The sequence below is a fragment of the Mycobacterium sp. TY814 genome (assembly GCF_030755175.1).
Taxonomy (GTDB): Bacteria; Actinomycetota; Actinomycetes; order Mycobacteriales; family Mycobacteriaceae; genus Mycobacterium.
Window position 1 is genome coordinate 980416 of sequence record NZ_JAUFRY010000001.1, and the last position, 57161, is coordinate 1037576.

The 57161-nt window shown below is 66.5% G+C and carries 54 protein-coding genes, 2 tRNA genes and 1 pseudogene (2 of these 57 only partly in view); 25 read left to right on the forward strand and 32 right to left on the reverse strand.

The genetic code is table 11. The features are described 5' to 3' along the window. On the reverse strand, positions 1-568 hold the 5' portion of the coding sequence (locus QXH22_RS03915; RefSeq protein ID WP_306274964.1) for an alpha/beta hydrolase. It extends 551 nt beyond the left edge of the window; the window shows 568 of its 1119 coding nt (coding positions 1-568); its start codon is at positions 566-568; the stop codon falls past the left edge of the window. Between the two features lie 196 nt (positions 569-764). Between QXH22_RS03915 and QXH22_RS03920 the strand changes: the two genes are divergently transcribed. Then, on the forward strand, positions 765-1613 hold the full coding sequence (locus QXH22_RS03920; protein ID WP_306241447.1) for an aldo/keto reductase: 849 nt from the start codon (positions 765-767) through the stop codon (positions 1611-1613). Positions 1614-1685: 72 nt separating this feature from the next. Here the strand turns inward: QXH22_RS03920 and QXH22_RS03925 are convergent, their stop codons facing one another. From QXH22_RS03925 to QXH22_RS03935, 3 genes are read right to left on the reverse strand one after another with little or no spacing between them, the layout of a single operon-like run. After that, entirely contained in the window at positions 1686-2399 is a 714-nt protein-coding gene (locus QXH22_RS03925) for an HNH endonuclease family protein (protein WP_306274965.1), read from the reverse strand. After that, positions 2396-4612 carry an ATP-dependent DNA helicase RecG gene (gene recG, locus QXH22_RS03930; RefSeq protein ID WP_306241449.1) on the reverse strand — a complete coding sequence of 739 codons (2217 nt, stop codon included), beginning with the start codon at positions 4610-4612 and terminating at the stop codon, positions 2396-2398. The genes QXH22_RS03925 and recG overlap by 4 nt, the downstream gene beginning before the upstream one ends. Then, positions 4612-6261 carry a DAK2 domain-containing protein gene (locus tag QXH22_RS03935; RefSeq protein ID WP_306274966.1) on the reverse strand — a complete coding sequence of 550 codons (1650 nt, stop codon included), beginning with the start codon at positions 6259-6261 and terminating at the stop codon, positions 4612-4614. The genes recG and QXH22_RS03935 overlap by 1 nt, the downstream gene beginning before the upstream one ends. Positions 6262-6490: 229 nt before the next feature. On the opposite strand from QXH22_RS03935, the gene rpmB reads away from it, so the two are divergent. The 5 genes from rpmB to QXH22_RS03960 all read left to right on the forward strand — a co-directional run bounded on the left by rpmB (position 6491) and on the right by QXH22_RS03960 (position 9703). Beyond that, positions 6491-6685, forward strand: coding sequence for a 50S ribosomal protein L28 (gene rpmB / locus QXH22_RS03940; protein WP_036354526.1), 195 nt, complete (start codon positions 6491-6493; stop codon positions 6683-6685). Positions 6686-6998: 313 nt separating this feature from the next. Further along, positions 6999-7442, forward strand: coding sequence for a nuclear transport factor 2 family protein (locus tag QXH22_RS03945; RefSeq protein ID WP_306274967.1), 444 nt, complete (start codon positions 6999-7001; stop codon positions 7440-7442). Positions 7443-7444: 2 nt separating this feature from the next. After that, the gene (locus tag QXH22_RS03950; protein ID WP_306274968.1) at positions 7445-7630 is read left to right on the forward strand and encodes a hypothetical protein; all 186 of its coding nucleotides are present in this window, start codon (positions 7445-7447) and stop codon (positions 7628-7630) included. Then, positions 7627-8871, forward strand: a complete 1245-nt coding sequence (locus QXH22_RS03955; protein ID WP_306274969.1) for a DUF1214 domain-containing protein — start codon at positions 7627-7629, stop codon at positions 8869-8871. The genes QXH22_RS03950 and QXH22_RS03955 overlap by 4 nt, the downstream gene beginning before the upstream one ends. 1 nt (position 8872) lies before the next feature. Continuing rightward, entirely contained in the window at positions 8873-9703 is an 831-nt protein-coding gene (locus QXH22_RS03960; RefSeq protein WP_306274970.1) for an oxidoreductase, read from the forward strand. A 1-nt stretch (position 9704) separates the two neighbouring features. Here the strand turns inward: QXH22_RS03960 and QXH22_RS03965 are convergent, their stop codons facing one another. Both QXH22_RS03965 and QXH22_RS03970 read right to left on the reverse strand, forming a co-directional pair. Next, positions 9705-10355, reverse strand: coding sequence for a nitroreductase (locus QXH22_RS03965; protein WP_306274971.1), 651 nt, complete (start codon positions 10353-10355; stop codon positions 9705-9707). A gap of 22 nt (positions 10356-10377) precedes the next feature. Beyond that, the gene (locus tag QXH22_RS03970; protein ID WP_306244310.1) at positions 10378-11310 is read right to left on the reverse strand and encodes an NADP-dependent oxidoreductase; all 933 of its coding nucleotides are present in this window, start codon (positions 11308-11310) and stop codon (positions 10378-10380) included. A 374-nt stretch (positions 11311-11684) separates the two neighbouring features. On the opposite strand from QXH22_RS03970, the gene QXH22_RS03975 reads away from it, so the two are divergent. Beyond that, positions 11685-12368 carry a hypothetical protein gene (locus QXH22_RS03975; RefSeq protein WP_306274972.1) on the forward strand — a complete coding sequence of 228 codons (684 nt, stop codon included), beginning with the start codon at positions 11685-11687 and terminating at the stop codon, positions 12366-12368. A gap of 230 nt (positions 12369-12598) precedes the next feature. Here QXH22_RS03975 and QXH22_RS03980 read toward each other — a convergent pair whose 3' ends face one another. Genes QXH22_RS03980 through QXH22_RS03995 form a run of 4 tightly spaced genes read right to left on the reverse strand, consistent with a single transcriptional unit; the run spans position 12599 to position 14742 of the window. Next, complete coding sequence (locus tag QXH22_RS03980) at positions 12599-12799, reverse strand: hypothetical protein (protein WP_306274973.1); 201 nt, start codon at positions 12797-12799, stop codon at positions 12599-12601. Then, positions 12796-13479: a uracil-DNA glycosylase gene (locus QXH22_RS03985; RefSeq protein ID WP_306241457.1), complete on the reverse strand. Its 684-nt coding sequence runs from the start codon at positions 13477-13479 to the stop codon at positions 12796-12798. Before QXH22_RS03985 ends, QXH22_RS03980 begins: the two co-directional genes overlap by 4 nt. Further along, complete coding sequence (locus QXH22_RS03990; protein ID WP_306241458.1) at positions 13476-13766, reverse strand: DUF1330 domain-containing protein; 291 nt, start codon at positions 13764-13766, stop codon at positions 13476-13478. The genes QXH22_RS03985 and QXH22_RS03990 overlap by 4 nt, the downstream gene beginning before the upstream one ends. Positions 13767-13776: 10 nt before the next feature. After that, positions 13777-14742, reverse strand: a complete 966-nt coding sequence (locus QXH22_RS03995) for a thiamine-phosphate kinase (protein ID WP_306274974.1) — start codon at positions 14740-14742, stop codon at positions 13777-13779. Positions 14743-14926: 184 nt separating this feature from the next. Between QXH22_RS03995 and QXH22_RS04000 the strand changes: the two genes are divergently transcribed. After that, positions 14927-15436 (forward strand): DUF3515 domain-containing protein, encoded by a 510-nt coding sequence (locus QXH22_RS04000; RefSeq protein WP_306244312.1) that lies wholly within the window; start codon positions 14927-14929, stop codon positions 15434-15436. Here the strand turns inward: QXH22_RS04000 and QXH22_RS04005 are convergent. Together QXH22_RS04005 and QXH22_RS04010 are read right to left on the reverse strand one after the other, a co-directional pair. Beyond that, the gene (locus tag QXH22_RS04005) at positions 15433-16506 is read right to left on the reverse strand and encodes a D-alanine--D-alanine ligase family protein (RefSeq protein WP_306274975.1); all 1074 of its coding nucleotides are present in this window, start codon (positions 16504-16506) and stop codon (positions 15433-15435) included. The genes QXH22_RS04000 and QXH22_RS04005 overlap by 4 nt on opposite strands. A 170-nt stretch (positions 16507-16676) precedes the next feature. After that, a complete protein-coding gene (locus tag QXH22_RS04010; RefSeq protein ID WP_306241462.1) occupies positions 16677-17684 on the reverse strand; it encodes an NAD(P)H-dependent glycerol-3-phosphate dehydrogenase in 1008 nt (335 codons plus the stop codon). A gap of 126 nt (positions 17685-17810) precedes the next feature. Between QXH22_RS04010 and cofC the strand changes: the two genes are divergently transcribed. From cofC to QXH22_RS04025, 3 genes are all read left to right on the forward strand, one after another. Then, positions 17811-18452, forward strand: coding sequence for a 2-phospho-L-lactate guanylyltransferase (cofC, locus tag QXH22_RS04015; protein WP_306274976.1), 642 nt, complete (start codon positions 17811-17813; stop codon positions 18450-18452). A gap of 69 nt (positions 18453-18521) precedes the next feature. After that, a complete protein-coding gene (locus QXH22_RS04020; protein WP_306274977.1) occupies positions 18522-20723 on the forward strand; it encodes an RNA degradosome polyphosphate kinase in 2202 nt (733 codons plus the stop codon). Positions 20724-20797: 74 nt separating this feature from the next. Next, complete coding sequence (locus tag QXH22_RS04025) at positions 20798-21742, forward strand: NUDIX hydrolase (protein ID WP_306274978.1); 945 nt, start codon at positions 20798-20800, stop codon at positions 21740-21742. A 57-nt stretch (positions 21743-21799) separates the two neighbouring features. Here the strand turns inward: QXH22_RS04025 and QXH22_RS04030 are convergent, their stop codons facing one another. From QXH22_RS04030 to leuC, 3 genes are all read right to left on the reverse strand, one after another. Then, complete coding sequence (locus QXH22_RS04030; RefSeq protein WP_306241466.1) at positions 21800-22462, reverse strand: HU family DNA-binding protein; 663 nt, start codon at positions 22460-22462, stop codon at positions 21800-21802. Between the two features lie 212 nt (positions 22463-22674). After that, a complete protein-coding gene (leuD, locus tag QXH22_RS04035; RefSeq protein WP_306241467.1) occupies positions 22675-23271 on the reverse strand; it encodes a 3-isopropylmalate dehydratase small subunit in 597 nt (198 codons plus the stop codon). A gap of 36 nt (positions 23272-23307) precedes the next feature. Then, the gene (leuC, locus tag QXH22_RS04040; protein ID WP_306241468.1) at positions 23308-24756 is read right to left on the reverse strand and encodes a 3-isopropylmalate dehydratase large subunit; all 1449 of its coding nucleotides are present in this window, start codon (positions 24754-24756) and stop codon (positions 23308-23310) included. 81 nt (positions 24757-24837) lie between these two features. On the opposite strand from leuC, the gene QXH22_RS04045 reads away from it, so the two are divergent. Next, positions 24838-25539: an IclR family transcriptional regulator gene (locus tag QXH22_RS04045; RefSeq protein ID WP_306241469.1), complete on the forward strand. Its 702-nt coding sequence runs from the start codon at positions 24838-24840 to the stop codon at positions 25537-25539. A gap of 122 nt (positions 25540-25661) precedes the next feature. Continuing rightward, positions 25662-26177 carry a PPOX class F420-dependent oxidoreductase gene (locus QXH22_RS04050; protein ID WP_306274979.1) on the forward strand — a complete coding sequence of 172 codons (516 nt, stop codon included), beginning with the start codon at positions 25662-25664 and terminating at the stop codon, positions 26175-26177. Positions 26178-26195: 18 nt separating this feature from the next. Here the strand turns inward: QXH22_RS04050 and QXH22_RS04055 are convergent. From QXH22_RS04055 to QXH22_RS04070, 4 genes are all read right to left on the reverse strand, one after another. Next, positions 26196-26268, reverse strand: a tRNA-Glu gene (locus tag QXH22_RS04055). An 84-nt stretch (positions 26269-26352) separates the two neighbouring features. Further along, positions 26353-26424: transfer RNA gene (locus QXH22_RS04060), tRNA-Gln, on the reverse strand. Between the two features lie 146 nt (positions 26425-26570). Further along, complete coding sequence (gene gltX / locus QXH22_RS04065) at positions 26571-28043, reverse strand: glutamate--tRNA ligase (protein ID WP_306274980.1); 1473 nt, start codon at positions 28041-28043, stop codon at positions 26571-26573. Next, positions 28040-28828, reverse strand: a complete 789-nt coding sequence (locus QXH22_RS04070; protein WP_306241472.1) for a fumarylacetoacetate hydrolase family protein — start codon at positions 28826-28828, stop codon at positions 28040-28042. Before QXH22_RS04070 ends, gltX begins: the two co-directional genes overlap by 4 nt. A gap of 266 nt (positions 28829-29094) precedes the next feature. Between QXH22_RS04070 and QXH22_RS04075 the strand changes: the two are divergent. Further along, positions 29095-30150: pseudogene (locus tag QXH22_RS04075) on the forward strand (MFS transporter); the annotation flags it as partial. Between the two features lie 133 nt (positions 30151-30283). Here QXH22_RS04075 and QXH22_RS04080 read toward each other — a convergent pair. Then, positions 30284-31297: a 3-isopropylmalate dehydrogenase gene (locus QXH22_RS04080; protein WP_306274981.1), complete on the reverse strand. Its 1014-nt coding sequence runs from the start codon at positions 31295-31297 to the stop codon at positions 30284-30286. After that, a complete protein-coding gene (gene serA / locus QXH22_RS04085) occupies positions 31294-32880 on the reverse strand; it encodes a phosphoglycerate dehydrogenase (protein ID WP_306241474.1) in 1587 nt (528 codons plus the stop codon). Before serA ends, QXH22_RS04080 begins: the two co-directional genes overlap by 4 nt. Before the next feature lie 172 nt (positions 32881-33052). On the opposite strand from serA, the gene QXH22_RS04090 reads away from it, so the two are divergent. The 5 genes from QXH22_RS04090 (at position 33053) to QXH22_RS04110 (ending at position 38412) form a co-directional block, all read left to right on the forward strand. Continuing rightward, on the forward strand, positions 33053-34798 hold the full coding sequence (locus QXH22_RS04090; RefSeq protein ID WP_306275956.1) for a glycosyltransferase: 1746 nt from the start codon (positions 33053-33055) through the stop codon (positions 34796-34798). A gap of 43 nt (positions 34799-34841) precedes the next feature. Next, a complete protein-coding gene (locus QXH22_RS04095; RefSeq protein WP_306274982.1) occupies positions 34842-36272 on the forward strand; it encodes an NAD(P)/FAD-dependent oxidoreductase in 1431 nt (476 codons plus the stop codon). Between the two features lie 258 nt (positions 36273-36530). Then, positions 36531-36764, forward strand: a complete 234-nt coding sequence (locus QXH22_RS04100; protein ID WP_306274983.1) for a hypothetical protein — start codon at positions 36531-36533, stop codon at positions 36762-36764. A 2-nt stretch (positions 36765-36766) separates the two neighbouring features. After that, a complete protein-coding gene (locus QXH22_RS04105) occupies positions 36767-37924 on the forward strand; it encodes a hypothetical protein (RefSeq protein ID WP_306274984.1) in 1158 nt (385 codons plus the stop codon). A 71-nt stretch (positions 37925-37995) separates the two neighbouring features. Beyond that, entirely contained in the window at positions 37996-38412 is a 417-nt protein-coding gene (locus tag QXH22_RS04110; protein WP_306241478.1) for a hypothetical protein, read from the forward strand. An 87-nt stretch (positions 38413-38499) separates the two neighbouring features. On the opposite strand, the gene QXH22_RS04115 is transcribed toward QXH22_RS04110, so the two are convergent. Further along, positions 38500-39905 (reverse strand): IS3 family transposase gene (locus QXH22_RS04115; RefSeq protein WP_142283675.1). Its coding sequence is split into 2 segments (ribosomal slippage): positions 38500-39539 and positions 39539-39905, totalling 1407 coding nucleotides; the frame shifts between segments, so codons are not numbered across the junction. A gap of 325 nt (positions 39906-40230) precedes the next feature. Here QXH22_RS04115 and QXH22_RS04120 point away from each other — a divergent pair. Next, on the forward strand, positions 40231-40647 hold the full coding sequence (locus QXH22_RS04120; RefSeq protein WP_306274985.1) for a hypothetical protein: 417 nt from the start codon (positions 40231-40233) through the stop codon (positions 40645-40647). 283 nt (positions 40648-40930) lie between these two features. Next, the gene (gene wrbA / locus QXH22_RS04125) at positions 40931-41527 is read left to right on the forward strand and encodes an NAD(P)H:quinone oxidoreductase (protein ID WP_306241480.1); all 597 of its coding nucleotides are present in this window, start codon (positions 40931-40933) and stop codon (positions 41525-41527) included. A 163-nt stretch (positions 41528-41690) separates the two neighbouring features. Here wrbA and ilvC read toward each other — a convergent pair whose 3' ends face one another. The 3 genes from ilvC to QXH22_RS04140 are packed head-to-tail and all read right to left on the reverse strand — an operon-like array spanning position 41691 to position 45076. After that, positions 41691-42692: a ketol-acid reductoisomerase gene (ilvC, locus tag QXH22_RS04130; protein WP_065048084.1), complete on the reverse strand. Its 1002-nt coding sequence runs from the start codon at positions 42690-42692 to the stop codon at positions 41691-41693. A 51-nt stretch (positions 42693-42743) separates the two neighbouring features. Next, positions 42744-43259, reverse strand: coding sequence for an acetolactate synthase small subunit (gene ilvN, locus QXH22_RS04135; RefSeq protein ID WP_306241481.1), 516 nt, complete (start codon positions 43257-43259; stop codon positions 42744-42746). Further along, on the reverse strand, positions 43259-45076 hold the full coding sequence (locus QXH22_RS04140) for an acetolactate synthase large subunit (protein ID WP_306275957.1): 1818 nt from the start codon (positions 45074-45076) through the stop codon (positions 43259-43261). The genes ilvN and QXH22_RS04140 overlap by 1 nt, the downstream gene beginning before the upstream one ends. Before the next feature lie 411 nt (positions 45077-45487). Here QXH22_RS04140 and QXH22_RS04145 point away from each other — a divergent pair, with 411 nt between their 5' ends. Beyond that, positions 45488-45826: a PH domain-containing protein gene (locus QXH22_RS04145; protein WP_371934204.1), complete on the forward strand. Its 339-nt coding sequence runs from the start codon at positions 45488-45490 to the stop codon at positions 45824-45826. A gap of 118 nt (positions 45827-45944) precedes the next feature. On the opposite strand, the gene QXH22_RS04150 is transcribed toward QXH22_RS04145, so the two are convergent. After that, the gene (locus QXH22_RS04150; RefSeq protein ID WP_306241483.1) at positions 45945-46787 is read right to left on the reverse strand and encodes a DoxX family protein; all 843 of its coding nucleotides are present in this window, start codon (positions 46785-46787) and stop codon (positions 45945-45947) included. 433 nt (positions 46788-47220) lie between these two features. On the opposite strand from QXH22_RS04150, the gene QXH22_RS04155 reads away from it, so the two are divergent. Beyond that, a complete protein-coding gene (locus QXH22_RS04155) occupies positions 47221-48342 on the forward strand; it encodes a sorbosone dehydrogenase family protein (RefSeq protein ID WP_306241484.1) in 1122 nt (373 codons plus the stop codon). A 97-nt stretch (positions 48343-48439) separates the two neighbouring features. Here QXH22_RS04155 and QXH22_RS04160 read toward each other — a convergent pair whose 3' ends face one another. From QXH22_RS04160 to gatC, 6 genes are all read right to left on the reverse strand, one after another. Then, complete coding sequence (locus QXH22_RS04160) at positions 48440-48973, reverse strand: flavin reductase family protein (RefSeq protein WP_306244318.1); 534 nt, start codon at positions 48971-48973, stop codon at positions 48440-48442. A 103-nt stretch (positions 48974-49076) separates the two neighbouring features. Then, a complete protein-coding gene (gene gatB / locus QXH22_RS04165) occupies positions 49077-50585 on the reverse strand; it encodes an Asp-tRNA(Asn)/Glu-tRNA(Gln) amidotransferase subunit GatB (RefSeq protein WP_306241485.1) in 1509 nt (502 codons plus the stop codon). Between the two features lie 35 nt (positions 50586-50620). Further along, positions 50621-51556 (reverse strand): MinD/ParA family protein, encoded by a 936-nt coding sequence (locus QXH22_RS04170; RefSeq protein WP_371934151.1) that lies wholly within the window; start codon positions 51554-51556, stop codon positions 50621-50623. Between the two features lie 328 nt (positions 51557-51884). Continuing rightward, entirely contained in the window at positions 51885-52916 is a 1032-nt protein-coding gene (locus tag QXH22_RS04175) for an ATP-dependent 6-phosphofructokinase (RefSeq protein ID WP_055576467.1), read from the reverse strand. Positions 52917-53014: 98 nt separating this feature from the next. Next, positions 53015-54499 (reverse strand): Asp-tRNA(Asn)/Glu-tRNA(Gln) amidotransferase subunit GatA, encoded by a 1485-nt coding sequence (gatA, locus tag QXH22_RS04180; protein WP_306241486.1) that lies wholly within the window; start codon positions 54497-54499, stop codon positions 53015-53017. Then, on the reverse strand, positions 54496-54795 hold the full coding sequence (gatC, locus tag QXH22_RS04185; RefSeq protein ID WP_065134441.1) for an Asp-tRNA(Asn)/Glu-tRNA(Gln) amidotransferase subunit GatC: 300 nt from the start codon (positions 54793-54795) through the stop codon (positions 54496-54498). The genes gatA and gatC overlap by 4 nt, the downstream gene beginning before the upstream one ends. Positions 54796-54942: 147 nt before the next feature. Here gatC and QXH22_RS04190 point away from each other — a divergent pair, with 147 nt between their 5' ends. Then, entirely contained in the window at positions 54943-55599 is a 657-nt protein-coding gene (locus QXH22_RS04190; protein WP_306241487.1) for an amino acid-binding protein, read from the forward strand. Positions 55600-55719: 120 nt separating this feature from the next. Next, positions 55720-57161: the 5' portion of a bifunctional diguanylate cyclase/phosphodiesterase gene (locus QXH22_RS04195; protein ID WP_306274986.1), read on the forward strand. It continues 406 nt past the right edge of the window; 1442 of the gene's 1848 nt are visible here — the first part of the coding sequence; its start codon is at positions 55720-55722; the stop codon falls past the right edge of the window.

Below are 57161 nucleotides of genomic sequence, written 5' to 3' on the forward strand. Positions count from 1 at the left end.
AGGCATCCTCCACCGCCGCGGGGGCCGGATGTTCCGGAGCCAGCCGGTAGTCGATGGACATCACGTGCGTGGCGGCGTCCCGGCAGGTCAACCGGCATAGCGCGTCGTGGGTGTCCAGGTCGCCGATCACCCAGCCGCCGCCGTGATAGAAGACCAGCAGCGGTGCCGGCCCGTCGGTGGGCGGGCGGTAGTGACGCGCGCGGATCTCGCCCGCCTTGCCGGGCAACGAGAGTTCGGTCACCTCGACGTGGATCTGCGGGCCGGGCATCGACTCCATGTTCAAACGCATCATGGCCCGGGAGGCGGCGGCATCGTCGTCGGTGATCAGGCCGTCCATACCGGCGGCCCGCAGGCCCGTCAGCATCAGCTGCAGCGTCGGGTCGAGCGTGTTGCCGTCGATGATCACCGAACGGCCCCGCGTCAAAAGCCGTTTGGCGGCCGACGGAATCCACGGAATGACTTTCACGCCAACGGTGGTGACGGTGTTCTGGACGCGCGTCATCCACCCGGTCGGTGCACGCGTTGCTCCGAGATGGAGATCCTGCGTGCCAGGCAGGCTTTTGGTCATGGACCGCTCCCTACAAGAACTTTCGTGACACTTGACGACTCACCGATTTCGGCGCACCCCGCGACCAACTGTACGTCGTGGCCATATTGGCGATTTCGGACACTCACAGCGGGTTGATTAGGTGGCTTATATAGCTCAGTAATATCGTGGTCCCGAGATCCGAGAGCATTCACTTCAAACAGGTAGGTGAAATTACGTGACTGGCGAGTCGGGCGCCGCGGCGATTCCCTCAATAACCCTCAACGACGAGAACACGATTCCAGTGCTCGGCCTCGGCACCGCGGACCTCTCGGACGACGAGACCGAACGTGCGGTGTCGGCCGCGCTGGAGATCGGCTGCCGCCTCATCGACACCGCAGCCGCCTACGGCAACGAGGCCGCGGTGGGCCGGGCGATCGCAGCCTCCGGCATCCCCCGCGCGGAGCTCTTCGTCACCACCAAGCTGGCCACCGAGGATCACGGCTTCGCGTCAGCGCAGCAAGCCTGCAATGCCAGCCTGGAACGCCTGGGTCTCGACTACGTCGACCTCTACCTGATCCATTGGCCGGCGCCGGCGCAGGGCAAGTACGTCGACTCCTGGGGTGGGCTGATCCAGTCCCGCGGGGAAGGACATGCGCGCTCCATCGGCGTGTCCAACTTCACCGCCGAGCATCTGGAAATGGCGATCGACCTGACGTTCGTCACCCCGGCGGTCAACCAGATCGAGCTGCACCCCCTGCTCAACCAGGAGGAACTGCGCAAGGCGAACACCGGGCACCAGATCGTCACGCAGGCCTACACCCCGCTGGCGCTCGGCAAGTTGGCGGAGAACCCGACCGTCACCTCGATCGCCGGCGAATACGGCAAGACGGCGTCTCAGGTGCTGCTGCGGTGGAATGTGCAATTGGGCAACTCGGTCGTGTTCCGCTCGGCCAATGCCGAACACATCGCCGGCAACCTGGACGTGTTCGATTTCGAGCTGGCCACCGAGCACATGAATGCACTGAACGGACTGAACGACGGCACCCGGCTCCGTCCGGACCCGGACACCTACGCCGGAACGTAACGCACTGGCGCCGAGCGTGAATTCGGCGACAGCGCGCCGGAGTGTCGCGCCGGGAGCTTCACAGTCGCCCGGTCAGCCGGGTGGGCAGGTCGCGGCGGCGCTGCGCAGCACGTCTCCGGAAGCCTGATCCACCGGCAGGGCGTAACCGCGCAGCACGGCGATGAACTGGACCGCGTACTGACAGGCGAAAGCGGCGTTGGGCGGCATCCACAGCGCGGGCGGTGAATCGCCCTTGTCCTGGTTGGCCTGCCCCTGCACCGCCAGCAGATTGGCGGGATCGTTGGCGAACCGCACCCGTTCGGCCACCGGCCAGACGTTGGCACCCATGTCCCAGGCATAGGCCAGCGGCACCAGGTGATCGATCTGCACCGCCTCGCCCACCTTGGCGCCGCGCTGAAACGTGATGACGGAGTTGGTGTACGGGTCGTGCAGGATGCCGGTGGCCACCGCGTCAGGGCAACGTTTGGTGTAGACGTGGATGACTTCCACCAGATCGCGGTTGAGGATGTCGTCCCGGGTGTCACAGCCGTTGTGCCCGCCCGGGGCGTCGTTGTCGTCGGTCCAGGCATCGCCGAACGCCGCGCGCAGATAGTCGTACCGGTGCAGGCGCTGCGGAACGACGACGATACCGGCGAGCACGTCGGCACCCGGCGCGACCGTGGGAACGTCTGCGCGAGCAGCGAATTCGTCGGCACGCCGGGCCGCCGACGAACCCAGGGTCTGGTAGGCGACGACCAGAGCGAGCACTGCGACGGCGGCCAGCCACCACAACCACCGGGGTCTCATGACTTGTCCAGGTATTCGATGCGGTCGGCGTTGGTGAAAGGTGCTGCCATCAGGGCCAGACCGGCGTCGGCGGGGTTCTGTTCGTAGGCGGCCAGACAGAACGCGCGGGCGGCCTCGATGACCTCCAGATGGTCGGCCAGCGACAGCAGGCGCAGCGTGATCGCCCGGCCGGACTGGTTGCGGCCCAACACATCTCCCTCTTTGCGCTCCTTGAGGTCCAGATCGGCGAGCGCGAAGCCGTCCATGGTCGCAGCAACCGCTTTCAGCCGCCTACCGGCTAGCGACCCTTCCGAGCTCCAGGTCTCCAGCAGGCACAGGCTCGGATGCTGTCCGCGGCCGATGCGGCCACGGAGCTGGTGCAGCTGGCTGATCCCGAACCGGTCGGCATCGAGCACCAGCATCACGGTGGCATTGGGAACGTCGACGCCGACCTCGATGACGGTGGTGCACACCAACACATCGATCTGGCCGGCCCGGAACGCCGACATCGCGTCGTCCTTCTCGTCGGACGGCAACCGTCCGTGCATCAGGCCCAGTCGCAGGTCCGCCAGCTCTTTCGCATGCAGCCTGGCGAAAGTCCCCTCCGCCGTCGCCGATGGCCGCTCTTCGGCTTTGGCGTCGGCTTCCGTTTCGTCGATCCGCGGTGTCACCACGTAGGCCTGGCGACCGGCGGCGACTTCCTCCCTGATCCGCTGCCAGGCCCGCTCCAGCCAGGCTGGCTTCTCTTTCATGAAGATCACGCTGCTGGTGATGGGCTGGCGTCCCTTCGGCAGTTCCCGCAGGACGGACGTCTCCAGGTCGCCGTACACGGTCAGGGCGACGGTGCGTGGGATCGGCGTGGCGGTCATCACCAGCAGATGCGGGGTGATTCCGGCGGGAGCCTTGGCGCGCAATTGATCTCGTTGCTCGACGCCGAATCGATGCTGCTCGTCGACGACTACCAGGCCGAGCTTGTGAAACTCCACGGCCTCCTGCAGGAGTGCGTGGGTGCCGATGACGATGCCGGCCTCGCCGACGGCGATCTCGGCGCGGACCTTCTTCTTCTGCGCGGCCGTCATCGAGCCGGTGAGCAGCGCCACCCGGGTTGCGTTGTCGTCCGCGCCGAGCTGACCACCCATCGCCAGCGGACCCAACACATCGGTTATCGACAAGAGGTGTTGCGCCGCAAGGACTTCCGTCGGGGCGAGCAACGCGCACTGATAGCCCGCGTCGACCATCTGCATCATCGCCAGCACCGCGAGGATCGTCTTGCCCGAACCGACCTCACCCTGCAACAGCCGGTTCATCGGGCGGGTCTGCGACAAGTCGTCGGACAACACCGCTAGCACCTCGCGCTGGCCTTTCGTCAGCTCGAAGGGCAGTCGGTGCTTCAGTTCGGCGGCCAGACCGTCGGGTCGCGGCGGCGCCGCCGGTCCCGATTCGGACAGCTCGCCGTGCCGGCGGGTGACCAGCGCCCACTGCAGACCGACGGCCTCGTCGAAGGTCAGCCGGCGGCGGGCCTGCGCGCGCCGCGTCTCGTCATCGCTGAGGTGGATCGCACGCAGCGCCTCGTCCTCCGAAATCAGGTCGTGCTTGGCACACAGGTCTCGGGGCAGTGGGTCGGGAACCGGGTCCAGAACTTCGAGGACCTGCCGGACACACGAATAGATGTCCCAGGTCTGCAGCTTCGCGCTGGCGGGATAGATCGGGTAGAAGGGACGCTCGAACTCTTCGATCGCCACCTCGCCCCCGCGGGACTTCGCGGACGCGTCGGCGATGCTGCGCAGCGACTTGCTGCCGGTGTTCTTTCCGTCGGCGGAATCCAGGACGAGGAAAGCCGGGTGGGTGAACTGCATGACTCCTTTGAAGTAGCCGACTTCTCCGGACAACATCACCTTGGTGCCCTTGGTCAGCGACTTGATCAGGTAGTCGGCGTTGAAGAAGGTCGCCGTCACCTTGCCGCGGCCGGACCCCACGGTGATCCGGAGAAACTTCCGGTTCGGCGTCTTCCGCATCTGGGCCCAGTTCGCCTCGGTGATCACATCGACGACGGTGATGTGCTCACCTTCCTCGGGCCGCGCGTCCTCGACGCCACGCGTCCCGTTGCGTGCGACATAGGTTCGCGGGTAGTGCCGCAGCAGATCGCCGACGGTCTTGATGCCGAACACGTCGTCGAGTGGGTCGGCGGATTTCGCCCCGATCACCATGTCGAGGCGGTCACCGAGCCCGACCACTACTCCACCCCGATCAACAGCACGTCGCCGCGATGTCCGGTGCGGTAGATCACCAACTCGCTGCCCGGATGGCGGTCGTGGATGTGCCGCTCCATGGCCTTGCCCACCGCGTCGACGTCGCTGTCGGCGAGTTCGCAGCCGGTCAGCACGGTCACCAGGTCGCCGCCGGAGGCCAACAGCAGGTCCAGCAATCCGATGGCCGCCGCGGCGACATCGGGGGCGACGATCAACACCTCGTCACCGGCGATGCCCAGGCCGTCGCCCGCTTTGCAGGTGCCGGCCCAGGTCAGGGCGTTCTCGGTGGCGATGCGCACCGAGCCGTGCCGGGCCACTCCGGCGGCGCGGGCCATCGAGTAGCCGTCGTCGACGGCCTGGCGGTCCGGGTCGTGCACCGCCAGGGCGGCCAACCCCTGCACCATCGACCCGGTCGGCACCGGGACCACGTCGACACCCCAGCCGATCGCGGCGGTGCATCCGGCGACCAGTTCTTCGGCGGCGACATATCCGTTGGGCAGCACCATCACCTGGGCGGCGCCGGTGTCCACCACGGCGCGCACCAGGTGGTGAGCGGTGACGTCGGCGTCCGAATCGGGCCGCAACACGCACGCGCCCTCGCCGGCGAACAACTCGTCGGCGCCGTCGCCGTCGACGACCGCCAGCACCGCACGCTCGCGCGTCCAGCTGCCGGGAGGCAGTCCGGTGGCACCGGAACTGAGCCCCGAGACCACGATCCGGCTCAGCTGTCCCGCGGCTATGCCCGCCTCGATGGCGGCGCCCGCGTCATCGGTGTGGACGTGCACCGAATAGCTCTCCGACGGGACCGCGGCCACGGCCACCGAATCGCCCAGTTCGCCCAGCCGGTTGCGCAGCGTGTCCGCCGCCGCCGCATCGCAGGCGGCGAGCAGGTACATCACCTCGAACTGGGGGGCCGGACGGCGGGCAGCGGAGTCGGGGGCCCGCGACTGCGGCGACGGTTCGTAGCAGGACCGCGCGGGGGCGCTGCCGGTGATGGTCGAGCGCAGTGAGTCCAGCATGACCAGCAGCCCCCGCCCGCCCGCGTCGACCACGCCGGCGTCGGCGAGCACGTCGAGCTGCTCGGTGGTCTTCTCGAGCGCCACCACGGCCGCGTCGCCGGCGTCGATGACGGCCCGGGACAGCGTGTCACCGGCGGCCGCGGAGTGCTCGACGGCAACGGCGGCTGCACGCAGCACCGAGACGATGGTGCCGGGAACTTCGTCGCCGCCCATCGATGCCACGACCAGCTCAACGCCACGCCACAGCGCCGCACCCAGCGTCGCCGCGTCGATGGCGGACAGCGCGCCGCCGGAGTCGCCGGCCGCATCCGCGGTCACCTCGGCCAGACCCAGCAGGATCTGGGACAGGATCACCCCGGAATTGCCGCGCGCTCCGGTCACGGCGCCGGCTGACAGCGCCGCCGCCACGCGGGCGACGTCCGCGTCCACGTCCTCGTCGGCTTGTGCCAGCGCCGAACGCATCGTGAACAGCATGTTTGCGCCGGTGTCGGAATCGGCGACCGGGAACACGTTGAGCCGGTTGATCTCGTCGATGTGGGTGATGAGGTCGCTGACGACGGTGTGGGCCCAGTCGCGCAGGGCGGGGCCGTCCAGCGGACGATCCGGTGTGCCCAACCCCCCACCTCCTTCATGCAGGCTCGTTACGGCCCTTGGTGCGCGCCAGCGTAGCCGTGCAAGAGCCTAGTCAGCCGTGGCGACAGGTGCCGTTCCCGTTTTGGTGGATGCCGACCACAGTCGGTATTCTGGGACTCCCCTGGGCTATCCTGGGCTATTCCGGCTCAGTTTCGGCCGACCCTGTGACGAGGTCGGCGGACCCCAGCAACAGACTTGAGGAGTTTGAACCATGGCCGCTGTGTGCGATATCTGCGGGAAAGGCCCCGGCTTCGGTAAGTCGGTGTCGCACTCCCACCGCCGCACCAGCCGCCGGTGGAACCCCAACGTTCAGACCGTGCACGCCGTGACCCGTCCCGGCGGCAACAAGCAGCGCCTCAATGTGTGCACGTCGTGCATCAAGGCCGGCAAGGTCACCCGCGGCTAGATCCCCACGAGTCGCGCTTCGACGCGCTCGGGACGCTCGGCGGCGGCGCACTGTGAGGACGCTCGCCGAGGCTGTAAATCTGTGGCCGAAGTGCGAGTACCGGCCTGCGATATCGCAGGCTCGATGCCGCGCGGCCGCGCGTGCCAAGGGACACTCACCCAGACTGTAAGTCCGCAGCGAAAATCCGGGTACGAGCCACCAATTTTGCAGGCTCGATGAAACGCGGGACGGCTTGCCGAGCCGCCTCGGCCTCCAAGTAACGTCAGCAACGGGTCTGGCGTAAACAACGGAGTACAGCCGAGGTGGTTCCACTGTGAGTGACAGCGCACTAGCAATCACCAACCTGATCTACACCTACGCCCAACTCCTGGACAGCGGCGACCTCGACGGTGTCGCCAGGCTCTTCGAACACGGCCGCATCTGCGGAGTCGAGGACGGTCCGCCGGAGACGGTGTTCGCCGGAGTCGCACGGGTGCGCCAGATGTACGAGATGGCCACCCGTATCTACGAGGACGGCACTCCCAAGACGAGACACAACACCAGCAACGTCCAGCTCTACATCGACGATGCGGCCGGCACCGCGAGCAGCACGTCGTACTACTGCGTCACGCAGGCCACCCCCGACCTGCCGCTGCAGGTGATCGTCACCGGTCACTACAAGGACACCTTCCAACGGCTCGACGGGGTGTGGTGGTTCGAGAGCCGCACCATGTTCGTCGATCAGATCGGCGATGTCAGCCAGCACCTGAAGTTCTAGTGGTGACGCCGTTCGACGCCGCGGCGGTGATGGCCGGGGCGCAACGCGAGGAGTCGCTGACCGATTGGGGGCTTGACGATTTCGAGCGTCCGCCGGAGCGGTTGGCCCATTGCGGCCTGCGACCCGAACAGGTCGACGAGCGATTTACGTTGTACAACAGTCGTTTTCGAGACAGGAGCAAGGCATGACCGACCACCCGGTCGCCACCGCATCGCAGCACGAACAGGAACTGGCCGCTCTTGAGCTGATCGAGCACCCCACCGTGAAGGCCGCCTACCGCGACGTGGCGCAGACGTGGCTGGGCCGCGCGAAGGCGTCGGATGCCATGCGCGAGCGGTTTGACGATGCGTTCGCCGAAGTGATGTTCTCGGCCGCGGTGTGGTCGTCCAACCAGGACAAGCTGCGGCCCAAGGTCAGCTGCATCACCCGGTTGGCGCACTCGGTGGACGGCCGGCGCATTCCCGGATCCCGTTGGGGCATCGATAATCCGGACAGCGTGTACCGGGTGATCCCGATCTGCGGCGACGAACGCTACGAGATCCACGGCCGGGTGGGTGAGCATCGGATGACCGAGAACTACTTCACGCTGTGGGATGCGCACATGGGCACCGTCGACGTGCTCAACGGGCGCACCATGGCGGTCGATTCCGACGGCAGCTTCACCATCACCGTCGATTCCGACCCCGCCGGCGGGCGGCCCAACCACGTGCGGAGCACCCCGCAGGCACACGAGTTCTACATCCGCGACGTGTTGCTCGACTGGGCTCGTGACGATCCGAATCATTTTGACATTCAACGGCTCGGCGACGCTCCGTCGACGCCGGCCCGCACGCTCGATGAGCAGGCGGAGGCCACCGCGGCGATGATGGCGTACTTCGCGAACTTCACCGGCAAGCTCAGCCACGGCGTGTATAAGATGCCGGCCAACCGGTTCGACCTGGCCTGGTCCGCGGACACCGACGGCGCGATGCGCAACCAGTTCTACGTGATGGGCCGCTTCGATCTCGCGCCGGACGAGGTGTTCGTGGTGGACCTCAACGACGGTGGTGCCGAATACTTCACGGTGCCGCTGAGCAATATCTGGGGCACCACCCTCGACATCATCGACCGCACCGGCAGCCTCAACAAGGCGCAGTCGGTGGCCAATGAGGACGGCACCTACACGTATGTGATCGCGCCGGAGGATCCCGGTGTGGCGAACTGGATCGACACCGACGGGCTGCGAGAGGCGATTCTGACGTTGCGGATGGCGGAATTCGGCGAGACCGGGCCGCGGGCGGGCCTCGGCGCACACGGGCGAGTGGTGAAGCTGGATCGCCTTGATGCCGAGGTGCCGCACCTGCCGCGGGTGAGCTCCGAGCAGCGGGCCGCGGAACTCGCTGACCGGCGAGCGGCCTATCTGCGGCGGCTTCCGGAAGGGACGGTCTGAGATGGCACGCTGGTTGGTGACGGGTTGCTCCACCGGGTTCGGCCGCGAGATCGCCCGTGGCGCTCTGGAAGCGGGTCACCAAGTGGTGGTGACGGCACGTCGGGCCGAGGCGGTACAGGACCTGGCAGACGAGTTCGGTGATCACGCATTGGCGGTGGCGCTCGATGTGACGGACGCCGCGCAGATCGCCGCAGCCGTCGACGCGGCGGAGCGCGCCTTCGGCGGGATCGACGTGCTGGTCAACAACGCCGGCCACGGCTATCTGTCGGCGGTGGAGGAAGGCGAGGACGCCGAAGTCCGGAAACTGTTCGACGTCAACTACTTCGGCGCGGTCGACATGATCAAGGCGGTGCTGCCGGCGATGCGGGCCCGGCGATCCGGCCACATCGTCAACATCTCGTCGATGACCGGCCTGGTGGCCAACCCGCCCAACGCCTACTACTCATCCACCAAATTCGCGCTGGAAGCGGTGACCGAGGCCCTGGCCACCGAGGTGCGGCCGCTGGGGATCAAGGTGACCGCCCTCGAACCGGGCGCGTTTCGCACCGACTGGGCGAGCCGATCGATGAAGGAAACCGCTACTCGGATCGACGATTACGCCGACGTCGCGGCGCGCAAGGACCTGATCAAGCAGTTCGCCGACCACCTGCCGGGCGACCCGCGCAAGGTGGCTGAGGCGGTACTCATGGTCACCGAACTCGATGATCCCCCGCTGCGGCTCTTGCTGGGCCGCGATGTGCTCAAGGCCATGCGGGACAAGATTGCCGCCCTGTCGGCGTCGATCGAGGAATGGAAGACCGTGACGAAAGACGTGAATTTCCCAGGTAGTTAGGTCATTCGTCGAGGAACACCACGTGCTTGTCCAGGCTGTCGCGACCGACGCGCAGCGAGTTGGCTGGGAAGTCCGGGTCGGGATAGCCCACCGCGAGTCCGCACAGGATGCGCATGTCCGCTGCGATGCCCAGTTGCTCGCGGACGATCTCGGGATAGCCGGCGATCGAGACCTGAACACAGGTGCCCAGTCCACGAGCGGTCAAGGCCAGCAACAGGTTCTGGATGAACATCCCGACGCCCATCCCATCGATGACGTCCAGGTCCTGGTGCATGGACACCACCCCGCCCAGCGGGGCGCGGAAGAATTCCCAGTTGCGCAGCACCGCTTCCTGGCGCCCGGCCGCGTCGTCGCGGGCGATGCCCATCGAGCCGTAGACCTGCGCGCCCAGCTCCCGCCGCAGATGGGCGAAGGCCGGCGGCAGTTGCGGAACCCGCGGTGGTTCGGAACGGGCCTTGGCCAGCAAGGCCGCTACCAGCCTGTCCCTGGCGGCCCCGCTGGTGAAGATGACCTGCCACGGTTGCACATTCGAGTTGGACGGGGCATGCATGGCCAGCTCCAGCGACTCCTCGACCAACTGCCGCGGCACGGGCTCGGGCAAGAACATGCGGCTGGATCGGCGTTGGCGAATCGTCTCCTCGAGGTCGTACACGTTTTCATCCTGACAGGTACGGTCAGTCGCGCACGACCAGGACGGTCTTTCCGGCTCGCCGGCCTGGGCGCGAGCCGCTTTCGAATGCTGCCCGGCCCTGTGCAAGCGGGAAGGTTCGGGCGATCTCGACGCGCAATGCACCGTCATCCACCAAAGTGGCGAGTTCGGTGAGCTGGTCCCGGTTGGCGGTCACGATGAAGAACGTTGCGGTGACGCCGAATTCGTCGGCCTTGCCGGGCGGGGGCGGCGCACTGAGGGTGATCAGGCGGCCGCCGGGGCGCAGCACACCGTAGGAGCGGTCCAGGGTCCGCCCGCCGACGGTGTCGATCACGACGTCATAAGCCGCGTCCGTGTCATCGAAAGACGCTGTGCGGGTGTCGATCACGTGCCGGGCACCGAAACCGCGCACCAGTTCCGCGGTGTCGCTGCGTACTGTCGCGGTGACCTCGGCACCCAAGTGCGCCGCGAGCTGCACCGTCAGGGCACCCACTCCCCCGGCACCGCCGTGCACCAGCACCGCCTCGCCCGGGCGCACCTCCGCATGGTCGACCAGGGCCTGCAGGGCGGTCAGCCCGGCCAGCGGCAATGCCGCGGCCTCCGGGTGGGACAGGCCCGTCGGTTTGGCGGCCAGGTCGGTCGAGGGCATCGCGACGAATTCAGCTGCGGCGCCGTCTCGGTCGAACGCCACCAGTCCGTACACCTCGTCGCCGGGCTGGACGTCGCAAACGTTCGGCGCCGCTTGATCCACCACTCCGGATACCTCGTGCGACACGATCGTCGGTGTCCGGTCCACGCCGTCGCGCGTCCAGGTCTCTTCCCAGGTCAATTCGTCGAAGGTGATAGCCGCCGCATGCACGGCGACCAGCACTTCGCCGTGCCCTGGGACGGGTACCGGAGCCGATTCGACGGTCAGCACTTCCGGCCCGCCGCGCCGCTGCGCCCGCAACGCCGTCATCTCACTCACCTGCGGCGATGGGGTCATGACGACGTCAGGCATAGCCAGATCCTCCTCGGCCGGAAGGCGCCTCGGTAACCGCCGTTACACCGGCGGCCACGTACCCCACCATGAGCGAGGCGCACAATTCGTGAGTTTTTGGGGTCTTCCCGATTGCTAGGGTTTGAATCAAAAGTCGGCTTTGGTCGGGAGGACGAATGCGCAACAGCAAGGAACTGTCACTGTTGACACCGTGAACGACTACCAAGTTCTACGGATTTTTTGAGTGACGACGCGTGGGAATCCTTCAGTCACGGCTATGGGACCGCCACCGGCGTCATCGTTCCCCAGGGAAAGTGATGGTGAAGCGGGCCCGCATTCTTGGCATCCTGGCCGTGGCAATCATCACTGCTTCCGGGTGCTCGGAACATCCCCCCCGCGATCCGCAGCCGGGCTCACCGACCCCGACCGTCGAGCAACTGCATCCACAGTTCAGCTACGTGTGGTCCGCCGACTCCGGCGTCGATTTGTTCTCCCGTCCGGCCGAACTAATCCGCGCGACCCGGGAAGCATTGGACCTCACTCAAGTTTTCGGGCCGGACAAGACCTTCCCGGGATACATGACGGCGATCGGCGGGCCCAAGGACCCCCGTGACCCGAACTACCGATTCGAGACCACACAGCAGGCCGAGGCGGGTTTCGTCGAAATCGGCAAATCGCCGCAAACGCACCACTTCCACATCGCAGAGCTGGTCATCTCGGCCGACCACACAAATATCGAGGCGATCGTCTGCGGATATACGATTGCCGCACCCGACAACACCACCGGACTCAACCCGAACACGCTGCGCGATGCCCACCGTATCGAGTTATCCGGCCCCGCCTCCGACACCCAGCCCACGAGCCTGGTCGATGACCATCCCGATCGCGTTGATCCCCGCGCCGAAATGCCACCGAGTTGGAACGTCTTTCAGAACTGGCACATCACCAAACTGGTCGACTTCCAACCCGGCGATATCCCGGCAAGCTGCGGAGACTGGTGGCAGTCTCAACTCCTACCTCTGGCGGCCGCCGGGTGAAAATTTTCTCAACCCACCGCCTGGCGACTCCCATTTTCAGATGCCACGCGAACCGGTCAAACCACAGTTCCCGGAATGGATCAAAGCCAACCAGATGTGAGCGAGCACGTCCCGAGACATTCGTTCACGCGTTTGGGGGAGTTTCAATTGCGAAATAGGGCAGTCGTGGTATTAGCGGTCATCATAGGAATCGCATCAGCCGGACTCACATTTTTGTCATGGGCAAGGTTTTACGCCCACTTCTGGAAAATACTGAGGTCTCCCCCGTCGAACCGCTCCAGCGCCCCGGCGGCGTTCATCTCGGGGGCCGCGGCAGGCTGAGTCCGCCAGAACGGATACGGCAAACCGTCACGCCCCTGCACTTCGCAGATGCCCAACAGGTCGATCAATGTGATGCTGCCGACTTGGTCCGGTTGTACGGTCGTCGTCACGGCAGCCGCCAATCGATCGGGTCGGCCCCCAACCCGGTGAGCAGTTCATTGGCACGACTGAACGGCCGCGACCCGAAGAACCCGCGCGACGCCGACAACGGCGACGGATGTGGCGATTCGATCGCGACACAGTTACCTTCGGCCAGCATCGGCTTGAGAGTCGACGCGTCGCGCCCCCACAGGATCGCGACCAGCGGCTGATCGCGACCAACCAAAGCGCGAATTGCGCACTCCGTCACCGCTTCCCAACCCTTCCCGCGGTGCGATGCAGGGGTGGAAGGCCGCACGGTGAGCACCCGGTTCAGCAGCATCACCCCGCGCTGGCACCATAGCGTCAGGTCGCCGTTGGACGGCTGCGGGAAACCGAGGTCGGCGCTGTACTCGTCGAAAATGTTGGACAGGCTGCGGGGCAGCGGACGCACGTCCGGGGCCACCGAGAAGCTCAGGCCCACCGCATGGCCCGGTGTGGGGTAAGGATCTTGCCCGACGATCAACACCCGGACACCGTCGAAGGGAAAGCTGAAGGCGCGCAACACGTTCGGACCCGCGGGCAAGTACCGCCGGCCGGCCGCGATCTCCTCGCGCAGGAACTGACCCATCTTGCCCACCTGATCGGCCACCGGCGCCAGCGCCGTCGCCCAGCCTGGTTCGACGAGTTCACTCAGCGGGCGCGCGGTCATGACAGTCCCTTCACCAAGAGCACCACGGTGTCGGCGCCGGCCTGGCGGTCCTTCGAAATCTCCTGGTATTCCGGCGATTGCGCCCACGCATGGAAAGCCGCCTCGTCCGGGAACGACATGAGCACCACTTTCTCGCGGTCCCAGTCTCCTTCGACTACCCGAGGTGCCTCGTCGGCGGCAAGCACGGTGCCGGAGTAACGGCGGAAGACATCCATGAAGCCTGCCTGGTAACGGTCGTAGGCAGCCCGGTCGGTGAACTTCAGCTGGGCGATCGCGTAGACGGTCATCCGCGCCAGCCTAACTTGACTGGAACGACTCCCACCCCGCGTACCCGTCCCACACCTTGCCGTCGACCAGCACCCGCGCCGGCCCGTCGATCACCCGCCCGATCACCCGCCAGCCGGGCGGCACGGCGTCGGCGAAACACGCCGCCAGCGCGTGATCTTCACCCCCGACCAGCACCCAGGCCCACGGGTCGGCACCAACGGCGGCCGCCGCCTGCGACACCGCGTCGCGGTCGGGTTCCAGCGCTTCGGCGGACAGGTCGATTCCCACCCCGGACGCGGTAGCGATGTGACCCAGATCGGCGATCAGACCGTCGGAGACGTCGATCATCGCCATGGCGCCACCAGCCGCCGCCATCGCGCCCTCCCCATAGGGCGGCAGCGGCACCAGATGCCGGTGCCGCAGGCCGTGGAAATCGTCGATACCGTTGCACCACAGGGCATATCCGGCCGCCGAGCGTCCCAGCTCACCGGCGATGGCGAGTACCGCACCGACCCGCGCACCGGACCGCAACACCGGTGCCCGGCCCTCGAGGTCACCGAGCACAGTCACCGAGATCACCCACTGCGGACAGCTGACCAGGTCTCCACCGGCGATGCCGGCACCCACCCTTTCCGCCTCGTCCCACATCCCGTCGGCCAGCGAGACCGCCTGGGCGGCCGGGGTTGTGCCGGGTGCTCCGAAGCCCACCACGAACGCGGTGGGTCGCGCACCCATCGCCTCGATGTCGGCGGCATTCTGGGCGATCGCCTTGCGTCCGACGTCATACGGTGTCGACCAGTCGAGCCGAAAGTGCCGGTCCTGGACCAGCATGTCGATCGATACCACGGTGCGTTCATCGCTGCCCGACACCACTGCCCCGTCGTCGCCGGGTCCCAGCGTGACGGCGGCGGGCTGACGGCGATCCCGCACCAACCGCTCGATCACTGCGAACTCACCGACCTGCTGCAGTGTCGGGGACTCCCCGTCGTCGCGCACGTCACCTCATCTCTGCGTATTCCGGCCGTGTGATGCCCCTCGGACGGCCGTCCGACCTGCGGTAAGTTGGGTCCCTGCCCGTTCGGCTGGACGGCGTCAGTGTAGTAGCGACGGAGCACCGGACCGCAGAGGAGATGATCAGGTGACAGGCGGGGCCGACGCCGGCGGGCCGCCGCGCGCCGTCATGATCGCCGCATTGGTGCTGGCCGTGGCGACCATCGGGGCGATCCTGGTGCTCGCTGCCACCCGGCGCACGTCGCAAGAACCCATCGCGCTTCCCACCGTGGCCGCTCCCCAGGCCGCCAGCCCGCCCTGCCAGGCGCTACTGGCGGCACTACCCCAGCAGCTCGGCGACTTTCAGCGGGCCGAACTCGCTCAGCCGGCGCCGCAGGCAGCCGGCGCCTGGCGGACCCGGACCGCGACCGACCCGGTCGTCATGCGCTGCGGCCTCGAACGACCAGCCGACTTCGTGGTGGGGTCGCCGATCCAGGTCGTCGACAAGGTGCAGTGGTTTCAGGTGAACGAGGAAGGGTCGGCGGAGGAGGGCAGATCCACCTGGTACACGGTCGACCGGCCGGTGTACGTGGCGCTGACGTTGCCCGCTAACTCGGGACCTGTTCCGATTCAAGATATTTCGCGCATCATCGACCGCACCATCGCCGCGGTGCCGATCGACCCGGCACCGGCTCGTTAACGCAGGCCTACGCCGCGGGCAAGTGCCGTCTCCACCATGGTGGCCAACAGGGTCGGATAGTCCACCCCACTGGCCGCCCACATCCGTGGGTACATCGAGATCGTGGTGAAACCGGGCATGGTGTTGATCTCGTTGATCACCGGTCCCGCTTCGGTGAGAAAGAAGTCGACCCGGGCCAGGCCCTGGCAACCGATCGCCTCGAAGGCGCGAATCGCCAACTGGCGCAGCGCTTGTGCAACCTCGTCGTCCACCTTGGCCGGCACGTCCAATTCCGCGGCGTCGTCCAGGTATTTGGTCTCGAAGTCGTAGAAGCCGTCTTCGCGGCCGCGCACCCCGGCCACCCGGATCTCGCCCAGCGTGCTGGCTTCGATGGTGCCGTCCGGCATTTCGAGGACACCGCATTCCAGCTCGCGGCCGTTGATCGCCGCCTCGACGATGACTTTCGGGTCATGGCTGCGGGCGGCGGCGATTGCGGCCGGCAGATCGTCCCAGCTGGCCACCCGGCTGACGCCGATCGATGAGCCGCCCCGTGCCGGCTTGACGAACACTGGCAGGCCCAGCCGCTCGCGTTCCTCGGGGTGCAGCGTCTCCTGTGACGGCCGCAGGACCGTGTACGCGCCGACCGGCAGTCCCTCGGCGACGAGCAGCTTCTTGGTGAACTCCTTGTCCATGCCGGCGGCACTGGCCAGCACACCGGCACCCACGTACGGGACACCGGCGAGTTCGAGCAGCCCCTGGATCGTGCCGTCCTCGCCGTAGGGTCCGTGCAGCACCGGAAACACGACGTCGACGGTCCCGAAAACCTCCGATCGGGGACTGGCCGGCAACGCCAGCTCGGTGCCCGAATCGGCGCTCACCCCCGGTAGCTGCCGGTTGTTGATGGCCAGCGCGGCGGGGTCGCCGTCGGTGAGCACCCACCCGCCCTGCGGCGTGATCCCGATGGCGACGACGTCGAACCGTCGCGGGTCCAGGTTGCGCAGGATGCTGCCCGCCGACACGCACGAGATGGCGTGCTCATTGCTGCGCCCGCCGAACACGACGGCGACGCGTACGCGCTTGCTGGCAGTCACAACCTGGAGAGGCTACCGGGTCGGGGCTGTCGGGGTCGGTTCGGCGACGTCAGGGCGTTGTTTCACTAGGCGTTGGGGCCGTCTTGGCCGTCGGCGCCGTTGTTGGCGGGTGAGTCGCCGGTGGCCCTTGCCCGCCGGTGCCGCTACTGCTTTTTGCGGCGCGGAGTCACTCACTCAGGCTTGGTGCTGCGACCCAAAAGAAGAGCAATGGCCTCGTTGACCGACAAACCCTTGTGGCAGACCCGGTGCACCGCGTCCGTCAGCGGCATCTCGACGTCATAGCTCGACGCCAGCGCCAGCACCGACTCGCAGGAGGTCACGCCCTCGACGACGTGACCGTCCTTCCCGTGCAGTGCGGTATGCATGGTGTCGCCGCGGCCCAGCCGCTCGCCCAGCGAGCGGTTTCGCGAATAGGGAGAGGTGCAGGTGGCCACCAGGTCACCGACCCCCGCCAGCCCCGCCAGGGTCGCGCCCTTGGCACCCAGCGCCAGCCCGAGCCGCATGATCTCCGCCAACCCGCGGGTGATGATGGCCGCCGCGGTGTTCTCGCCCAGCCCGACGCCGACCGCCATTCCGCACGCCAGCGCGATGACGTTCTTGCACGCCCCGCCGATCTCGGTCCCCACCACATCGCTATTGGTATAAGGACGGAAGTAGCCGCTGTTCAAAAACCGCTGCAGCGCCACGGCGCGTCCGGAGTCGCTGCATGCGACGACGGTGGCCGCAGGCTGGTTCTCGGCGATCTCGCTGGCCAGGTTGGGTCCTGAGATCACCGCAACCTGCGAGGAGTCCACGCCAGTGACCGACACGATCACCTGGCTCATCCGCATCAGCGTGCCGAGCTCGATGCCTTTGGCCAGGCTCACCAGCGTCGCGCCGTCGGCCCACATACCGTTCCACTGTTCGAGGTTGGCGCGCATGGTCTGAGCCGGCACGCCGAGCAGCACCGTCGTGGCACCGGACAGCGCTTCCTCGGCGTCGTTGGTGGCGCGAATGCCGGCAGGCAGCACCGTGCCGGGAAGGTAGTCGGGGTTGTACCGGGTCTTGTTGATCTTGTTGGCGACATCGGCGCGCCGCGCCCACAGCGTGACCTCACCCCCGGCGTCGGCAAGCACCTTGGCCAGCACCGTGCCCCATGCGCCCGCGCCCATCACCGCGACGGTTCCCGTGCCGGCCATCCACCACCCCTAATGTGTCGCTGTGTGCCCTGTGTGCCTTCGTCACCGCGACGGCAGCCGCTAAACAGTAGTCCCAGCGACCGGCCGCCGTCACCTCCGCCGACGTAACGCTGGCAGGATGAGCACATGGGCGGCACACACGGGGATGTCGGATTGATCATCGCCGTCAAGCGTTTGGCCGCCGCCAAGACCCGGCTGGCTCCGGTGTTCTCGGCGCCGACGCGCGAGGGCGTGGTGCTGGCCATGCTCGTCGACACCTTGACCGCGGCGTCCCGGGTCGGTTCCCTGGGCTCGATCACCGTCATCACCCCCGACCAAGCGGCGGCGGCCGCGGCCACCGATCTCGGCGCCCGGGTGCTGGACGACCCGACGCCGCCGGACGACCCCGACCCGCTCAACAGCGCCATCAGCGCCGCGGCGCGCGCCGTCGATTCCCCCAATACCGTTGTGCTGCAAGGTGATCTACCGGCCCTGCAGACCCAGGAACTCGCCGAGGCGATCTCGGCGGCGCGCCACCACCAGCGCAGCTTCGTCGCCGACCGGCTCGGTACCGGCACCGCGGTGCTGTGCGCGTTCGGCACCGGGCTGGACCCGCACTTCGGATCGGATTCCGCAGCGCGCCATCGTCGTTCGGGCGCGATCGAGCTCACCGGCGCCTGGCCGGGCCTGCGCTGCGACGTCGACACACCGGCTGACCTTGCAGCCGCCCGCCAACTCGGGGTGGGCGCGGCCACCGCACGCGCTATCGCGCACCGCTCCGCGCGGTGAGGCGCACCGCCGGGTGAATGGCAACCAAACGGCGCATGGATCTCTGCTGACTGCTGGCAGCATCGCCGGGTGATAGGCAATGATCTCAGTGTGACCGAAATCGAAGCCACCCCAGAGGCAGAGGCACGTCCCGACGACCACGCTTGGCACCCTGGCGACTCGGCTCCTGCGGCTCCTCCGGCCGCGACCCCGGCGGCGATCATCGACGCGCTGCCGGAAGAGCGCTACCTGAACCGGGAACTGAGCTGGCTCGATTTCAACGCTCGTGTCCTTGCCCTGGCCGACGACAATTCCATGCCGCTACTCGAACGCGCCAAGTTCCTGGCGATCTTCGCCTCCAATCTCGACGAGTTCTACATGGTTCGGGTCGCCGGCCTCAAACGCCGCGACGAGATGGGGCTGTCGGTCCGGTCGGCGGACGGGTTGACGCCGCGCGAACAACTGCGCCGCATCGGCGAGCAGACTCAACAGATCTCCATCCGTCATTCGCGCGTATTCCTCGACTCGGTGCTGCCCGCGCTCGAGGAGGAGGGCATCTACATCGTCACGTGGGCCGATCTGGACGATGCTGAACGAGAGCACTTGTCGACGTATTTCCACGAGCAGGTCTTCCCCGTTCTCACCCCGCTGGCGGTCGACCCCGCCCACCCCTTCCCGTTCGTGAGCGGGCTGAGCCTGAATCTGGCCATCACCGTCAAGCAACCCGAAGACGGCACTCAGCATTTCGCGCGGGTGAAGGTCCCCGACAACGTCGACCGGTTCGTCGAACTTGAAGCCAAGGGTGACGAGGGGGACGATCAGGTGGTCGTCCGGTTCCTGCCGATGGAAGAGTTGATCGCCGCCTTCCTCCCGGTGCTCTTTCCCGGCATGGAAATCGTGGAGCACCATGCGTTTCGGATCACCCGCAACGCCGACTTCGAGGTGGAAGAGGACCGCGACGAGGACCTGTTGCAGGCGCTCGAGCGCGAATTGGCGCGGCGCCGATTCGGTTCCCCGGTGCGACTCGAAGCCTCTGACGACATGACCGAGGGCATGCTGGAGCTGCTGCTGCGCGAGCTCGACGTGCATCCCGGCGATGTCATCGAAGTGCCTGGGCTGCTGGATTTGTCGTCGTTGTGGCAGATCTACGGCCTCGACCGGCCCGCGCTGAAGGACCGGGCCTTCGTTCCGGCGACTCACCCCGCCTTCGCGGAGCGAGAGACACCCAAGAGCATCTTCGCGACGCTGCGCGAAGGCGACGTCTTGGTGCACCACCCGTACGACTCGTTCTCGACAAGCGTGCAGCGGTTCGTCGAACAGGCCGCGGCCGACCCCAATGTGCTCGCGATCAAGCAGACGCTGTACCGCACCTCCGGCGATTCGCCGATCGTGCGGGCGTTGATCGACGCCGCCGAGGCCGGAAAGCAAGTCGTGGCAATGGTTGAGATCAAGGCGCGCTTCGATGAGCAGGCCAACATTCGTTGGGCGCGAACCCTTGAGCAGGCCGGCGTGCATGTCGTGTACGGGTTTGTCGGCCTCAAGACACACTGCAAAACCTGCCTGGTGGTGCGTCGCGAAGGCCCGACAATCCGTCGGTACTGCCATGTGGGGACGGGAAACTACAACGGCAAGACGGCGCGGCTTTACGAGGATGTGGGGCTGCTGACGGCGGATCCCGCCATCGGTGCCGACCTGACCGACCTGTTCAACACGCTGACCGGTTACTCACGAAAGCTGACCTACCGCAACCTCTTAGTCGCCCCGCACGGCATCCGCACCGGCATCATCGATCGCGTCGAACGTGAGGTCGAAGCGCACCGTCGGGGCAATGACGCGCGGATACGGCTGAAGATGAATGCTCTGGTCGACGAGCAGGTGATCGACGCGCTCTACCGGGCATCGCAGGCCGGCGTGCGGGTGGAGGTGGTGGTGCGCGGCATCTGCGCGTTGCGCCCGGGCGCCGAGGGTCTCTCCGAGAACATCACCGTGCGCTCCATTCTCGGTCGTTTCCTGGAACATTCGCGGATTCTCCATTTCAACGCCATCGACGAATTCTGGATAGGCAGCGCCGACATGATGCACCGCAACCTGGACCGGCGCGTCGAGGTGATGGCTCAGGTCAAGGACCCGCGCTTGACCGCACAGCTTGACGATCTGTTCGAGTCCGCGCTGGACCCGGCCACCCGGTGCTGGGAACTCGGTTCCGACGGCCAGTGGACGGCGTCGCCGCAGGAGGGTGAAAGCGTGCGCGACCATCAGGCTTCCCTCATGGAGCGACACCGCAGCCCGTAATACCGTGGCGTCCCGAGGGACCACGTCCAGCAGCAGCACGAGCGACCTGGCCGAATTGATCTGCAGGAGTGAAGGTGTCGATCCAGAACTCGTCGGACCGTCGACGCCCCGGTAACCGGGTCGTGTACGCGGCCGGTGCGGTGTTATGGCGACCTGTCAAAAGCAACCCGGCAAAGTCGGTCGAGATCGCCGTCATTCACCGACCGCGATACGACGACTGGTCATTGCCCAAAGGAAAAGTCGATCCGGGCGAAACCGCGGCGGTCGCCGCGGTGCGCGAGGTGCTCGAAGAGACCGGCCACCGCAGTCATCTCGGCAGATGTCTAACGACCATCACCTACCCGATCGACCAGGGCGTCAAGCGGGTGCACTACTGGGCGGCACGCAGCACCGGCGGCAGGTTCGCTCCCGGACACGAGGTCGACGAGCTCATCTGGCTGCCGGTGGCCGACGCCATGAAGAAGCTCGACTACGCACCGGATCGAAAGGTCCTGCGGCGGTTCGTCAAACAGCCACCGGACACCAAGACCGTCCTAGTGGTGCGGCACGGCACCGCCGGCAGCAAGTCACGGTATCGCGGTGACGACACCAAGCGGCCGCTGGACAAGAAGGGCCGCGCCCAGGCCGAAGCGCTGGTCGGTCAGCTGATGGCGTTCGGCGCCGACCGGGTCTACGCGGCTGATCGCGTGCGGTGCCATCAGACCGTGGAGCCGCTGGCCGCCGAGTTGGGCGTCGAGATCCACAACGAGCCACACCTGACCGAGGAGGCGTACGCCAGGAACGCCAAACGCGGTCGGCAGCGGGTTCTGCAGATCGCCCAACGCGCCGGAACACCCGTGATCTGTACGCAGGGCAAGGTGATTCCGGACCTGATCGCATGGTGGTGCGAACGCGACGGAGTGCGCCCCGACAAGTCACGCAACCTCAAAGGCAGTACCTGGGTGCTCTCGTTGTCGGACGGCCGGCTCATCGCCGCCGACCACATCGGCGGCGCGCTGGCCGCGAACGTGCGCGCCTGACAAGCGAATACCCTCCGAAGGCATCGCTGCCCGCCGGAGGGTATTCGTGTGAGCTGACTACTTGCGGCCGCGCCGTGTGCTCGTGGCCTTCTTGGCCGGAGCCTTCTTGGCCGGAGCCTTGGTGGCAGCCTTCTTGGCCGGAGCCTTGGTCACAGCCTTCTTAGCCGGAGCCTTGGTCACAGCCTTCTTAGCCGGAGCCTTGGTCACAGCCTTCTTAGCCGGAGCCTTGGTCGCGGCCTTCTTGGCGGCGGGAGCCTTGGTGGCGGCCTTCTTGGCGGCGGGAGCCTTCGTGGCGGCCTTCTTGGCCGGAGCCTTGGTGGCGGCCTTCTTGGCCGGAGCCTTGGTGGCAGCCTTCTTGGCCGGAGCCTTCTTGGCAGCCGTCTTCTTGGCCGCGCTGGCGACCACGCCACGCTTCACTGCGGGGCCCTCGGCCGGGAGCTTTTGTGCGCCAGCCACAACCGCTTTGAATTGAGCTCCTGGACGGAACGCCGGAACAGACGTCGGCTTGACCTTCACCGTCTCACCGGTGCGCGGGTTGCGGGCGACGCGTGCCGCGCGGCGACGCTGTTCGAAGACACCGAAACCGGTAATCGTGACGCTGTCGCCCTTGTGGACGGCGCGCACAATCGTGTCGACGACATTCTCGACAGCGGCGGTCGCCTGCCGACGGTCTGAGCCCAATTTCTGTGTGAGCACATCTATGAGCTCTGCTTTATTCATCCAACCCTCCGAGGCCAGTGGTCCTCTTTTGGAACCGACTAGTGCACTACGGTAATCCCTCAACTGGCAAATTGCCAAGAGCCACGCGCAATTTCAGCCCGCTATTGCGGTCGGGAACCGACCATTTCGGCAATCCGATTGCCGCCCTTGGCCGCTGGCGCCACTGAGAAATGCCCCCGGATTAGCGCCCGAATTCGGCGCTGTCCGGCCCTTCAGGAGGCCGGCAAAGTACGCGGTTTCCACCCTGGACGGGCCGCCTCGAAGGCTTCGATTTCGTCGAGTTTCTGCAGCGTAAGGGCTATATCGTCCAGTCCGTGGAGCAATCTGAAGGCGGTGTGATCGTCAATCCTGAACGGCAGCACCGCTGTTCCCGCGGTGACATTTCGATCTTGAAGATTGACAGTGATTTCCAGCCCCGGGCTCTGCTCGATCAGCTTCCAGAGAAGTTCGACGCCATCTTGGTCCACTTCGGCCGCCAACAGCCCCGCCTTGCCGGCGTTGCCGCGAAAGATGTCACCGAACCGGGACGAGATAACGACCCGGAATCCGTAGTCCATGAGCGCCCAGACGGCGTGCTCGCGAGAAGACCCCGTGCCGAAATCCGGCCCGGCGACCAAGACCGAGCCACGGTCAAAGGGGCTGAGGTTGAGCACGAATGACGGATCCGACCGCCAGCTCGCGAACAAGCCGTCCTCGAAACCGGTTCGGGTGACGCGCTTCAGGTAGACCGCGGGAATGATCTGATCGGTGTCGACATTGGACCGGCGCAGCGGCACACCGATGCCGGTGTGGGTGTCAAAGGCTTCCATGCTCTTCCCCTAAATCTCAATGTGAATTCAAGTCGGCTAGTTCAAATCCGCCGGCGCAGAAAGCTTGCCGCGGACGGCGGTGGCTGCGGCGACGGCCGGCGAAACCAGGTGCGTGCGACCGCCCTTGCCCTGCCGCCCTTCGAAATTGCGGTTGGAGGTCGCGGCGCAGCGCTCCCCCGGCGCAAGCTGATCCGGGTTCATGCCCAGGCACATAGAGCAGCCCGCCTGCCGCCATTCGGCGCCCGCGGCGGTGAAGATCTCGCCGAGACCCTCGGCTTCCGCCTGCGCGCGAACCCGCATCGAGCCCGGAACCACGAGCATCCGAACACCCTCAGCGACCTTGTGACCACGCAAGATATCGGCCACAACCCGCAGGTCCTCGATCCGGCCGTTGGTGCATGACCCGACGAACACGGTGTCGACCGCGATATCGCGCATCGCCGTCCCCGGCTGAAGGTCCATGTACGCCAACGCTTTCTCAGCTGCCTGACGCTGGGCGTCATCGGTCATCAGCTCGGGATCGGGCACGCTGCCACCCAACGGCACCCCCTGGCCGGGGTTGGTTCCCCAGGTGACGAACGGGGTGAGCGAAGCGGCGTCGAGGTACACCTCGGTGTCGAAAACCGCTCCCGGATCGGTACGCAGCTGCTGCCAGTAGGCCAGCGCCGCATCCCAGTCGGCACCGGTGGGCGCATGCGGACGGCCCCGCAAAAATTCAAAAGTGGTGTCGTCCGGGGCCACCATCCCGGCCCGGGCACCGGCTTCGATACTCATGTTGCAGATCGTCATCCGGCCTTCCATCGACAGCGATTCGATGGCGCTGCCGCGGTATTCGATGACATGCCCCTGACCGCCACCAGTCCCGATCTTGGCGATCAGCGCGAGGATGACGTCCTTGGCCGTGACCCCTGGGGGCAACTGACCGTCGACATTGACCGCCATTGTCTTGAACGGTCGCAGCGCCAGCGTCTGGGTGGCGAGCACATGTTCGACTTCGGAAGTGCCGATACCCATTGCGATTGCACCGAATGCACCGTGGGTGGATGTGTGACTATCGCCACAGACAATTGTCATCCCGGGTTGGGTGAGACCCAATTGCGGTCCGACGACGTGCACGATGCCCTGTTCGATATCGCCCATCGGGTGCAGCCGCACACCGAATTCGGCGCAATTGCGCCGCAATGTCTCGACCTGTGTGCGGGACACCGGGTCGGCAATCGGCTTGTCGATATCGATGGTCGGCACATTGTGGTCTTCGGTGGCGATCGTCAGGTCGGTCCGTCGCACCGGCCGGCCGGCCAGCCGCAGGCCGTCGAATGCCTGCGGACTCGTGACCTCGTGCACCAGATGAAGGTCGATGTAGATCAGGTCCGGCGCATCGTCGCCGCCGGACACCACAACATGGTCTTCCCATACCTTCTCGGCCAACGTGCGGGGCCGGCCGGCATCAGGTGGGTTGTGCGTCTGCGCTGCCTGCGGTGCCATCTTCAACTCGATTCGTCCATTCGCGGCTCGCGGATCCCTCCGGGCTGGTGATCTCACTATGCGAGACGCTAGTATCTTCTTGTGAGACAGCATAGCGGCATCGGCGTCCTCGACAAAGCCGTCGGCATCCTGCATGCGATCGCGGAATCGCCCTGCGGGCTAGCCGAACTGTGCGAGCGCACCGGCCTGCCCAGGGCCACCGCTTACCGGCTGGCCGCAGCGCTGGAAGTGCATCGGCTGGTGGGTCGCGACGAGGAGGGCCGGTGGCGGCTCGGTCCTGCGGTCACCGAACTCTCGGCGTATGTCAGCGACCCGTTGTTGGCCGCGAGCGCCGCGGTACTTCCCCAATTGCGGGAGACCACCGGTGAAAGCGTCCAGTTGTACCGTCGCGAAGGCACCTCCCGTGTCTGCATCGCCGCTCTGGAACCGCCTGCGGGCCTTCGCGATACGGTGCCGGTCGGCGCCCGGCTGCCGATGACGGCAGGATCCGGGGCGAAGGTGCTGCTGGCCCACAGCGACCCTGCGACCCAGAAAGCGGTACTGCCCAAGGCGATGTTCACCGACCGGGTACTCGCCGAAGTCCGCAAACGTGGCTGGGCGCAAAGTGTCGCCGAGCGCGAACCGGGCGTGGCGAGCGTATCGGCGCCGGTGCGCGACGGGCGGGGCGTGGTGGTCGCCGCGATCTCGGTTTCGGGACCGGTCGACCGGATGGGCCGGCGTCCCGGCGCGCGTTGGGCCGCCGACCTTCTGGCCGCCGCTGAGGCGTTGACGCGGCGGTTGTAGTACCGCGTCCGGGTGCACCGAGATTGCATCCGGGGTCACTTGAGAGGCTTGAGCCGACGGTGAGCGCAAGCTCGGCACCACCAGTGCAGAGGCGACGCACGGGCGCCTGACACACTGACGCCATGGGAACGAATCAACGCGCGAGCATCGTCATGTCCGAGGCCGAGATCACCGACTTCATCAACAACAGTCGGACCGGCACGCTGGCCACCATCGGACCCGACGGGCAGCCGCATCTGGTGGCGATGTGGTACGCGGTGGTCGACGGCGAGATCTGGCTGGAGACCAAAGCCAAGTCGCAGAAGGCGGTCAACCTCCGGCGCGACCCTCGGGTCAGCTTCCTTCTCGAGGACGGCGACACCTACGACACCCTGCGCGGTGTGTCATTCGAAGGCGTCGCCGAGATCGTCGACGATCCCGACGCGCTGCACCGGGTCGGAGTCAGCGTGTGGGAGCGCTACACGGGCCCCTACAGCGACGACATGAAGCCGTTCGTGGACCAGATGATGAACAAGCGGGTCGGCGTGCGCATCGTCAGCCGGCGGACTCGTTCGTGGGATCACCGCAAGCTGGGACTGCCCAGCATGCCGGTGGGTGGTACGACCGCGGCGGCCGCCAGAGGCGGCGGCGATCACTAACCGCAGAAATCGTTTTTGTAGCCCCGATGGGATTCGAACCCACGCTACCGCCGTGAGAGGGCGGCGTCCTAGGCCGCTAGACGACGGGGCCAGAAACGATCCGAGCAGTCAGCATAGCTCAACCCGGATACCCCACCTAATCGCTCGGCGTCTGCCGTGCGCCGGTGGAGCTTTGCTGGGGTACCAGGACTCGAACCTAGAATGGCTGAACCAGAATCAGCTGTGTTGCCAATTACACCATACCCCATTTGCGACCTAAAACCTCTGGTCAGTGCACATTCTGCGGGTTAACACCCGCGTCCTGGCGCTACTGGATCCGAGCCGTTCCAAGCCTTTGAAGCCGCAGTGCACACTACCAAAGACTTCAGGCGTCGTACGCACGCCCTGGAACGCCTAGGCCGACCCGACCCGCTCTCGCGCAGAGCGCAGCCTCCCCAGGCTGCGATCACGGCCCAGAAGTTCCAGTGACTCGAACAACGGCGGGCTGATCGTGGTGCCCGTGGCGGCCACCCGGATCGGCCCGAATGCCTTGCGAGGTTTGAGTTCCATTCCGTCGATGAGGGAGCTCTTGAGAGCGGTTTCGATCTGTTCTGTGGTCCAGTCCGTGATGCCCTCGAGCGCACCGGTCGCCGCGTCCAGCACCGGGCCCGCATCCGGACCCAATTCCTTGGCGGCGGCCTTGGGGTCGAGCGCGTACTCGTCGTCGTTGAAGAACTTCAGCAGATCCCAGGCGTCGCCGAGCACGACGATGCGCGTCTGCACCAGCTCGGCGACCGTCTTGAAAGCTCCCTCGTCCAACCCGAGTCGGTGTCCGTGGGTTTCCAGGTAGTCGCGCAGCCGGGTGGTGAAGTCGTCGACGGTGAGCATGCGGATGTGCTCTGCGTTGATGGCGTCGGCCTTCTTCTGGTCGAAGCGAGCCGGGTTGGAGGTGACGTTGACGACGTCGAAGGCGGCGACCATCTCGTCGAGGCTGAACAGGTCGTGGTCGTCGGCGATCGACCAGCCAAGCAGCGCAAGGTAATTGAGCAGCCCTTCGGGGATGAAGCCACGGTCGCGGTGCAGGAACAGGTTGGACTGGGGGTCACGCTTGGACAGCTTCTTGGTCCCCTCCCCCAATACCGGTGGGAAGTGACCGAATTCCGGGATGCGCTCGGCCACGCCGATCCGGATCAACGCCTGGTACAGGGCGATCTGCCGCGGGGTGGACGGCAACAGGTCCTCGCCGCGCAGCACGTGGGTGATCCTCATCAACGCGTCGTCGCACGGATTGACCAACGTGTACAACGGATCCCCGTTGGCACGCGTCAACGCGAAGTCGGGCACCGAACCGGCCGCGAAGCTGGTGGTTCCGCGCACCAGGTCATCCCAGGCGAGGTCGGCGTCCGGCATCCGCAACCGCACCACGGGCTGGCGCCCCTCGGCCAGAAATGCCGCCCGCTGCGCGTCGGTGAGCTGACGGTCGAAGTTGTCGTAGCCGAGTTTGGGGTTCCGTCCGGCCGCCAGGTGCCGGGCCTCGACCTCCTCCGGCGTCGAGAACGCGTAGTACGCCTCGCCCGCCTCGAGTAGGCGCGCGACGACATCGCGGTACCGGTCTTTGCGCTGCGATTGCCGGTACGGCGCGTACGGGCCGCCCACCTCGGGTCCTTCGTCCCAGTCCAGCCCGAGCCAGCGCAGGGCGTCGAGCAGCGCCAGATAGCTTTCCTCGCTGTCGCGTTCGGCGTCGGTGTCCTCGATGCGGAAGACGAAGGTACCGCCGGTATGCCGGGCGTAGGCCCAGTTGAACAGCGCGGTGCGGATCATCCCGACGTGGGGTTTGCCGGTGGGCGACGGGCAGAACCTAACCCGGACGTGCTCTGCGTTGGTCACGACTTTCCTTTGCGGACAACGGGATTGGTAAGGGTGCCGATACCCTCGACGGTGACCGACACGGTGTCGCCGTCCTCGATCGGGCCGACGCCGGCGGGGGTTCCGGTAAGGATGAGATCGCCTGGCAGCAGGGTCATTACCGCCGAGATCCACTCGATGATGGCGCCGACGTCATGGATCATCAGCGAGGTGCGCGCGTCCTGCTTGACGTCACCGTTGACTTCGGTGCGCAGGGCGAGATCACCGGGGTCGATGTCGGTGACGATCCAGGGGCCGACGGGGCAGAACGTGTCGTGCCCCTTGGCCCTGGTCCACTGGCCGTCGGACTTCTGCTGATCACGGGCCGAGACGTCGTTGCCGATGGTGTAGCCGAGGATGTTGTCGGCGGCCTGCTCCGCGCTGACGTCTTTGCACGCCCGGCCGATGACCACCGCCAGCTCGCCCTCGAAATGCACCGGTGATGCGTTGGCGGGCAATCTGATCGGCACGTTGGGCCCGATGATGGCGGTGTTGGGCTTGAGGAAGATCACCGGGTCGGCCGGGGCCTGGCCGCCCATCTCGGCGATGTGGTCGGCGTAGTTCTTGCCGATGCAGACGACCTTGCTGGCAAGTATCGGGGCCAGCAACCGGACGTCGGCCAGTGGCCAGGACCGGCCGGTAAAGGTCGGCGTGCCGAACGGGTGCTCGGCAATTTCGCGGACCGTCATCGCGGCGGGGTCGTTGAGATCTCCTTCGATGCTGACAAAAGCGACACCGTCCGGGCTGGCGATTCGTCCAAGGCGCATTCGGATGAGCCTATCTGGGGCCACGCGCCCGGCGTAGCCGGGCGCTGCGGGCCTGGAGGGTCCGCGTCACCCAGGCTGCGAATTTGCAGCGAAAGTACGAGTAGAGCCCGCCAAATTCGCAGTCTCGACGGCGGGTAGGCGACGGACCCGACGGTGAGTAGGCGCCGGTTAGGCGACGGACTCGACGGTGAGTAGACGTCGGGCAGGCGACGGACCCGGCGACCGCGGCGGCCAAAACGACGTTGCTGCTGTGCAAGCATGAGTAAATGCCTCGGGAACCGGCCAGTGCGGTCGCGCGGTGGTCGATCGTCGCCGTCTCGCTGGTCGCCACGACGAGTTCCTTCCTCTTCATCAACGGCATCGCCTTCCTCATCCCCCGCCTGGAAGCGGCACGCGGAACGCCCCTCGCCCAAGCGGGTCTGCTGGCGTCGATGCCGAGCTGGGGCATGGTCGTCACTCTGGTCGCCTGGGGCTACGCATTGGACCGCGTCGGCGAACGCATCGTGTTGACCATCGGCTCGGCACTGACGGCAGCCGCCGCCTATGCCGCCGCCTCCGTTCACTCGCTGCTACTGATGGGCGTCTTCCTCTTCCTCGGCGGCATGGCAGCCGCCAGCGCCAACACCGCGGGCGGCCGGCTGGTGTCCGGGTGGTTTCCGCCGCAGCAGCGGGGACTGGCGATGGGTTTCCGCCAGACCGCCCAACCACTCGGAATCGCGTTGGGCGCCTTGGTGATTCCCGAGCTCGCCGAGAACAGCGCGCACGCGGCGCTGATGTTCCCGGCGGTGATGTGCGGGATAGCAACGCTCGTCTGCCTCATCGGCGTCGTCGACCCGCCACGCAAATCCCGGCGGACGGCCTCGCACCAGGAACTGGCCAGCCCCTACCGCGGTTCGAACGTGTTGTGGCGAATCCACGCGGCGTCGGCTCTGTTGATGATGCCCCAGACGGTGACGGTCACCTTCATGCTCGTCTGGCTGATCAACGAGCATCACTGGTCAGTGGCGGCGGCCGGCGGCTTGGTGACCATCTCGCAGCTGATCGGGGCGGGCGGCCGAATCCTGGTCGGCCGCTGGTCGGATCGCGTCGGCTCGCGGATGCGTCCGGTCCGCATCATCGCCCTCGCGGCCGCGCTGGCTCTGGTCCTGCTGTCGCTGAGCGACCGGGTCGGTTCGCGCTTCGACGTGATGTTGATGATCATGGTCTCGGTACTGGCGGTGCTCGACAACGGACTGGAGGCCACCGCCATCACCGAATTCGCCGGTCCCTACTGGAGTGGACGTGCGCTGGGCACCCAGAACACCACGCAGCGACTGATGGCCGCCGCCGGGCCACCCATGTTCGGCGCGTTGATCACCGCCGCCGCCTATCCGCTGGCGTGGGCGTTGTGCGCGTTGTTCCCGTTGGCCGCGGCGCCACTGGTGCCGACCCGGGTGTTGCCGCCCGGGCTCGAAACTAGAGCCCGGCTGCAATCCGTTCGCCGACAACGCTGGTGGCAGGCCGTTCGTCCCCGCGAGTCGCAAGGTAGGCCGCGACCGCACGATCCACCCGGGCAGCCGCCGCGTCCTCGCCAAGATGGGCCAGCAGCAGCGCCACCGACATGATCGCTGCGGTCGGATCGGCGATGCCCTGCCCGGCGATGTCCGGAGCGCTGCCGTGCACCGGCTCGAACATCGACGGGTTGGTCCGGGTCGCGTCGATGTTGCCGCTGGCGGCCAGGCCGATACCCCCACACACGGCCGCGGCCAGGTCGGTGATGATGTCGCCGAACAGGTTGTCGGTGACGATCACATCGAACCGCCCGGGGTCGGTGGCCAGGAAGATCGTCGCCGCGTCGACGTGCTGGTAGGCGACCTCGACGTCGGGGTACTGCTCGCCGATCTCCTGCACGGTCCGCAGCCAGAGTCCCCCGGCGAAGGTCAGCACGTTGGTCTTGTGCACCAGCGTCAAGTGCTTGCGCCGTCTCATCGCGCGCTCGAACGCGTCGGTCACCACCCGGCGCACCCCGTACGCGGTGTTGACGCTGACCTCAGTGGCCACCTCATGGGGGGTGCCGACGCGGATTGCGCCGCCGTTGCCGGTGTAGGGCCCCTCGGTGCCCTCACGCACCACGACGAAGTCGATATCGGGGTTTCCGGCCAGCGGGCTCGTCACACCCGGGTACAGCCGGGCCGGACGCAGATTGACGTGATGGTCGAGCTCGAAGCGCATGCGCAGCAACAGCCCCCGCTCCAACACACCGCTGGGGACCGACGGGTCACCGATCGCGCCGAGCAGGATGGCGTCATGCTGGCGCAGTTCGGGCACCACCGATTCCGGCAGCACTTCACCGGTGGCGTGGAAGCGGCGGGCACCCAGGTCGTACTCGGTCTTCTCAACACCGGGCAAGACGACGTCGAGGACCTTGATGGCCTCGGCAATGACCTCCGGACCGATCCCGTCGCCGGCGATGACGGCGAGCTTCGTCACGAGAAATCAACCACTTCGAGCTTGTTCGCGCCCACCGACTCGGTGATGGCCGAGCGCACGTCGGCCGGCACGTCCTGGTCCAGCCTTAGAACAACGGTGGCGCTCGGGCCCTCGGTGTCCTCGGACAACTGCGCGGCCTGGATGTTCACCCCGGCCGCCCCGAGCAGCGTCCCGATCTTGCCCAGCGCGCCGGGCTGGTCGGCGTAGTTGATCACCAGGTTGATGCCCTCGGCGCGCAGGTCGTAGCTGCGGCCATTGATCTGCACGATCTTCTCCACCAGCTGCGGCCCGGTCAGCGTTCCCGCGACGTTGACGACCGAGCCGTCCGAGCCGACGGCCCGAACGTCCACCACGCTGCGGTGGTTGGGGCTTTCGGTGGCCTTGCTGATCTCGGCCGTGACGCCGCGTTCGGCGGCCAGCGCGGGGGCGTTGACGAAGGTGACGGCGTCTTCGATGACGGCGGAGAACAGGCCGCGCAGCGCCGACAGCTTCAGCACCTCGACATCCTCGGCGGCCAACTCACCGCGCACCTGCACCGACAGGGATGCGGGCAGCTCGTCGGACAGCGCGGCCGCCAGCACGCCGAGCTTGCGCACCAGGTCGAGCCACGGCGCCACCTCTTCGTTGACCACGCCGCCACCGATGTTGACGGCGTCCGGGACGAATTCGCCGGCCAGCGCCAGTCGCACGCTCTCGGCGACGTCGGTGCCGGCCCGGTCCTGCGCCTCGGCCGTCGAGGCGCCCAGGTGCGGCGTGACGACCACCTGCGGCAGCTCGAACAACGGGCTGTCGGTGCAGGGCTCGGTGGCGAACACGTCGAGACCCGCCCCGCGGACGTGGCCGCTGGTGATGGCTTCGGCGAGGGCAGCCTCGTCGATCAGACCGCCGCGGGCGGCATTGACGATGATGACGCCGGGCTTGGTCTTGGCCAGCGCCTCCTTGCCGATCAGACCGGCGGTCTCCGGGGTTTTGGGCAGGTGCACCGAGATGAAGTCGGCGCGTTCCAGCAGCTCGTCGAGCGGCAGCAGTTCGATGCCCAGCTGGGCGGCGCGGGCGTGCGACACGTACGGGTCGTAGGCGACCAGATGAGCTCCGAAGGCGGCGATCCGCTGGGCGACCAGCTGGCCGATGCGGCCCAGACCCACCACACCGACGGTCTTGCCGAAGATCTCGGTGCCGGAGAATTTGGACCGCTTCCAGGTGTGCTCGCGCAACGTGGCGTCGGCGGCCGGGATCTGGCGGGATGCGGCCAGCAGCAGGGCGATCGCGTGCTCAGCGGCGCTGTGGATGTTGGACGTGGGCGCGTTGACTACCAGCACGCCGCGCGCGGTGGCGGCGTCGACGTCGACGTTGTCCAGGCCGACGCCGGCACGAGCGACGATCTTCAGTTTGGGGGCGGCGGCGAGTACCTCGGCGTCGACGGTGGTGGCCGACCGCACCAGCAGAGCGTCCGCCTCGGGCACCGCGGCCAGCAGCTTCTCGCGGTCGGGACCGTCTACCCAGCGCACCTCGACCTGGTCTCCCAGGGCAGCGACGGTTGATTGAGCGAGTTTGTCGGCGATCAAAACAACAGGCAAGTTCACGCGGACAGCGTAGTCGGGGATCGCGAGCCCGACGGAGTCGGGCGCTGCGGGTCCCCGCCATCAGAACCAGCGGTGCGACGATGCGGGCCGTCCGGGCCCGCTGAGGAGCGCCCGCGCCGCTGAGTACTATCCGGCCGTGTCCTCCCTCGTACGCCCGGCGATCTGCGTCAACATGATCGTCCGCAACGAGGCGGCGATCGTCAAGGAAACCCTGGACGACATCGCGCGGTACATCAGTGCATGGGTGATCGTGGACACCGGCTCCGACGACGGGACCCAGTCCGTCATCCGCGATCACATGGCCCGCCTTGGCATTCCCGGGGAGCTCCATGAGCGCCCGTGGCGCGATTTCGGGCACAACCGGTCCGAGGCGTTGACCCTTGCCCAGGGCCACGGCGACTACATCTGGGTCCTCGACGCCGACGACAAGGTGATGGGCGACCTCGATTTCGGCCAGTTGGGCAAAGATCTCTACCAGCTCCGCTATCGCCAAACCTCGAATGTCTTCTGGCGGCCCAACCTCTTCCGCGACGGGTTGCCGGTCCGCTACGCAGGCGTGGTCCATGAAGACGTCATCGTCGACTCCGATTTCAGTCACGACCGACTCGACGGTGACTACTACATCGATTCTCGCCGCCTCGGAGCACGCAACCGCAATCCGCAGCAGAAATACGAGAGCGACCGCGACCTGCTGCTGGCCGAGATCGAGCGCAATCCTGATGATGCGCGGTCGGTGTTCTATCTGGCGCAAAGTTATTTTGATTTAGGCGATTTCGACAACGCGCGCAAGTGGTATCAGCGCCGGGTCGATATGGGCGGATGGGTCGAGGAGACCTACCAATCGATGTACCGAGTCGCGGAGTCGATGTGGTCGATGGGTGCGCCCTGGCCGGAGGTAGAGAGCGCCTACCTGAGGGCCTGGGAATTCCGGCCGACCCGCGCGGAACCGTTGTACGCCATCGCTTATCGCTACCGTCTCGACGAGCGCTACCGGCTCGGCTATCTGTTCGCCAAGCACGCCGCCGAGATCCCGTTTCCCACTGAGGACACATTTCTTGTCGGTGCGGATACCTACACCTGGGGTGCGCTGGACGAGGCTGCCGTCTGCGCATCGTGGATCGGCGAGCACGCCGAGGCGGTCGCGCTCTGGCGGCGAGCCCTGGCCCGGCCCGGCCTTCCCGCAGAGGATCGGCAACGGATCTCCGCCAACTGCGACAACAGCGCGCCAAGGATTTTCGAAGCCGCCGCCTCTTACCCCGGTGAGCTGGCGCTGCACCTGGCAGGCCACCGCCGCGACGCCGAGGTGGTGCTCAGCCTGATCGCAGGGCCGGATCGCGACCGCACCGAGGTGACGCTGAACTCATTTCTGAACTGCTGCAACGACTTATCGCGGATCGGCCGCTATCTGGTGGTCGATGCGGGCATGCCTGCGGCCGATCGAGCGGAATTGCTCGAACGGTATCCGTTTCTGGAGTTCTGTCCGATCACCGCCGGAGAGTCTGCGGGAGCCCTTTTGTCTCAGATCCGCGACCAGATCTACGGACGGTTCTGGCTGCACCTGGGGCACGGCGGGCAGTTCTATACCCAGGAGCGCTTGATCACCCGCCTGACGAGCGTGTTCGAGGCCGAGGACAACGTTTACCAGGTGGCGGTCAACTTCGCCGATGCGGACACGCTGATCGGTACGAGCGCGACCGATGACGTGGTGTCGCGCGCGCCCGGCGCTGGACGCTATGTAGTTCGCGGGCAAGTGGCGCACGGTCCGGCAATGTTCGACACCGCCCGACTCGATCGCATTGGGGGTGTCCGTGCCGACGCCCCCGATCCGCTCGCCGAACTGGGCCGACGGGCCGCCGCGGCCGGGCTCGCGACCGCCACCCTCGACGAGGTGTTGTGCGTCATGTCCGGCCTGAACTAGGTGCGGAATTCCCTTCGACGACGTCGTCGGCTGTAATTCACAGATGGACGTCACCGTCGTCGGCAGCGGACCCAACGGGCTCGCCGCGGCCGTCATCTGTGCCCGCGCGGGATTGAAAGTGCAGGTCCTCGAGGCCCAGCCGACCTTCGGCGGGGGCGCACGCAGCGCGGCCGATCTCGAATTTCCCGGAGTTCTGCACGACATCTGCTCGGCGGTGCACCCGCTGGCACTGGCGTCGCCGTTCTTCGCCGAGTTCAATCTCACCGCACGCGGGGTCCAGCTGTCCGTGCCCGAGATCTCCTACGCCAACCCGTTGCCGGGACGGCCGGCGGCCATCGCGTACCGGGATTTAGAGCGAACCTGCGCCGAACTGGACGCCGGTGAGCCATGGCGGCACTTTCTCGGGCCGCTCGTGTCCCACGCGGACGCGGTCGTGGCCTTCCTGCTCGGCGACAAACGATCGTTGCCCAGAGATTTGCCGACGGTTGTCCGCCTCGGGTTGCGGATGCTGACGCAGGGCACCCCGGCGTGGGGCGCACTGGCCGGCGAGGATGCCCGCGCCTTGTTCACCGGCGTTGCGGCGCATGCGATTACACCGCTGCCGTCGCTGGCCTCGGCAGGCGCGGGACTGATGCTCGCGACGCTCGCTCACGCGGTGGGCTGGCCGATCCCGGTGGGCGGCACTCAGGTGATCTCCGACGCGCTGATCGCCGACCTGCGCGCGCACGGAGGCGAGATCGCGGCCGGCGTTGAGGTCACCGAGGCGCTCGACGGCGTCGCGGTTTACGACACCGCGCCGACCACCCTGCTGGACGTTTACCGTCACTCGATTCCAGACCGGTACGCTAATGCGTTGCGCCGCTATCGATTTGGCTCCGGAGCGGCCAAGGTGGATTTCGTGCTGAGCGAGGACATCCCGTGGTCGGATCCGCGGCTCAACCAAGCGCCAACCCTCCATCTCGGCGGCACGCGCGAGCAGATGGTGCGGGCCGAGGCGGACATCGCGGCCGGACATCATGCCGCCGCACCAATGATCCTCGGCGCGCTGCCACACATCACCGACCCCAGTCGGATAGACGACCAAGGGCGACGGCCGTTCTGGACCTACGCGCATGTGCCCGCCGGATCTACCGAGGACGCAACCGAAGCGGTAACCCGAGTAGTGGAAGGATTCGCGCCGGGCTTCCGCGACATCGTGGTGGCGGCCCGCAGCGTGCCAGCCGCACGCATGAGCGATCACAACGCCAATTACGTCGGCGGTGATATCAGCGTGGGCGGCAACTCCGCGGTACGTGCGCTCGCCGGCCCCACTCCGCGGGTAAACCCTTGGAGCACACCGATTCCCAAGGTGTATCTGTGTTCGGCGGCCACCCCGCCGGGTGCGGGCGTGCATGGGATGGCCGGTTACTATGCGGCGCGGACGCTGTTGCGGCGTGAGTTTGGGATCCGGGAGATGCCGAGTCTGGCTCCGTGATTCGCCCAGATCGGATGGCACCGAAGTGATGCACCGCATCCAAGATGTGACTCGAGCGGACGCTTGCCCCGCTCATAAATGGTCGACGTCGCGGGGCGCCCATCGTTGTGCGCCCGCTCCTTTTGAATCGAGCGGTTCAGCCGATCCCACTGGTGAAGTGCGAGCGTCGAAGAGGGTGGCTAAGCTGCCGCCGTGCAGCCGCATTTCCGCGTCGATCCCGGTGCTCTCCGGACTCTGAGCACCCGATGGGGCGCGTTGGTGGACGACCTTAACGAGACGACGGCGCCGACGCGGCTGGGTTTGTCGTGTCAGGCCAGCGCTGCTGCAGTCAGCGGCGCCGACGGCGATGTCACAGCTTTTTCAGCGGCGCTGGCCGCTCGTGTGAACCTGCGGGCCAGTTACGTCGCCGAGGCTGACAGTGGCTACCTCGCCAACGAGGCCGCTTCAGCGAACATGCTGGCCGCTGTGGCGCCGCCGGCGATCCGCGTCTAGCAATGTCGACGGTCACCGCGTTTCCGGCCCTTGCGCAGCTAATGGCCTGGCCCACCGAACATCTCACCGAGGCCGCCGACCACTGGGAGGCTGTCGCCCGGCGCTGCTACGGGGTCGCCAACCAGGTCTGGCGAGACGCGCTAGCAGTGGATTGGCAAGGCGCAGCAGCCGATTTGCTGCACACCGAGACGCATTCCGACATGCTCACCACCAGCGCAGCGGCCGATCAGTTGCATGAGGCGGCCAAGGTGGCCCGCAGTGGAGCCTCAGACTTGTATGCGTCGCGCTCGCGGGTGCGTTACGCGGTCGAGGATGCCCGTACCGCCGGATTCGATGTCGGCGAAGACCTGTCGGTCACCGACCGCTCCAAGAGCGGGTCGACCGCGCAGCGCCTTGCCCGCCAAGCCCAAGCGCAAGCCTTCGCCGGCGAAATCCGCCAGCGTGCCGCTCAACTGGTCAGACTCGATCAGCACGTGGCCGATCACATCACCGCTTCTGTAGTTGGCATCCGCCACACCTTCCCATCGATGCCTGCCCGCGCTGTGCCGCCAAATCAAAGCCGCGTCCAAGCCGTCGACCACCACTGGAAACAGGACCCAACACCGGCACCCACGCCTGAGTCAGGACCGCCAAACGGCCCAACTGCCGACGATATCCGCCGAGTGCTGGACAAACTCCCACAAGGTGAAAATCCACGGGTCAGGGAAGTCCGTTCACCGGCGGATCTCGAGAACCTGTGGCAGTGGGCCCAACAAAACGGGGTGGAAATCCCGAACGGCTACGGCGATCCCAGCAAAGGCACTAGATATCGGCTTCCTGATGGCACAACGATTGGGCAACGCTGGGCTGCCGAGTCGACCGGACAGCCCGTCATTGATGTCCGCTACCCGAGCAAGGGTGACTACACAAAGGTGCACCTAAACCCCAGGGGCGGCGTGCCGGACATTCCCGCACCCCCCAGGGTAGCGCCACCCGCCCGCACACCGGTCGAACCCCCAACCGCCACGCCGGCGCCCGGCCGCGCACCGCCAATAATCGGTATCGGCCCGGTACCGCCAGAATCCGTCCCCCACCCTGTTCACCCACCCTACAGCCACCACGGACCCCCGGTGTTGGGCAAAGACGAGCTAGGTGACCTAGACGAATTCACCCCGGGATGACGCCAATGCTGGTGACTCCCCTCGTCCTGCAACCACGACAGCCCAACCACAGTGCCCAAGCATGGAGAATCATGACGCAACCCGATCAGAACAGGCACGCAGAGAGCCAGCCTGCGTCGACCGTACAAGACAGGCTGCGCGCCGAGCTGCTCACCAGTGCGCTCTACGATCTGGTGCCGCTGGCGGAGGTGGAATCGGTGATCATCCACGACAACCTCGCTGCAACCCTTTCGGCCCGACAAGAGTTGGCTTTGCGAACCATCCGATCGCTGTTGGAAGACGAGCTCATGCAACTCGGGGATTTGCCCTACCCGGGCGAAAAGTTCGCAGGATGGGATCTCTCGACGGACGCCGCCATGGACCGCGTCCACGATCTCTTCGTCGGCAAGTACGAACAACCTGATCTTTGGGAATTTGCGGTCTGGCTGGGACTGACTCCCGCTGGAGAACAACAAGCCCACAGGCTCAGGGGTGAAGCAACCGACTAGCTAACAGTCGGCATAGGCGTCAACGGCATGAGCGGGACAACTCGATGCTGAAACGGAACTTGTCAAGGCGGATGAGTCCATCGGGTGTTAAGCGGCGGTCGTGTCGGCCTCCTGGGCTGGTGGGTTGATCCAGACGGTGTCGGGCAGGTCGAGGATCTTCGGCGCACGGTGGGTGCTGAAGCGGTGCGGGTGTCGGGCACGGGCGTCGGTCAGGACGGCACGTCGCTCGGCGGCTTTGTCGGTGGCGAGCCCGAAGTGCACGTTGGCGGGGGTGTGCAATCCGATCCCGGTATGACGATGCTCGTGGTTGTACCAGTGGGCGAAGTCATCCATGAATTGCCTTGCCTCAGACAGGGAGCCGAAGCGCTCGGGAAACTCCGGCCCGTACTTCAGCGTCTTGAACAGCGACTCCGAGAACGGGTTGTCGTTGGATACCCGAGGCCTCGAATGTGATCGGGTGACCTCGAGATCGGCGAGCAGTGTCGCGACGGTCTTGCTGGTCATCGACGTGCCCCGATCGGCGTGCACGACGTGGGGAACGCCGTGCACCTTGAACACCTGCTCGATGAGTTCCTTGGCCAGAACACCGGATTCATGAGCATGGACGTGGACACCGACAATGTAGCGGGAGTAGATGTCGATCATCACGTACGCGTCGAAATAGACACCCTTGACCGGCCCGGGCACCTTGGTGATGTCCCAGGAATACACCTGCCGCGGCGCGGTCGCGACCAACTCCGGACACACCTTGGCGGGATGGCGGGCCAGCCGGCGCCGCTCCTTGACCTGCCTGTTCTCGCGCAGCACCCGGTACATCGTGGACACCGAACACAGATAAACGCCCTCATCGAGCAGTTGGGCATAGATCTGCAACGGTGCCAGATCGACGAACCGGGCGCTGGTGAGCGTCGCCACAACCAACTGCCGCTCCAACTCGGTCAGCTTGTTGACCGGCTCGACCACCGGTTGCGGCGACACCGCCGGCGTAGGTGCCGTGGCGGTGTTGCGCCGCCGGATCGCCGTTGAGCGCACCACGCCAGTCAACGCCGCTGCGTGCCTGGTCGACACGCCGACCGCGAGCAGCGACCCGTAGGCCTCGGTCAGCGCTTCTTCGGTTGCTCGTCGGAATCCGCTCTCTCGGAAAGACTTTCCAAGAGAGCGTGTGCTTTTCCCATGATGTCCAGCGCGGCCTCGGTGGTGGCCAGGCGCTTGCTCATCTGCGCGTTCTCCCGCTTGAGACGGGCGATTTCAGCCTGCTCAGCGGTCAGCTTGCCGATCTTCTCGCCGGGCTGTTTGCCCGCCAGCACACCCGCATCGCGCTGCCTGCGCCATTCGCTGATCGACGACGAATACAAGCCCTCCCGCCTCAGATAGGCACCGCCCTCACCGTGCTCGCAGGCCTGCTCGTAGGCATCCAGGTGGGCCAACTTCTCGGCCGCCGAGAACGCACGCCGGCGGCGCGGCCCGTCGGCGCGCGGGTGGGCTTCATCCATCCGTTCATTGTCATGCACCGACGTCATCATCGAACTGCTCATGGCGTGTTGATCCGTATCTCGCCCTGCATCAGGCCGGTTTGCTATGAACCACTGGACTCAACTCACCCTGGCACGCAGGGAAATCGGCCAACGTTCCGTGACCAGCCGGCACCAGGTGGTCCGGGCGGCGGGCCTGCACGGCGCCGCGCCGAGCTAGATGTGGCGGTGAAGCAGCCGAGTGTGCACAGTGCCTATCCGCACCAGCGAGCTTCCGCAATGCCGTTGACTTTCCCTGGTGCCGAAACCGCCACAGCCCAAACACATTTCCCAGGTACGGAGAATCATGACTCAACCCGATCAGGACGGGCACACAGAGAGCCAGCCTGCGTCAACCGCACAAGACAGGCTGCGCGCCGAGCTGCTCACCAGTGCGCTCTACGATCTGGTGCCGCTGACGGAGGTGGAATCGGTGATCATCCACGACAACCTCGCTGCAACCCTTTCGGCCCGACAAGAGTTGGCTTTGCGAACCATCCGATCGCTCTTGGAAGACGAGCTCATGCAACTCGGGGACCTTCCCTACCCGGGCGAAAAGTTCACAGGATGGGATCTCTCGATCGACGCCACCATGGACCGCGTCTACGATCTCTTCGTTCGGCACTACGACGAGCGCGCGTTGTGGGACCTTACGATCTGGCTGGGACTTACTCCCACCGGAGAACGCCAAGCCCACCGGCTCAGAGGTGAAGCAGCCGATTAACTGCCAGGCGGCATGCACGTCAACGGCATGAGCCATCGGCTGGCCGGAATTCGCTCACCGTCCATCGCAATCAACGACCGCGGTGCCCGCGCACATGCCCGGCTCCCTGCAGTCGCTCATGGCGCATCGAGTGAATCCACAACCGCTCAGAAGATTCCGGTGATGACGCGCACCAGGTCCGGTAGGGAACATTTCGCTGGATTCGCCAGGACCATCCGCTTTACGTCTCTTGCATACTCGCGCGAACCAACACCTCACACATAGCCACACCTAGGCTGGCATCATGACCAAACTCGCGATCATCTACTACTCCGCGACCGGGCACGGCACCTCGATGGCGCAGCGCGTCGCTGCGGCAGCCGAAGCCGCGGGCGCCGAAGTCCGGATCCGGCATGTCGCTGAAACCCGCGACCCGGCGTCGTTCGCTCACAATCCGGCCTGGACGGCGAATTACGAAGCAACCAAGGATCTTCCGGCTGCCACCGGTGAGGACATCGAGTGGGCCGACGCGGTGATCTTCGGCTCCCCCACCCGGTTCGGCTCGGTCGCCTCGCAGCTCCGTGACTTCCTGGACGGGCTCGGCGGGCTATGGGCCGCAGGCAAACTCGCCGACAAGGTATACGCCGGGTTCACCTCGTCGAACACCCTGCACGGGGGCCAGGAGACCACGCTATTGACGCTCTACGTCACGCTCATGCACTTCGGCGGCATCATCGTGCCACCCGGGTACACCGACCCGCTGAAGTTCGTCGACGGCAATCCGTATGGCGCGAGCCTGGTTTCGACGCACGACAACATCAGCGAGTTCGACTCAGCCACGGGCGACGCGCTGGATCATCTGGCGCGGCGGGTGGTTCAGACCGCCGGTCGCCTCGCCTGATCCCAGCGCGACACTGAACCTACGCACACGACACGCCGCGGAACGTGTGCGTAGGTGCAATCTGGGCGAACGCCGGTGGCCAGCTCGCCGAAGCCCCGCGCGAAGAGACGCAAAATCCCCTTGGAACGCGCGTTCCAAGGGGATTTTGCGTCTGCTCGGCCTATTAGGCGGTCTCGGTGATCGGCCGGTCGACCCAGCTCATCAGGTCACGCAGCTTCTTACCGGTGACCTCGATCGGGTGCTCGGCGTTCTCCTTGCGCAACTGCTCGAGCTGCTTGTTGCCGCCCTCGACGTTGGCCACCAGCTTCTTGACGAAGTCGCCATTCTGGATGTCGCGCAGGATCTCCCGCATCCGCTCCTTGGTGCCGGCGTCGATGACGCGCGGGCCGGACAGGTAGCCGCCGAATTCCGCGGTGTCGGACACCGAGTAGTTCATCCGGGCGATGCCACCCTCGTACATCAGGTCGACGATCAGCTTGAGCTCGTGCAGCACCTCGAAGTACGCCATCTCCGGCGGGTAGCCCGCCTCGACCATTACGTCGAAGCCGGTCTTCACCAATTCCTCAGTGCCACCACACAACACGGCCTGCTCACCGAACAGGTCGGTCTCGGTCTCGTCCTTGAAGGTGGTCTTGATGACGCCGGCGCGCGTGCCGCCGATCGCCTTGGCGTAGGACAGGGCCAGTGCCTGGCCGTTGCCGGTCGGGTCCTGCTCGACGGCGATCAGCGCGGGCACACCCTTGCCGTCGACGAACTGACGGCGCACCAGGTGGCCGGGCCCCTTGGGCGCCACCATTGCGATGGTGACGTCGGCAGGGGGCTTGATCAGGCCGAAGTGAATGTTGAGGCCGTGGCCAAAGAACAGCGCGTCGCCGGCCTTCAGGTTGGGCTCGATGTCGTTGGTGAAGATCTCGGCCTGCGCGGTGTCTGGCGCGAGCAGCATGATCACGTCGGCCCACTTGGCCACCTCGGCCGGGGTGTCGACGGTCAGGCCCTGCTCCTCGACCTTAGCCCGGGACTTCGAGCCCTCTTTCAGTCCCACCCGGACTTCGACGCCGGAGTCACGCAGGCTCAGCGAGTGGGCGTGGCCCTGGCTGCCGTAACCGATCACGCCGACCTTGCGGCCCTGGATGATCGACAGATCTGCGTCGTCGTCGTAGAACATCTCTAATGCCTGCGGCACGGGTATTACTCCTTCTTGTTTAGCAGCGAAAAACTATTTGGCGGTGCCGATGCCACGCGGCCCGCGGGCCATCGACACCACACCCGATTGCACGATCTCGCGGATGCCGAACGGCTCCAATACTCGCAGCAGGGCCTCCAGCTTGCCGCGGTTGCCGGTGGCCTCCACCGTCAGCGACTCCGGCGACACGTCAATCACGTTCGCGCGGAACAGATTCACGGCTTCGATGACCTGGCTGCGGGTACCGGCGTCGGCGCGCACCTTGATCAGCGCCAGTTCCCGGTCCACCGAGTTGTCGACGTCCTGCTCGACGATCTTGATCACGTTGATCAGCTTGTTGAGCTGCTTGGTGATCTGCTCGAGCGGCGTCGCCTCGGCGGAGACCACGATGGTCATCCGAGACATGTCCTTCTGCTCGGTGGCACCGACCGCCAGGGATTCGATGTTGAACCCGCGCCGGGAGAACAGTGCCGCCACGCGGGCGAGCACACCCGGCTTATCCTCGACCAGAACCGAAAGTGTGTGCGTCTTAGGCGAACCGCTCGTCATCAGGCGTGCCCTTCGGTGATGTCGTCGAACAGGGGGCGGATGCCGCGCGCGGCCTGGATCTCGTCGTTGCTGGTGCCCGCGGCGACCATCGGCCAGACCTGCGCGTCGGCGCCGACGATGAAGTCGATCACCACTGGGCGGTCGTTGATCTCGCGTGCCCGGTTGATCATCTCTTCCACGTCTTCTTCACGCTCGCAACGCATTCCGACACACCCCAGCGCCTCGGCCAGCTTCACGAAATCCGGGATGCGGTGCGAGTGGGTGGCCAGGTCGGTCTGCGAGTAGCGCTCCTCGTAGAACAGGGTCTGCCATTGGCGCACCATGCCGAGGTTGCCGTTGTTGATCAGAGCCACCTTGATCGGGATGCCCTCGATGGCGCAGGTGGCCAGTTCCTGGTTGGTCATCTGGAAGCAGCCGTCGCCGTCGATCGCCCACACCTCGGTATCCGGCAGCGCAATCTTGGCGCCCATGGCCGCCGGGATGGCGAAGCCCATCGTGCCCAGACCGCCGGAATTCAGCCAGGTGCGCGGCTTTTCGTACTTGATGAACTGCGCGGCCCACATCTGGTGCTGGCCGACGCCGGCGACGTAGATGGCGTCCGGGCCGGCGATCTGGCCCAGCTTCTCGATCACGAATTCCGGTCCCAGGCTGCCGTCGCTCTGCGGGTCGTAGCTCAGCGGGTAGGTCTTGCGGACACCCTCCAAGTACTCCCACCACTCGGTCATGTCGAGGTTGCCGGGTGTGTCGTAATGTCGCAGCATCTCGATCAAGTCGGTGATGACATTCTTGACGTCGCCCACGATCGGCACGTCGGCGTGCCGGTTCTTGCCGATCTCGGCCGGGTCGATGTCGGCATGAATGACTTTGGCCTCAGGAGCGAAGGATTCGAGCTTGCCGGTCACCCGGTCGTCGAAGCGGGTGCCCAGCGCGATCAGCAGGTCGCTGCGTTGCAGGGCCGCCACCGCGCCCACCGTGCCGTGCATGCCGGGCATACCCATGTTCAACCGGTGGCTGTCCGGGAACGCACCCCGCGCCATCAGCGTCGTCACCACCGGGATGCCGGTGAGTTCGGCCAGTTGCAGGAGCTCCTGGGTCGCCTCGCCGCGGATGATGCCGCCACCGACGTAGAGCACCGGCTTCCTCGCGGCCGCGATCAGCTTGGCGGCCTCCCGGATCTGCCGGTTGTGCGGCTTGGTGTTCGGCTTGTAGCCGGGCAGCTCCATGCGCGGTGGCCAGCTGAAGGTGCACTGGCCCTGCAGGACGTCCTTGGGGATGTCGACGAGAACCGCGCCGGGGCGCCCGGATGCCGCGATGTGGAAGGCCTCGGCAATCACCTGGGGGATCTCGTCGCCCGTGCGGACCAGGAAGTTGTGCTTGGTGATCGGCATCGTGATGCCGGAGATGTCGGCCTCCTGGAAGGCGTCGGTCCCGATCAGCTGCCGTCCGACCTGTCCGGTGATCGCGACCACCGGGATGGAGTCCATCTGCGCGTCGGCGAGCGGGGTCACCAGGTTGGTGGCGCCGGGGCCCGAGGTCGCCATGCACACGCCGACCCGGCCGGTGGCATGCGCGTAGCCGCTGGCCGCGTGACCGGCGCCCTGCTCGTGGCGCACCAGGACGTGGCGCAGCTGCTGGGAGTCGAACAGCGGGTCATACACCGGCAGTACCGCGCCGCCCGGGATGCCGAAGATGATGTCGACGCCGAGCGCCTCCAGCGACCGGATGACCGCCTGCGCGCCGGTAAGTTGGTGCGGGGCAATGCGTTTCGGTTGGCCAGTGGCCGGCTTGGCGGCTGCCTTCCCGGCATCCGAGGCGATTTCGGCGGCCTCTTGTGAAGCGGGCGTCGCGGCCGGAGCCGGTGGCTTGGTGGGTGCGCTCACGGTTTCCTCTTCGGTATTTTTCGGCTGTGGCGTCTCGGGGCAAGAAAAAACCCCCGCCAGCTGGGCTGCTGTACGAGGGCTGCGTTGGTGCTCGATAGAGCTAGTCAGGCACCAACGCGCCGACTAATTACTACGAGCATTCCAGACTGCATAATGCTCGACGGTAGCCTTCGCACTGCTCAACCGTCAAATCCGGTCCGCTGAGAGCGTTGACTCTGCGTTGTGGGCGGCGACACGCCCAGGTGCCTCACCCTCAGCGCAGGGTCAACACGCCGACCGCAGGAATCCGGTCGGTGCAATGATGCGAGGGTGGTTACCGAGTCACCCGTCGTCATCAAACTGTCGCCGATGGCGCATATCGCCGTCGGGTTTCTGACCCTGTGCCTGCTGGTTCCGGTGACGGCCTTCCCGCTCAGCGCACCGATCCTGGTGATTCCGGTGTTGTTGTCCGCGTTGATCATCCGGTTCCGGACGGTTGCCGACGACCGGGGAGTGACGGCGCGAACGCTGCTGGGCAGCCAGACGGTGGCCTGGGAAGACATCGACGGGTTGCGGTTCCATCGGGGTAACTGGGCCCGCGCGCACCTGAAAAACGGCTCCGAACTGCGCTTACCCGCAGTGACCTTCGCGACCCTGCCGCAACTCACCGAGGCCAGCTCGGGGCGGGTGCCCAACCCCTATCGATGATGTGCCCAGCGGTGATCGCAAGCCCGGCGAAGCCGGGCGCCGCGGGTCACCGCCATCAAGCCCAGCGGTGATCGCAAGCCCGGCGCGCCGGGCGCCGCGGGTCACCACCGGCCGCCCGTCAGGCCAGCGGGTTCACTCCATTGAGCAGCACCCAGACGCAGATCCCGGCGGCGATACCGGCCAGCAACGCAACGAACGAGCCGATGAACGGCCGGTGCGCCCAGCCCCGTCCCGCGTCCAGGCCGTAACGACCGGGCCCGGCCAGGATGACAGCGACCGCCATGACGATCAGGCTGAGCTGGTATTCGTGGCCGTCCGGCAGGAAGTACGTGAAGGTGTGGGTGCGAGGCCGTGCCGAGGCCGAGGCCAGCAGACCGTTGATCAAGAAAGCCAGCGCGCCGGCTGCGGCGATCGGGGTGAACAGCCCCAGCACCAGCAGTACGCCCGCGACGATCTCACCCCCGGCACTGACGTAGGCCAGGACATCGGCGTGGTTAAAGCCGATCTCAGACAGCGAGTTCCGGAACCCGTTAACCCCGGATCCGCCCCACCAACCGAACAGTTTCTGCAGCCCGTGCGCGATCAGCACCGCACCGAGCCCGACCCGCAGTACCAGCAGCCCGAAGTTCTGGGTGCCGCGCCGCCCGGCGGCGCGCAACCGCTCGTCTTCCTCGTCGAAGTCGACGGCTGCGGGAGCGGCCGGAATCTGCCGGCTGGTCGGCTGCGGCTGCACGTACGGCAGCGGCTCCTGGGCGTCCGCCAAGTTGTAGGACGAGCCGCCCGTATGCGGTTCGTAAGGCGGGATGATCGTGGTGGTTCCGGTGTTGGCGAAGTTGCCCGAGTATCCGGCCGGAGTCAGGTCGTCTTCGGGGTCGACCAGGCTTGCCGAGGCGGGACGGCTGGAAGTTGGCACTGCGGGACTGTCCGGCCGCTGCCAATGCGATTCATTCGAACTGGTCACTCGTGTCAGGGTAAGGGCAATTGCGCCTGAAGCTGGGATTTGAGCGGCGCTTTGGCCCGTTAAATCCGCAGTTCGGCCACTGAAATGTTCCGGTAGACCCCTGAACCGACCCGATATCGGCGAAACGGCGGCATTTCGGCAGCCCCGTCGCGGCCACGCTTCGGACCGTCCACCCGGCCGCCGCGACTGCCGCGATGACCCCACGAGCCAGGCGTGACTTACCGGCTCCGGCCCTGCCCGCCAGCGCCACCCCCCGCACAGCCGTGTCGGCGATCGAGCGTGTGATCGCTTCGATCTCCTCGTGCACTTTGCTGCGCAGCCGACGGAATGCGCGTGCAGCTAGCCCTTCGACGAGCGCGCATCGTTGCGGTAACACGCCGCGGACTCGGCGGCAGGTGGCGGCCCTCCTCGCCGATTCCGTAGCCTGTCGGTCATGCGGATAAGGCGGTCGGTTCGGTGCGCGCTGGCTGCGCTGTGTGCGGCGGTGCTGGTGTCGAGCGGCTGCGCACGGTTCAACGACGCCCAGTCGCAGCCGTTCACGACCAACCCGGAGCTGAAGCCGCAACCCAGCTCCACGCCTCCCCCGCCGCCGCCGTTGCCGCCGACGCCCTTTCCGAAGGCGTGCCCGGCACCAGGGGTGATGCAGGGGTGCCTGGAAAGCACCAGCGGCCTGATCATGGGCGTCGACAGCAAGACCGCGCTGGTGGCCGAGCGGACCACCGGCGCCGTCAAGGAAATCTCCGTCAGCGCCGAACCCAAGGTCAAGATGGTCATCCCGGTCGACCCGTCCGGCGACGGCGGCCTGATGGACATCGTGCTGTCGCCCACGTTCTCCCAGGACCGGCTGATGTACGCCTACATCAGCACCCCCACCGACAACCGCGTCATCCGCATCGCCGAAGGCGACGTCCCCAAAGACATCCTGACCGGAATCCCCAAAGGCGCCACCGGCAATACCGGTGCGCTGATCTTCACCACCCCCACCACCCTGGTGGTGATGACCGGCGACGCCGGCAACCCCGCCATGGCGGCCGACCCGAGGTCACTGGCCGGCAAGGTGCTGCGTATCGAGCAGCCCACCACCCTGGGCCAGGCGCCGCCGACGACGGCGTTGTCGGGCGTCGGCTCGGGCGGGGGCATGTGCATCGATCCCGTCGACGGATCGCTGTACGTCGCGGACCGCACGCCGGGCGCCGACCGGTTGCAGCGCATCACGAAGAAATCTGAGGTCTCCACCGTGTGGACGTGGCCGGACAAGCCCGGCGTCGCCGGGTGCGCGGCCATGGACGGCACGGTCCTGGTCAACCTGATCAACACCAAGCTGACGGTGGCGGTGCGGCTGGCCCCGAAGACGGGAGCGGTGACCGGGGAGCCGGATGTGGTCCGCAAAGACACTCACGCGCACGCCTGGGCGCTGCGGATGTCACCGGACGGAAACGTCTGGGGCGCGACGGTGAACAAGACCGCAGGTGATGCCGAGAAGCTCGACGACGTGGTGTTCCCGCTGTTCCCGCAGGGCGGTGGATTCCCGCGCAACAACGACGACAAGATGTAGCGGCGCTTCCAAGCGAGCAGACACAAAATGTCCATGGAGCGCGCGTTCCAGGGCGAGTTCACGTCTGCTCGCCGGACGAAACAGGCTGCTCGGGGCCTCAGAAGGGTGCGTCGAGGGTGAACCTCATGCCGTACTTCGGTTTCGCCTCGCTGCGCTCCCCGCTGTACAGCCGCTGCGGCGCCTCCTGACCCGGTTCGTAGTCGTCGTCGAGGTCGGACAGGTACAACAGCTCGTCGGCGCTTTCCGGAGCCCAGGTGGCGACGGGCTCCAATAGATAGGCCACATGGTCGGCGACGGGGCTGCGGCTCACCGTCCGGCCGACGAACCAGGCTGCGGCGTCGTCGAGGATCGGCATTCCCAGGGGCCCGGCGCGCCAGGAGCAGTGCGTGAACGGGTCGTCCGGGCAGTTGCCGAACAACTCGGCCAGCACGTGCTGACCGCGCGGCAGCACGTGCACCGCCAGGTACTCCGACCGGCTGCCGACCTCATGGGTGCCACTGCTGAACGGCAGGCCGACCATGAAGCTGGGGGGCTGCACGCTGGTCTGGGTGCCGAAGGCGACCAGGCAGCCCGACGGAACACCATCGGCCGCGGTGGTCACCACGAACACCGGAGAGTCCAGCATCGACATCAGGTCGTCGAACGGTTCACCGATCACTCCACCATGATGGGTCCGCCGGAGCCGCCGCGGGCTCTTTCCGCCCGATTTCCTACCAAGTCCTAAGCAAGGCGCGTCAGGACTGCCCGCAGGCCGCCAGCACCAGCTCACGCACCCGCGCCGCGTCGGCCTGCCCGCGGGTGGCTTTCATGACCGCACCCACGATCGCGCCGGCCGCAGCCACCTTGCCGCCCCGAATCTTCTCTGCCACATCAGGATTGGCCGCCAGCGCCTCGTCAACCGCGGCCTGGGTGAGCGAATCGTCGCGCACCAGCGCCAGGCCACGCGCCGTCATCACCGCTTCCGGCTCGCCCTCTCCGGCCAGCACGCCTTCGACGACCTCACGCGCCAGCTTGTTGGACAGCTTGCCCTGGTCCACCAGGGCGATCACCTCCGCGACCTGTGCCGGGCTGATGGCCAGTTCGTCCAGGCTTATACCGGCCTCGTTCGCCTTCTGCAGCAAGAAGTTTCCCCACCACGAGCGAGCGTCTTTGCTGGCCGCTCCGTTCTTGACGGTTTCGGCGATCAATTCGACCGCACCGGCGTTGACGAGGTCGCGCATCACTTCGTCGGAGAAACCCCACTCCTGCTGAATCCTCTTGCGGCTCAGCCACGGAAGCTCGGGGATGCTCTGGCGCAGCCGCTCCACGAGCTCGCGGCTCGGCGCGACGGGCTCGAGGTCCGGCTCCGGGAAATAGCGGTAGTCCTGAGCGGTTTCCTTCGCCCGGCCGGGACTGGTGTAACCGGACTCGTGGAAATGCCTGGTCTCCTGGACAATCGAGCCACCAGAAACCAAAACCGCTGCCTGGCGCTGCATTTCGTATCGGACCGCGACCTCGACGCTCTTGAGCGAGTTGACGTTCTTGGTCTCGGTGCGGGTGCCGAATTCGCCTGCGCCCTTGGGCATCAGCGACACGTTCGCGTCGCAGCGCATCGAGCCCTGGTCCATCCGCACGTCGGACACGTCCAGCGCGCGCAACAGGTCCCGCAGCGCGGTCACGTAGGCCCGCGCGATCTGCGGGGCCCGCTCGCCGGCGCCCACGATGGGCTTGGTGACGATCTCGATCAGCGGCACCCCGGCCCGGTTGTAGTCGATCAACGACGTGGTCGCGCCGTGGATTCGCCCCGTCTCACTGCCGATATGGGTGAGCTTGCCCGTGTCCTCCTCCATGTGGGCGCGCTCGATCTCCACCCGCCAGGTGGTGCCGTCCTCCAGCGGCGCCTCGAGATATCCGTTGATGGCGATCGGCTCGTCGTACTGGGAGATCTGGTAGTTCTTCGGCATGTCCGGGTAGAAGTAGTTCTTCCGCGCGAACCGGCACCACTCGACGATCTCGCAGTTCAGCGCCAGACCGATCCGGATCGCCGACTCGACCGCGACCTGGTTGAGCACCGGGAGCGAACCGGGTAGCCCCAGGCATACCGGGCACACCTGGGTGTTGGGTTCGCCGCCGAACGTGTTGGTGCAGCCGCAGAACATCTTGGTGGCGGTGGACAGCTCGACATGGACTTCGAGCCCCAGCACCGGATCAAATCGTTCGATGACCTCGTCGTATTCGAGCAGGTCAGCCCCAGCTACCGTCATAGGCATCGATCCTAGTGGTGCTGGTGCGGCCCCTCTCAGGACGGCCGTTGCGGGAACGTGCGGGCCACCGCGGCCGCCATCTCCAGGTAGCAGCGCCGGCTTTCCCTGCTCAACCGGTCCAGCCCGATCTCCGTGCCCTGGTGCACGTGCCGGTCGAACGGGAGCGCCACCGTGGCTGCGACATACGCCGACAGGTCGTCGATTCCTTTGGCGGCCAAGGTGCTGGGCTTGGTCCGCTCGATGTGGTTGACGACCAGCACCGTCGACTCGAGCAACTTCCGATACCCGTTGCTGCGCAACCATTCCAGCGCGATATGCGTCTTCTGAACGGCATCGATCGACGTGCTGGTGACCACCACGAGCGCCCGGGACTCCGGCAGCACCGCCTCCATCACGCCGGACTTCAGCGTCTTGGGGCAGTCCACCAGCACCAGCGAGTAGTGGCTCCGCAGGATCGAGAACGCCTTGACGAAATCCTGACGACTGATGTCCCAGTGACTGGTGGCGTAGTCCGGGGGTCCCAGCACTTCCAGGCCCGAACTGTTCATGTACGTGTGCGCCCGCACATCGGCGTAGCGTGCCACCGACCTGTCGGTGAGCAGGTCGGCCAGGCTCAGCGGGTGGCGGCGGCCATGCCGGTCCGACAGGTCGCCGGCGTCGGTGTCGACGGCGATGACGCGGTCGGAGCGGATACTGGCGAAGGTCGAGCCGAGCGACTCGACGACCGCTGTCTTGCCGACACCGCCCTTGAGGTTCACGACGGCGATGCAGTGCGCACCGCCTACCGGGGTGCGGATCTGATCGCACAGGGCACTCTCGTAGGCCGCTTCCCGGCCCTGCCCCAGATCCAGGCCGGTGTAGCGCTGCACCGTGTCCCGCCAGTTCCGCCGCGCCGGCGCTTCGGGTTCGATCGCGTCCAGCGCAATGCCGCCCGGTACCGGCCCGCGGGGCGACGGGCGCACCACGGGCACCGCGGGATTCGACGCCGCTACCGAAGCAGAGGGCGGTGAGCTGCGGCTTTGTCGGGCCGGGGCCTGGGCTGGAGCCTGGGCTGGGGCTTGGGATGGGGCCTGGGGTGTGCCGTCTGAACGGAGCGGTTGGGGCACCGTGGTGGCTCCACTGTCATCGGGGGCCACCCGCCAGCGCTGAACCGGACTGCCCTGCGTCCGGGCCGGCGAAACGGGCCGCTCAAGGACTCCGCGATACGGACCGCGGTTGTTCATACTCGACGTATAGCCGATTCTTAAAAACGAAAAACCTGCCAAAAGGTGAAGGCTGGACGACCGCTGAGCCAACTCCTCAGCCGAAGAAAGCGGCCGCGTCGTCGTAGCGGCTCTCGGGGACCAGCTTGAGCTGGCGAACGGCGTCGGCCAGCGGCACCCGCCCGATGTCCTGCCCGCGCAGCGACACCATCTGCCCGTACTCGCCCGCGTGCGCCGCGTCGGCAGCGTTGACGCCGAACCGGGTGGCCAGCACCCGGTCGTAGGCGGTCGGGGATCCGCCGCGCTGGACATGCCCCAGCACCGTCACCCGGACGTCCTTGTTGATGCGCTTTTCCACCTCGGCTCCGAGCTGAGCGGCCACACCGGTGAACTTCTCATGGCCGAACTCGTCCAGTCCGCCCTCCCGTAGCGCAATCGAGCCGGCGACGGGCTTGGCCCCTTCGGCGACCACGCAGATGAAGTGCGAGTCTCCACGCTGGAAACGGCGCTTGACGAGCCGGCACACCTCCTCGACGTCGAAGGGCTGTTCGGGGATCAGCGTCATATGTGCGCCGGAGGCCAGGCCCGCGTTGAGCGCAATCCAGCCGGCATGGCGGCCCATGACCTCGACCAGCATGACGCGCTGATGGGATTCGGCGGTGCTGTGCAGGCGGTCGATCGCGTCGGTGGCCACCGTCAGGGCGGTGTCGTGGCCGAAAGTCACGTCCGTGCAGTCGATGTCGTTGTCGATGGTCTTCGGAACCCCGACCACCGGCACGTTCTCCTCCGAGAGCCAGTGCGCCGCCGTCAGGGTGCCCTCGCCGCCGATCGGGATCAGGACGTCGATGCCGTTGTCGTCGAGGGTCTGCTTGACCTGATCGAGTCCGGCCCGCAGTTTGGCGGGGTTCACGCGTGCCGTCCCCAGCATCGTTCCGCCCTTGGCCAGCAATCGGTCATTGCGATCGTCGTTGCGCAGTTGCATCCGCCGGTTCTCCAGCAGCCCGCGCCATCCGTCCTGGAATCCGACCACCGACGAGCCGTAGCGGGCGTCGCAGGTGCGCACCACCGCCCGAATGACAGCGTTCAGGCCGGGACAGTCACCACCGCCTGTGAGAACTCCGATCCGCATGTGCTCATCTTGCCCTGTGGCCCCCTACCTGGCGCGAGCAGACGCGAAATCGCATAGAAACCTAGGGTTTCATGCGACTTCGCGTCTGCTCGCGCTACTCAGATAGCGGTCGGCAAAGCGCCGCGGGCGGCCTCGAAAGCCGCACCCACGCGGTACAAACGGTCGTCGGCCAGCGCCGGCGCCATGATCTGCAGGCCTACTGGTAACCCGTCATCCGGCGACAGTCCCGCGGGCACCGACATCCCGCAGTGGCCCGCCAGGTTCAGCGGCAGCGTGCACAGGTCGAACAGGTACATGGCCAGCGGATCGTCGACCTTCTCCCCCAACCGGAATGCGGTGGTCGGGGTCGCCGGCGACACCAGCACATCGACGGACTTGTAAGCCTCGTCGAGGTCCCGCGCGATCAGCGTGCGGACCTTCTGCGCCTGGTTGTAATAGGCGTCGTAGTAACCGGCGGACAGGGCGTAGGTGCCGATCATGATGCGCCGCTTGACTTCCGGCCCGAAGCCGGCTGCCCGGGTCATCGCCATGACCTCTTCGGCGCTGTGGTTGCCGTCGTCGCCCACCCGCAGCCCGTAGCGCATGGCGTCGAACCGGGCCAGGTTGCTGGACACCTCCGACGGCAGGATCAGGTAGTACGCCGGCAGCGAGTAGTCGAAGTGCGGGCAGTCCACCTCACTGACCTGTGCGCCGAGTGACTTCAACTGCCCGACGGCGGATTCGAAGGCGGCCAGCACCCCGGGCTGGTAGCCCTCGCCGGTGTGCAGTTGGCGCACCACACCGACCCGCACGCCGCTGAGGTCACCGGCTGCACCCGCTTTAGCGGCGGCGACCACGTCGGGCACCTGCGCGTCGATCGAGGTGGAATCGCGGGGATCGTGGCCGGCGATCACCTGGTGCAGCAACGCGGTGTCCAGGACGGTGCGCGCGCACGGTCCGCCCTGATCCAGCGACGACGCGCAGGCGATCAGCCCGTAGCGCGACACCGTGCCGTAGGTGGGTTTGACCCCGACGGTGGCGGTCAGCGCCGCCGGCTGCCGGATGGAGCCTCCCGTGTCGGACCCGATGGCCAGCGGCGCCTGGAACGCCGCCAGCGCCGCGGCGCTGCCGCCTCCGGAGCCGCCGGGAACGCGCTCGACGTCCCACGGGTTGCGGGTTGGCCCGAAGGCGGAGTTCTCCGTCGACGAGCCCATCGCGAACTCGTCCATGTTGGTCTTGCCCAGAATCGGGATGCCCGCCGCCCGCAGCCGCGCGGTCAGCGTCGCGTCGTAGGGGGCCTGCCAGCCTTCCAGGATCTTGGAGCCGCAGGTGGTCGGCATATCGATCGTGGTGAACACGTCCTTGAGGGCCAGCGGTACCCCGGCCAGGGCCGAGGGCAGCTGGTCGCCGGCAGCCACCGCCGCGTCGACGTCGGCAGCGGCGGCCAGCGCCTGATCGGCCGCCACGTGCAGAAACGCGCCGTAGCGGTCGTCGGTCGCCGCAATCTGGTCCAGACAGGCCTGGGTCACTTCGGCCGACGAGAGCTCTTTAGCGGCGATCTTGGCGGCCAGGGTGGCGGCGTCGAGCCGGATGATGTCCGTCACTGGCTCTCCCCCAGGATCTGCGGGACGGCGAAGCGGCCGTCGACGGCCTCCGGCGCCGCCGCGAGCGCCTGTTGCTGGGTCAGGCACGGCTGCGGCTCGTCCGGACGGGTGACATTGACGTCCTTGAGCGGGTTGTCGGTGGCCTCGACGCCGGTCACGTCGACGGCCTGGATCTGGCTGACGTGGCTCAAGATGGCGTCCAGCTGACCGGCGAAACTGTCCAGCTCGGTCTCGGTCAATGCCAGCCGGGCCAGCCGGGCCAGGTGGGCCACCTCGTCACGGGAGATCTGGGACACGAGCGAAAAGCCTAACGTGCCGCGACCGTGAGGCTGGCTTCACGTTCGTCGCCCACCGTGAAGCTGGCTTCACGCTGGGCGCAAGTCAGCACCGCAGGGGCAGCGGCCGAAATGCCACCCGCGCGTCGCTGTGCAACAGTGTTGGCCGTGCCTTCCTATCTGTTGCGCATCGAGTTGGTCGACCAACCAGGCAGTCTGGGGTCACTGGCCGTCGCGCTCGGTTCGGTGGGAGCCGACATCCTGTCGCTGGATGTCGTCGAGCGCATGTCCGGGTACGCGATCGACGACCTGGTGATCGAGCTCCCCCCCGGAGCAATGCCGGACACCCTGATCACCGCCGCCGAATCGCTGCCCGGGGTTCGGGTGGACAGCGTTCGCCCGCACACCGGCCTGCTCGAGGCGCACCGCGAACTGGAACTGCTCGACCGCGTCTCGGCGGCCGGTGACAACGCGTCGCGGCTACAGGTGCTGGCCGACCAGGCGCCCAGAATCCTGCGGGTGAGCTGGTGCACGGTGCTGCGGCAGACGCAGGGCAAGCTGCAGCGGCTCGCCGGCAGCACGGGAGCACCGGAAACCCGGGCCGACTCGGCGCCCTGGCTGCCGATCGAGCACGCCCTGACGCTGGACGGCAGCGCCGACTGGGTCCCGCAGGCCTGGCGCGACATGGACACGACGATGGCCGCGGCGCCACTCGGCGACAAACACACCGCCGTGGTGCTCGGGAGGCCGGGCCCGGAATTCCGGCCATCGGAAGTGGCCCGCCTCGGCTACCTGGCCGGCATCGTCGCCACCCTGCTGCGCTGATTCGCAAATACCCCACGCAGCGAACTCGCCAGGATATATTTAAAACTTCACAGCCAGTACGAACGCGTTGTCGGGGTCGGCACCGGACCGCTTTCAGCAAATCATTTCGAGACTCACCACATGCAAAGCCACACTCCCGCAACCAGTTTGCCCGCCATCATCACCACGGTGGCCACCAAACTGCTGGGCGCCACCAGCAAAACCGCGGTGGCCAACAGCACCGAAGTGCTGGCTGAGCTCGTCCGCTACCTCGACGTCGACGTCAGCTGCCTGCGGCACAACGACCACACCATCGGTGCCACGGTGTTGGTGGCCGAATGGCCGCCGCGGCCGGAAGTTCCGGACCCCGACCCCCTGCACACCATTTATTTCGCCGACGCCGACCCGGTATTCGCGCTCGCCGAGAACGCCAAGGAACCGGTGATCTTGCGTCCGGCCTCCCAGGACGAGAAGTACCAGCAGACCATCTCCGAAGCGAGCGGCATTCCGGCCGTCTCGCTGGCCTCGATTCCGTTGCTGTCCGGCGACGTCACCACCGGAACGCTGGGTTTCGTCAAATACGGCGACCGCAGCTGGAGCGACGAGGAGATCAACGCGCTGACCGTGGTGGCCACCATGTTGGCCCAGGTGCAAGCCCGGATCAGCATCGAGGATCAGCTGAGCTATCAGGCCAGCCACGACGATCTGACCGCTTTGCCGAACCGGCGCGCCCTGATCCACCATCTCGATGAGCGCTTGACCACCGGCAGGCCCGGCCCGGTGACGGTGTTGATCTTCAACCTCGACCGGCTCAAGGCGATCAACGATTACCTTGGGCACGAGGCCGGCGATGCGTTCATTCGCGACTTCGCCACCGAGGCCCGCGCAGCGATGGAAGGGCGCGGTTTGATCGCCCGGATCGGTGGCGACGAGTTCGTCGTCGTGCCGGAGACGGCCACGGATCTGGCCGACGCGAAACGGCTGGCCGAACATCTCAGTTCGCGGCTGACCGATCACGTCACCATCGGCGGTGAGGTTCTCAACCGCACGGTGAGCATCGGTGTGGCGACCGGCACGCCGGGCAAAGACTCGAGCCTGGACCTGCTTCGGCACGCCGATGACGCGCTGCAGTGCACGAAAGGCACTGGGGCGCAACGCATCGGCATCATTTCCACCGACGTGATCAACCGGCGCAAGGTCCGCGCCGACATCGAGCTGCACCTACCGGGGGCGATCGAAACCGATGCGCTGACCGTCCTGTACCTGCCGGAGATCGACATGCTGACCGGCAAGATCCTGGCCGTCGAGGCGCTGGCCCGCTGGCAGCACCCGACCCGGGGACTGTTGTTGCCCGACGCGTTCATCCCGGTCGCCGAATCGCTGAATCTGGCCGGAGAATTAGGCAAGTGGGTGCTCAACGCGGCCTGCGCCGACCTGGCGCAGTGGCGCTCCGATGGCGTGGGTCTCGATATCATGTTGCGCGTCAACGTCTCTCCGGCTCAGCTGGTGGCTCAGGACCTGGTGAACACCGTCAGCAGGACCGTCGGCAAGTTCGGGCTCACGGGTAGCGCGATCGGGCTGGA

Excerpts from the sequence above, each read along its gene's own strand:
- gatB (WP_306241485.1), bottom strand. The coding sequence starts at position 50,585 with ATGACGGTAGCTGGGGCTGACCTGCTCGAATACGACGAGGTCATCGAA.
- rpmB (WP_036354526.1), top strand. The coding sequence starts at position 6,491 with ATGGCCGCTGTGTGCGATATCTGCGGGAAAGGCCCCGGCTTCGGTAAG.
- QXH22_RS04175 (WP_055576467.1), bottom strand. The coding sequence starts at position 52,916 with ATGCGGATCGGAGTTCTCACAGGCGGTGGTGACTGTCCCGGCCTGAAC.
- QXH22_RS04090 (WP_306275956.1), top strand. The coding sequence starts at position 33,053 with ATGATCGTCCGCAACGAGGCGGCGATCGTCAAGGAAACCCTGGACGAC.
- QXH22_RS04110 (WP_306241478.1), top strand. The coding sequence starts at position 37,996 with ATGACGCAACCCGATCAGAACAGGCACGCAGAGAGCCAGCCTGCGTCG.
- QXH22_RS04120 (WP_306274985.1), top strand. The coding sequence starts at position 40,231 with ATGACTCAACCCGATCAGGACGGGCACACAGAGAGCCAGCCTGCGTCA.
- wrbA (WP_306241480.1), top strand. The coding sequence starts at position 40,931 with ATGACCAAACTCGCGATCATCTACTACTCCGCGACCGGGCACGGCACC.
- QXH22_RS04145 (WP_371934204.1), top strand. The coding sequence starts at position 45,488 with ATGGCGCATATCGCCGTCGGGTTTCTGACCCTGTGCCTGCTGGTTCCG.
- leuD (WP_306241467.1), bottom strand. The coding sequence starts at position 23,271 with ATGGAAGCCTTTGACACCCACACCGGCATCGGTGTGCCGCTGCGCCGG.
- ilvC (WP_065048084.1), bottom strand. The coding sequence starts at position 42,692 with ATGTTCTACGACGACGACGCAGATCTGTCGATCATCCAGGGCCGCAAG.
- QXH22_RS04000 (WP_306244312.1), top strand. The coding sequence starts at position 14,927 with ATGATCGCCGCATTGGTGCTGGCCGTGGCGACCATCGGGGCGATCCTG.
- QXH22_RS03925 (WP_306274965.1), bottom strand. The coding sequence starts at position 2,399 with ATGAGACCCCGGTGGTTGTGGTGGCTGGCCGCCGTCGCAGTGCTCGCT.
- QXH22_RS03960 (WP_306274970.1), top strand. The coding sequence starts at position 8,873 with ATGGCACGCTGGTTGGTGACGGGTTGCTCCACCGGGTTCGGCCGCGAG.
- QXH22_RS04050 (WP_306274979.1), top strand. The coding sequence starts at position 25,662 with ATGGGAACGAATCAACGCGCGAGCATCGTCATGTCCGAGGCCGAGATC.
- QXH22_RS03955 (WP_306274969.1), top strand. The coding sequence starts at position 7,627 with ATGACCGACCACCCGGTCGCCACCGCATCGCAGCACGAACAGGAACTG.
- QXH22_RS04095 (WP_306274982.1), top strand. The coding sequence starts at position 34,842 with ATGGACGTCACCGTCGTCGGCAGCGGACCCAACGGGCTCGCCGCGGCC.
- QXH22_RS04030 (WP_306241466.1), bottom strand. The coding sequence starts at position 22,462 with ATGAATAAAGCAGAGCTCATAGATGTGCTCACACAGAAATTGGGCTCA.
- QXH22_RS03970 (WP_306244310.1), bottom strand. The coding sequence starts at position 11,310 with ATGACGGCGTTGCGGGCGCAGCGGCGCGGCGGGCCGGAAGTGCTGACC.
- QXH22_RS04070 (WP_306241472.1), bottom strand. The coding sequence starts at position 28,828 with ATGCGCCTTGGACGAATCGCCAGCCCGGACGGTGTCGCTTTTGTCAGC.
- QXH22_RS04160 (WP_306244318.1), bottom strand. The coding sequence starts at position 48,973 with ATGTCGATGCTGGACTCTCCGGTGTTCGTGGTGACCACCGCGGCCGAT.
- ilvN (WP_306241481.1), bottom strand. The coding sequence starts at position 43,259 with ATGACGAGCGGTTCGCCTAAGACGCACACACTTTCGGTTCTGGTCGAG.
- QXH22_RS03990 (WP_306241458.1), bottom strand. The coding sequence starts at position 13,766 with ATGACCGTCTACGCGATCGCCCAGCTGAAGTTCACCGACCGGGCTGCC.
- leuC (WP_306241468.1), bottom strand. The coding sequence starts at position 24,756 with ATGGCACCGCAGGCAGCGCAGACGCACAACCCACCTGATGCCGGCCGG.
- cofC (WP_306274976.1), top strand. The coding sequence starts at position 17,811 with ATGGGCGGCACACACGGGGATGTCGGATTGATCATCGCCGTCAAGCGT.
- QXH22_RS03985 (WP_306241457.1), bottom strand. The coding sequence starts at position 13,479 with ATGACCGCGCGCCCGCTGAGTGAACTCGTCGAACCAGGCTGGGCGACG.
- QXH22_RS04010 (WP_306241462.1), bottom strand. The coding sequence starts at position 17,684 with ATGGCCGGCACGGGAACCGTCGCGGTGATGGGCGCGGGCGCATGGGGC.
- QXH22_RS04105 (WP_306274984.1), top strand. The coding sequence starts at position 36,767 with ATGTCGACGGTCACCGCGTTTCCGGCCCTTGCGCAGCTAATGGCCTGG.
- QXH22_RS04155 (WP_306241484.1), top strand. The coding sequence starts at position 47,221 with ATGCGGATAAGGCGGTCGGTTCGGTGCGCGCTGGCTGCGCTGTGTGCG.